At 72.4% G+C, this 55,937-nt stretch carries 51 protein-coding genes (2 of these 51 only partly in view); 31 read left to right on the top strand and 20 right to left on the bottom strand.

Going from position 1 to position 55,937, the window contains the following annotated elements; translation table 11 throughout:
• Nucleotides 1–721, top strand: the 3' end of a protein-coding gene (locus ACIQPT_RS11885) for a tetratricopeptide repeat protein (protein ID WP_401155084.1). 1,469 nt of this gene lie to the left of the window's left edge; only the last 721 of its 2,190 coding nucleotides appear in the window; the start codon falls outside the window, past its left edge; the stop codon is at nt 719–721.
• Between the two features lie 82 nt (nt 722–803).
• On the opposite strand, the gene ACIQPT_RS11880 is transcribed toward ACIQPT_RS11885, so the two are convergent.
• From ACIQPT_RS11880 to ACIQPT_RS11860, 5 genes are all read right to left on the bottom strand, one after another.
• Nucleotides 804–3,959 (bottom strand): efflux RND transporter permease subunit, encoded by a 3,156-nt coding sequence (locus tag ACIQPT_RS11880; protein WP_401155082.1) that lies wholly within the window; start codon nt 3,957–3,959, stop codon nt 804–806.
• Between the two features lie 181 nt (nt 3,960–4,140).
• On the bottom strand, nt 4,141–4,872 hold the full coding sequence (locus ACIQPT_RS11875) for a response regulator (protein WP_401155080.1): 732 nt from the start codon (nt 4,870–4,872) through the stop codon (nt 4,141–4,143).
• Nucleotides 4,869–6,164, bottom strand: a complete 1,296-nt coding sequence (locus ACIQPT_RS11870) for a sensor histidine kinase (RefSeq protein ID WP_401155078.1) — start codon at nt 6,162–6,164, stop codon at nt 4,869–4,871. The genes ACIQPT_RS11875 and ACIQPT_RS11870 overlap by 4 nt, the downstream gene beginning before the upstream one ends.
• Before the next feature lie 78 nt (nt 6,165–6,242).
• On the bottom strand, nt 6,243–6,521 hold the full coding sequence (locus ACIQPT_RS11865) for a hypothetical protein (RefSeq protein ID WP_401155077.1): 279 nt from the start codon (nt 6,519–6,521) through the stop codon (nt 6,243–6,245).
• Nucleotides 6,522–6,531: 10 nt separating this feature from the next.
• On the bottom strand, nt 6,532–7,317 hold the full coding sequence (locus ACIQPT_RS11860) for a PspA/IM30 family protein (protein WP_401155075.1): 786 nt from the start codon (nt 7,315–7,317) through the stop codon (nt 6,532–6,534).
• Between the two features lie 319 nt (nt 7,318–7,636).
• On the opposite strand from ACIQPT_RS11860, the gene ACIQPT_RS11855 reads away from it, so the two are divergent.
• The 3 genes from ACIQPT_RS11855 (at nt 7,637) to ACIQPT_RS11845 (ending at nt 10,203) form a co-directional block, all read left to right on the top strand.
• Complete coding sequence (locus ACIQPT_RS11855; RefSeq protein ID WP_401155074.1) at nt 7,637–8,236, top strand: DUF3043 domain-containing protein; 600 nt, start codon at nt 7,637–7,639, stop codon at nt 8,234–8,236.
• Nucleotides 8,237–8,334: 98 nt separating this feature from the next.
• A complete protein-coding gene (locus tag ACIQPT_RS11850; RefSeq protein ID WP_401155170.1) occupies nt 8,335–9,027 on the top strand; it encodes a methyltransferase domain-containing protein in 693 nt (230 codons plus the stop codon).
• Between the two features lie 84 nt (nt 9,028–9,111).
• On the top strand, nt 9,112–10,203 hold the full coding sequence (locus ACIQPT_RS11845; RefSeq protein ID WP_401155072.1) for a S1C family serine protease: 1,092 nt from the start codon (nt 9,112–9,114) through the stop codon (nt 10,201–10,203).
• 190 nt (nt 10,204–10,393) lie between these two features.
• Here the strand turns inward: ACIQPT_RS11845 and ACIQPT_RS11840 are convergent, their stop codons facing one another.
• On the bottom strand, nt 10,394–10,603 hold the full coding sequence (locus ACIQPT_RS11840; protein ID WP_030080718.1) for a hypothetical protein: 210 nt from the start codon (nt 10,601–10,603) through the stop codon (nt 10,394–10,396).
• Nucleotides 10,604–10,681: 78 nt separating this feature from the next.
• On the opposite strand from ACIQPT_RS11840, the gene ACIQPT_RS11835 reads away from it, so the two are divergent.
• The 3 genes from ACIQPT_RS11835 to ACIQPT_RS11825 all read left to right on the top strand — a co-directional run bounded on the left by ACIQPT_RS11835 (nt 10,682) and on the right by ACIQPT_RS11825 (nt 14,108).
• The gene (locus ACIQPT_RS11835) at nt 10,682–11,884 is read left to right on the top strand and encodes a bifunctional adenosylcobinamide kinase/adenosylcobinamide-phosphate guanylyltransferase (RefSeq protein ID WP_401155070.1); all 1,203 of its coding nucleotides are present in this window, start codon (nt 10,682–10,684) and stop codon (nt 11,882–11,884) included.
• Between the two features lie 164 nt (nt 11,885–12,048).
• The gene (gene cobT, locus ACIQPT_RS11830; protein WP_401155068.1) at nt 12,049–13,167 is read left to right on the top strand and encodes a nicotinate-nucleotide--dimethylbenzimidazole phosphoribosyltransferase; all 1,119 of its coding nucleotides are present in this window, start codon (nt 12,049–12,051) and stop codon (nt 13,165–13,167) included.
• 173 nt (nt 13,168–13,340) lie between these two features.
• Nucleotides 13,341–14,108: a hypothetical protein gene (locus tag ACIQPT_RS11825; protein WP_401155066.1), complete on the top strand. Its 768-nt coding sequence runs from the start codon at nt 13,341–13,343 to the stop codon at nt 14,106–14,108.
• Here ACIQPT_RS11825 and ACIQPT_RS11820 read toward each other — a convergent pair.
• On the bottom strand, nt 14,006–14,770 hold the full coding sequence (locus ACIQPT_RS11820) for a hypothetical protein (protein WP_401155064.1): 765 nt from the start codon (nt 14,768–14,770) through the stop codon (nt 14,006–14,008). The two genes, ACIQPT_RS11825 and ACIQPT_RS11820, sit on opposite strands and share 103 nt — an antisense overlap.
• Before the next feature lie 97 nt (nt 14,771–14,867).
• Between ACIQPT_RS11820 and ACIQPT_RS11815 the strand changes: the two genes are divergently transcribed.
• The 8 genes from ACIQPT_RS11815 (at nt 14,868) to ACIQPT_RS11780 (ending at nt 26,465) form a co-directional block, all read left to right on the top strand.
• Complete coding sequence (locus tag ACIQPT_RS11815; RefSeq protein ID WP_401155062.1) at nt 14,868–15,650, top strand: adenosylcobinamide-GDP ribazoletransferase; 783 nt, start codon at nt 14,868–14,870, stop codon at nt 15,648–15,650.
• 238 nt (nt 15,651–15,888) lie between these two features.
• Complete coding sequence (locus ACIQPT_RS11810) at nt 15,889–17,436, top strand: leucyl aminopeptidase (RefSeq protein WP_401155060.1); 1,548 nt, start codon at nt 15,889–15,891, stop codon at nt 17,434–17,436.
• 371 nt (nt 17,437–17,807) lie between these two features.
• Nucleotides 17,808–19,196 carry a dihydrolipoyl dehydrogenase gene (gene lpdA, locus ACIQPT_RS11805; protein ID WP_401155058.1) on the top strand — a complete coding sequence of 463 codons (1,389 nt, stop codon included), beginning with the start codon at nt 17,808–17,810 and terminating at the stop codon, nt 19,194–19,196.
• Nucleotides 19,197–19,258: 62 nt separating this feature from the next.
• A complete protein-coding gene (sucB, locus tag ACIQPT_RS11800; protein ID WP_401155056.1) occupies nt 19,259–21,034 on the top strand; it encodes a 2-oxoglutarate dehydrogenase, E2 component, dihydrolipoamide succinyltransferase in 1,776 nt (591 codons plus the stop codon).
• A 147-nt stretch (nt 21,035–21,181) separates the two neighbouring features.
• Nucleotides 21,182–21,805 carry a GntR family transcriptional regulator gene (locus ACIQPT_RS11795; protein WP_401155055.1) on the top strand — a complete coding sequence of 208 codons (624 nt, stop codon included), beginning with the start codon at nt 21,182–21,184 and terminating at the stop codon, nt 21,803–21,805.
• Between the two features lie 292 nt (nt 21,806–22,097).
• Nucleotides 22,098–24,770: a pyruvate dehydrogenase (acetyl-transferring), homodimeric type gene (gene aceE, locus ACIQPT_RS11790; RefSeq protein ID WP_401155053.1), complete on the top strand. Its 2,673-nt coding sequence runs from the start codon at nt 22,098–22,100 to the stop codon at nt 24,768–24,770.
• A gap of 121 nt (nt 24,771–24,891) precedes the next feature.
• Nucleotides 24,892–25,881 carry a helix-turn-helix transcriptional regulator gene (locus ACIQPT_RS11785; protein ID WP_401155051.1) on the top strand — a complete coding sequence of 330 codons (990 nt, stop codon included), beginning with the start codon at nt 24,892–24,894 and terminating at the stop codon, nt 25,879–25,881.
• Nucleotides 25,882–25,943: 62 nt separating this feature from the next.
• On the top strand, nt 25,944–26,465 hold the full coding sequence (locus ACIQPT_RS11780) for a DUF4240 domain-containing protein (RefSeq protein WP_401155168.1): 522 nt from the start codon (nt 25,944–25,946) through the stop codon (nt 26,463–26,465).
• Between the two features lie 12 nt (nt 26,466–26,477).
• Here ACIQPT_RS11780 and ACIQPT_RS11775 read toward each other — a convergent pair whose 3' ends face one another.
• Nucleotides 26,478–26,999 carry a GNAT family N-acetyltransferase gene (locus ACIQPT_RS11775; RefSeq protein ID WP_401155049.1) on the bottom strand — a complete coding sequence of 174 codons (522 nt, stop codon included), beginning with the start codon at nt 26,997–26,999 and terminating at the stop codon, nt 26,478–26,480.
• 62 nt (nt 27,000–27,061) lie between these two features.
• On the opposite strand from ACIQPT_RS11775, the gene ACIQPT_RS11770 reads away from it, so the two are divergent.
• Together ACIQPT_RS11770 and ACIQPT_RS11765 are read left to right on the top strand one after the other, a co-directional pair.
• Nucleotides 27,062–27,961: a TIGR01777 family oxidoreductase gene (locus tag ACIQPT_RS11770; protein ID WP_401155047.1), complete on the top strand. Its 900-nt coding sequence runs from the start codon at nt 27,062–27,064 to the stop codon at nt 27,959–27,961.
• Between the two features lie 240 nt (nt 27,962–28,201).
• Nucleotides 28,202–29,584, top strand: a complete 1,383-nt coding sequence (locus ACIQPT_RS11765) for an FAD-dependent oxidoreductase (protein WP_401155045.1) — start codon at nt 28,202–28,204, stop codon at nt 29,582–29,584.
• Nucleotides 29,585–29,681: 97 nt separating this feature from the next.
• Here ACIQPT_RS11765 and ACIQPT_RS11760 read toward each other — a convergent pair whose 3' ends face one another.
• Complete coding sequence (locus tag ACIQPT_RS11760) at nt 29,682–31,391, bottom strand: regulator (protein WP_401155043.1); 1,710 nt, start codon at nt 31,389–31,391, stop codon at nt 29,682–29,684.
• A gap of 336 nt (nt 31,392–31,727) precedes the next feature.
• On the opposite strand from ACIQPT_RS11760, the gene lipB reads away from it, so the two are divergent.
• The 4 genes from lipB to ACIQPT_RS11740 all read left to right on the top strand — a co-directional run bounded on the left by lipB (nt 31,728) and on the right by ACIQPT_RS11740 (nt 34,997).
• Nucleotides 31,728–32,573 (top strand): lipoyl(octanoyl) transferase LipB, encoded by an 846-nt coding sequence (gene lipB, locus ACIQPT_RS11755; protein WP_401155042.1) that lies wholly within the window; start codon nt 31,728–31,730, stop codon nt 32,571–32,573.
• Between the two features lie 216 nt (nt 32,574–32,789).
• Entirely contained in the window at nt 32,790–33,767 is a 978-nt protein-coding gene (gene lipA, locus ACIQPT_RS11750) for a lipoyl synthase (protein ID WP_401155040.1), read from the top strand.
• 273 nt (nt 33,768–34,040) lie between these two features.
• Nucleotides 34,041–34,241 (top strand): hypothetical protein, encoded by a 201-nt coding sequence (locus ACIQPT_RS11745; RefSeq protein ID WP_401155038.1) that lies wholly within the window; start codon nt 34,041–34,043, stop codon nt 34,239–34,241.
• Between the two features lie 48 nt (nt 34,242–34,289).
• Nucleotides 34,290–34,997: a DUF4191 domain-containing protein gene (locus ACIQPT_RS11740; RefSeq protein WP_401155036.1), complete on the top strand. Its 708-nt coding sequence runs from the start codon at nt 34,290–34,292 to the stop codon at nt 34,995–34,997.
• 112 nt (nt 34,998–35,109) lie between these two features.
• On the opposite strand, the gene ACIQPT_RS11735 is transcribed toward ACIQPT_RS11740, so the two are convergent.
• Nucleotides 35,110–35,517 carry an RDD family protein gene (locus ACIQPT_RS11735; protein ID WP_401155167.1) on the bottom strand — a complete coding sequence of 136 codons (408 nt, stop codon included), beginning with the start codon at nt 35,515–35,517 and terminating at the stop codon, nt 35,110–35,112.
• Nucleotides 35,518–35,811: 294 nt separating this feature from the next.
• On the opposite strand from ACIQPT_RS11735, the gene glnA reads away from it, so the two are divergent.
• Nucleotides 35,812–37,221: a type I glutamate--ammonia ligase gene (glnA, locus tag ACIQPT_RS11730; protein WP_401155035.1), complete on the top strand. Its 1,410-nt coding sequence runs from the start codon at nt 35,812–35,814 to the stop codon at nt 37,219–37,221.
• Nucleotides 37,222–37,368: 147 nt separating this feature from the next.
• On the top strand, nt 37,369–37,923 hold the full coding sequence (locus ACIQPT_RS11725; protein ID WP_401155033.1) for a nucleotidyltransferase domain-containing protein: 555 nt from the start codon (nt 37,369–37,371) through the stop codon (nt 37,921–37,923).
• A gap of 34 nt (nt 37,924–37,957) precedes the next feature.
• On the opposite strand, the gene ACIQPT_RS11720 is transcribed toward ACIQPT_RS11725, so the two are convergent.
• Nucleotides 37,958–39,706: an MFS transporter gene (locus ACIQPT_RS11720; RefSeq protein ID WP_401155032.1), complete on the bottom strand. Its 1,749-nt coding sequence runs from the start codon at nt 39,704–39,706 to the stop codon at nt 37,958–37,960.
• A gap of 43 nt (nt 39,707–39,749) precedes the next feature.
• Between ACIQPT_RS11720 and ACIQPT_RS11715 the strand changes: the two genes are divergently transcribed.
• Entirely contained in the window at nt 39,750–40,382 is a 633-nt protein-coding gene (locus ACIQPT_RS11715; protein WP_401155030.1) for a TetR/AcrR family transcriptional regulator, read from the top strand.
• A 104-nt stretch (nt 40,383–40,486) separates the two neighbouring features.
• Here the strand turns inward: ACIQPT_RS11715 and ACIQPT_RS11710 are convergent, their stop codons facing one another.
• From ACIQPT_RS11710 to ACIQPT_RS11690, 5 genes are all read right to left on the bottom strand, one after another.
• Nucleotides 40,487–41,053, bottom strand: a complete 567-nt coding sequence (locus ACIQPT_RS11710; protein WP_401155028.1) for a GNAT family N-acetyltransferase — start codon at nt 41,051–41,053, stop codon at nt 40,487–40,489.
• A 35-nt stretch (nt 41,054–41,088) separates the two neighbouring features.
• A complete protein-coding gene (gene cpt, locus ACIQPT_RS11705; RefSeq protein ID WP_401155027.1) occupies nt 41,089–41,622 on the bottom strand; it encodes a chloramphenicol phosphotransferase CPT in 534 nt (177 codons plus the stop codon).
• A gap of 54 nt (nt 41,623–41,676) precedes the next feature.
• Nucleotides 41,677–42,507 carry a M55 family metallopeptidase gene (locus ACIQPT_RS11700; RefSeq protein WP_401155025.1) on the bottom strand — a complete coding sequence of 277 codons (831 nt, stop codon included), beginning with the start codon at nt 42,505–42,507 and terminating at the stop codon, nt 41,677–41,679.
• 35 nt (nt 42,508–42,542) lie between these two features.
• Nucleotides 42,543–43,016 (bottom strand): hypothetical protein, encoded by a 474-nt coding sequence (locus ACIQPT_RS11695; protein ID WP_401155023.1) that lies wholly within the window; start codon nt 43,014–43,016, stop codon nt 42,543–42,545.
• A gap of 132 nt (nt 43,017–43,148) precedes the next feature.
• Complete coding sequence (locus tag ACIQPT_RS11690) at nt 43,149–43,454, bottom strand: hypothetical protein (RefSeq protein ID WP_384326218.1); 306 nt, start codon at nt 43,452–43,454, stop codon at nt 43,149–43,151.
• Between the two features lie 119 nt (nt 43,455–43,573).
• Here ACIQPT_RS11690 and ACIQPT_RS11685 point away from each other — a divergent pair, with 119 nt between their 5' ends.
• Nucleotides 43,574–43,933, top strand: coding sequence for an ArsC/Spx/MgsR family protein (locus ACIQPT_RS11685; protein ID WP_401155021.1), 360 nt, complete (start codon nt 43,574–43,576; stop codon nt 43,931–43,933).
• Between the two features lie 12 nt (nt 43,934–43,945).
• On the opposite strand, the gene ACIQPT_RS11680 is transcribed toward ACIQPT_RS11685, so the two are convergent.
• A complete protein-coding gene (locus tag ACIQPT_RS11680) occupies nt 43,946–44,881 on the bottom strand; it encodes an alpha/beta fold hydrolase (protein WP_401155020.1) in 936 nt (311 codons plus the stop codon).
• A gap of 75 nt (nt 44,882–44,956) precedes the next feature.
• Here ACIQPT_RS11680 and ACIQPT_RS11675 point away from each other — a divergent pair, with 75 nt between their 5' ends.
• Entirely contained in the window at nt 44,957–45,454 is a 498-nt protein-coding gene (locus ACIQPT_RS11675) for a MarR family winged helix-turn-helix transcriptional regulator (RefSeq protein WP_401155019.1), read from the top strand.
• 32 nt (nt 45,455–45,486) lie between these two features.
• Here the strand turns inward: ACIQPT_RS11675 and ACIQPT_RS11670 are convergent, their stop codons facing one another.
• Entirely contained in the window at nt 45,487–46,005 is a 519-nt protein-coding gene (locus ACIQPT_RS11670; RefSeq protein WP_401155018.1) for a carboxymuconolactone decarboxylase family protein, read from the bottom strand.
• A gap of 47 nt (nt 46,006–46,052) precedes the next feature.
• Between ACIQPT_RS11670 and ACIQPT_RS11665 the strand changes: the two genes are divergently transcribed.
• Nucleotides 46,053–47,474 carry a PLP-dependent aminotransferase family protein gene (locus ACIQPT_RS11665; protein ID WP_401155017.1) on the top strand — a complete coding sequence of 474 codons (1,422 nt, stop codon included), beginning with the start codon at nt 46,053–46,055 and terminating at the stop codon, nt 47,472–47,474.
• 38 nt (nt 47,475–47,512) lie between these two features.
• Here the strand turns inward: ACIQPT_RS11665 and ACIQPT_RS11660 are convergent, their stop codons facing one another.
• Entirely contained in the window at nt 47,513–48,430 is a 918-nt protein-coding gene (locus ACIQPT_RS11660) for a Gfo/Idh/MocA family protein (protein ID WP_401155015.1), read from the bottom strand.
• Between the two features lie 382 nt (nt 48,431–48,812).
• Here ACIQPT_RS11660 and ACIQPT_RS11655 point away from each other — a divergent pair, with 382 nt between their 5' ends.
• From ACIQPT_RS11655 to ACIQPT_RS11640, 4 genes are all read left to right on the top strand, one after another.
• Nucleotides 48,813–50,411 (top strand): hypothetical protein, encoded by a 1,599-nt coding sequence (locus ACIQPT_RS11655; protein ID WP_401155013.1) that lies wholly within the window; start codon nt 48,813–48,815, stop codon nt 50,409–50,411.
• On the top strand, nt 50,408–51,565 hold the full coding sequence (locus ACIQPT_RS11650) for an ARPP-2 domain-containing protein (protein ID WP_401155011.1): 1,158 nt from the start codon (nt 50,408–50,410) through the stop codon (nt 51,563–51,565). The genes ACIQPT_RS11655 and ACIQPT_RS11650 overlap by 4 nt, the downstream gene beginning before the upstream one ends.
• 152 nt (nt 51,566–51,717) lie before the next feature.
• Complete coding sequence (gene glnII / locus ACIQPT_RS11645; RefSeq protein WP_401155009.1) at nt 51,718–52,752, top strand: glutamine synthetase; 1,035 nt, start codon at nt 51,718–51,720, stop codon at nt 52,750–52,752.
• Between the two features lie 361 nt (nt 52,753–53,113).
• A complete protein-coding gene (locus ACIQPT_RS11640; protein ID WP_401155007.1) occupies nt 53,114–53,773 on the top strand; it encodes a winged helix-turn-helix domain-containing protein in 660 nt (219 codons plus the stop codon).
• Between the two features lie 124 nt (nt 53,774–53,897).
• Here the strand turns inward: ACIQPT_RS11640 and ACIQPT_RS11635 are convergent, their stop codons facing one another.
• A protein-coding gene (locus tag ACIQPT_RS11635; protein WP_401155005.1) for an MMPL family transporter crosses the window boundary here: on the bottom strand, nt 53,898–55,937 show its 3' portion. Its footprint extends 78 nt past the window's final position; only the last 2,040 of its 2,118 coding nucleotides appear in the window; the start codon falls outside the window, past its right edge — the gene reads right to left on this strand; the stop codon is at nt 53,898–53,900.

The raw sequence follows: 55,937 nt of genomic DNA, 5'->3' as shown, positions 1-55,937 counted from the left end.
GCCGGCGGAGACCCTGGACCTCGTCAACGCCTGGGTGTTCGCGCCGGACTGGCCCCGGTCCCGCGACTTCTGGTCCCGCAACGCCGAGGTCCTCGGCAGCGCGGGAGCGGCGACGGCCCTGGACGAGCTGGCGGTCCTGGACCCGCGCGGCGCCCAGCGGCACGCCCTGCTCCGCGAGGCCGTCCTCGTCCACGGGGTGACCGCCGCCTACGATCCGCTGATCCTCCAGGAGCAGTTGGCCCAGTGGCTGGAGTGCGCGGACTGGGCGGAGTCCCGGGCGTATCTGGAGGAGCACCCGCGTCTGCTGACCGTGCAGCCGCCCGACGACACCCCGCTGGCCCATGTCGCGCTGCTCGACATCGGCCGCGCCGAGGGCGTGGCCGCCGCGTACCGCCTCGTCGAGGACCGGGAGGCCCTCCAGGCGTACGTGGACCGGGCGTTGGAGGCCGGGGACGGCGTGGCGCTGATGCACGGCGGGGGCATCGAGGGCCAGGTCTTCGGCGACCGGCTCTCCTCGCTCGCCCACGCGCAGGTGGCCCTGGTGCTCGCCGGTGCGACCGAGGGCTTCGAACCGGACGACCTGGCCGCGCTCCTGCACAAGGCCGACGAGGAGACCCGCGCCCGGCTGGTGCGGGAGACCGTCGCGCTGAGCGTCCGCCGCCCCGATCCGCGCGGGCGGACGTGGCAGCGGATCATCCGGGCGCTCGGCGGGGACGCCTGAGGCTCGCGCGTACGGGAAACGGAAGGGGCCTGCCCCACGCGGCTGCGTGGGACAGGCCCCTTTCCTGTTTCCCGCTATCGGGTCAGGCCTGCGCGGGCTCGGCCTCGCGGGCCTCCTCCGGCTCCGGCTGGTCCGGAACACCGGCCTTGGCCGCGCGCTTGGCGGCCTTCTTCTTGGCGCGGCGTTCCTTGCGGAGCTCGACCATCGCGTACAGCGTCGGCACGAGCAGCAGGGTCAGCAGCGTGGAACTGATCAGGCCGCCGATGACGACGATGCCCAGCGGCTGCGAGATGAAGCCGCCCTCGCCGGTGACGCCGAGCGCCATCGGGAGCAGGGCGAAGATGGTCGCGAGCGCCGTCATCAGGATCGGGCGGAAGCGGTGGCGACCGCCCTCGATGACGGCTTCCATGATGCCGAGGCCCTGGGCCCGGTACTGGTTGATCAGGTCGATCAGCACGATCGCGTTGGTGACCACGATGCCGATGAGCATCAGCATGCCGATCATCGCGGGAATGCCCAGCGGGGTGCCCGTGATGAGCAGGAGGGCCAGGGCGCCGGTCGCCGCGAACGGGACGGAGACCAGCAGGATCAGCGGCTGGACGAGCGACCGGAACGTGGCCACCAGCAGCATGAAGACGATCGCGATGGCCGCCAGCATGGCGAGGCCGAGCTGGGCGAAGGCCTCGTTCTGGTCCTCGGTGACGCCGCCGATGGTGGCGGTGGCGCCCTCGGGGAGGTCCAGGGCGTCGATCTTCTTGGCGAGATCGGTGCTGACGGCGCCGGTGTTGTCGCTGACGGGCTTGGCGGTGATCGTCGCCGAGCGCTGTCCGTCGATCCGGGTCATGGAGACCGGGCCGGGGACCACCTTCACGTCGGCGATGTCGCCGAGCTTGACCGGGCCGAGCGGCAGGGCCTTCAGCTCGGCCATGGTGGCGGCCGGGCTGGCGGACCGGATGACGATGTCGCGCTCGGTGTCGTCCAGCGTCGCGGTGCCGGCGGGCGTGCCGCGTACGGCTCCGGCGACGATCCCGCCGAGGGCGGCGGAGTCGAATCCGGCGGCGGCCGCCTTGTCGTTGGCCGTGACGGAGATGCGCGGGACGCTCTGCGCCAGGTCGCTCTGGACGTCGGTGACGTCCTTGATGGTGGCGACCTCGGTGCGGACCGCCTCGGCGGCCTTCTTCAGGACGTCCCCGTCGGCGGCCTTGACCACGACGCTGAGGTCCTGGGAGCCGAAGCCGTCGCCCGCGGCGATGGTGGTGTCGCCGATGCCGTCGAGCTTGCCGAGGGCCTCGTCGATACGGTCCTGGGCGTCCTCGTAGTCCGCGGCGTCCTTCAGGGTGACCTGGTAGGAGGCCTGGTTGGCGCCCGTGCCGCCGCCGAAGGCGGCCATGAAGCCGGAGGAGCCGACGGTGACCTGGTAGTCCTTGACGCCCTTGTCCTCCTGGAGGACCTTCTCGACCTTGCGGGCCGCCTCGTCGGCGGCTTCCAGGCTGGTGCCGGGGGTGAGTTCCTGCTTGACGCTCAGGACCTCCTGCTCACCGGCGTCGAAGAAGTTCGTCTTCAGCAGCGGGACCATCCCGAAGGTGCCGAAGAGCACGGCGACGGCGATGACGAGGCTGGTGATCCGGCGGCCGGTCGCGAAGCGCAGGACCGGGACGTAGATCCGCTGGAGCCGGCTGGCCGCTTCCTTCTCCTCGGCGATGCGGCGGGCTTCCGCCGCGTCCTCGGGGGTGCCCTTGGGCGCGCGCAGGAACCAGTACGACAGCACCGGGACGACGGTGAGCGAGACCAGCAGGGAGGCCAGCAGGGCCGCGGTGATGGTCAGCGAGAACGAGCCGAAGAGCTGGCCGACCATGCCGCCGACCAGACCGATGGGCAGGAAGACCGCGACGGTGGTGAGGGTGGCGGAGGTGACCGCTCCGGCGACCTCCTTGACCGCGGTGATGATCGCCGCGTGGCGCTCCTCCCCGTAGCCGAGGTGACGCTTGATGTTCTCCAGGACCACGATCGAGTCGTCGACGACCCGGCCGATGGCGATGGTGAGCGCGCCGAGCGTGAGCATGTTGAGCGACAGGTCGCGGGTCCACAGCACGATCAGCGCGAGGACGATCGAGAGCGGGATGGAGACCGCGGTGACCAGCGTCGAACGGATCGAGGCGAGGAAGACCAGGATCACGATGACCGCGAAGAGCAGGCCGAGCGCGCCCTCCGTGGTGAGGCCCGAGATCGACTTGGAGACGGCGGGGCCCTGGTCGGAGACGACCGTCAGCTCGGCGCCGCTGCCCAGGTCCTTGCGGAGGTCGGGAAGCTTGTCCTGGACGGCGTCCGAGATGGCGACGGCGCTGCCGTCCTTGTCCATCGTCGCCATCACGGCGAGGCTCGGCTTGCCGTTGGTGCGGGTGATGGAGACCGCCGTGGACGGCTCCTGCTTCACCTCGGCGACATCGCCGACGCGCACCGGCTTGCCCGGACCGTCCGGTCCGCCCGCCGGGTCCTTGGCGACGACCTGGAGGTCCTCGATCTGCCGCAGCGAGGTGAACGCGCCGCCGACCTGGATGGTGCGGCTCTTGCCGGACTCGGAGAAGGAACCGGCCGGCACCGTGGCGCCGCCCGCCTGGAGTGCCTGGGAGAGCGTGCCCGCGTTCAGGCCGGCCGCGGCGAGCTTCTTGTCGTCGGGGACGACGGAGACCTGGAGGTCCCGCACACCGTCCACCATGACCTGGCCGACGCCGTCGATGTCCTGGAGGGCCGGGACGACCGTGCGGTCGAGCTGGTCGGCGAGGACCTGCTGGTCCTTGTCGGAGGTGACGGCGAGGACCACGGTCGGGATGTCGTCCGTGGAACCGGCGATGACCTGCGGGTCGACACCGTCGGGCAGCTGGGCGCGGGCCCGGTTGACCGCCTGCTGGATGTCCGCGACGAGCTGCTTGGTGCCCTCGTCGCCGAAGTCGAAGGTCGCCATGATGAGGGCGTTGCCCTCACTGGCGGTGGAGGTGATGCCCTCGACGCCGTCGACGGCCTTGAGGGAGTTCTCCAGGGGCTCGACGACCTGCTTCTCGACCACATCGGGAGACGCACCCTGGTAGGGCGCCAGCACCGAGACCATCGGCAGTTCGATGGTCGGCAGCAGCTGCTGCTTGAGCTGCGGGATCGCTATCGCGCCGAAGACCAGCGCGACAATCGAGATCAGCCCGATCAGGGCCCTTTGCGCGAGGCTGAATCTGGACAGCCAGGACATGGGTGGGTCTCTCTTCTGTGGCGTACGCGGCAGAGGGGCGGGGAGGGAAAACAGGGGGACACCTCCAGCCCAGATCTACGATCTCCGCTGCGCGTCGCCGAAACGTCGCCCCCCGGGCTGCTTTCTTATGCCGCGCATACCGCAGGTGGAGTACACCGAAGTACGCCGTACCGCTGCCCGGTCAGTCCGCCCGGGGGCGCACCAGGCCCGATTCGTAGGCGATGACCACCAATTGCGCCCGGTCCCGGGCCCCCAGCTTCGCCATCGCCCGGTTCACATGGGTCTTGACGGTGAGCGGGCTGACCGCGAGCCGCTCGGCGATCCGGTCGTTGGAGTGGCCGCCCGCGACCTGCACCAGCACCTCGCGTTCGCGGCCGGTGAGCGCCGCCAGCCGCTCCGCGTACTCGGCGCTTTCCGGCCCCTCCCCCGCGCTGCCGCCCTGGGCCAGGAACGTGGCGATGAGCCCCTTGGTGGCCGCCGGGGAGAGCAGCGCCTCGCCGGCCGCGGCGATCCGGATGGCGTTGAGGAGTTCGTCCGGCTCCGCGCCCTTGCCGAGGAAGCCGGAGGCTCCGGCGCGCAGCGACTGGACCACGTACTCGTCGACCTCGAAGGTGGTGAGCATGACCACCCGCACCGCGGACAGCTCCGGGTCGGCGCTGATCATGCGGGTCGCGGCGAGCCCGTCGGTGCCCGGCATCCGGATGTCCATGAGCACCACGTCGGGGCCCGTGGCGCGGGCCAGCTCGACCGCCCGGGCCCCGTCGGCGGCCTCGCCGACCACTTCCATGTCCGGCTCGGAGTCCACCAGCACCCGGAACGCGCTGCGCAGCAGCGCCTGGTCGTCGGCGAGCAGCACCCTGATCGGCGCGTCCGGCGTCGGCGGTGGCGCAGATTCCGGTGTCGGCTGGGTCATCGGCAGAACCCCGTCCCGCCCGCTGTGCCCGGCCGCTCCGGTTCACCCGTGCGGGCCTCGACCGGAAGGATCGCATGGACCCGGAAGCCGCCGCCGTACCGAGGTCCCGCGGTGAGGGCGCCGCCGAGGGCGGTGACGCGTTCGCGCATGCCGAGCAGGCCGTGGCCGCCGCTGTCCAGGCCGTCGCCCGCGGTGCCGCCCGGTCCGGCGCCGGGCCGCCGGGAGGCGCTCCCCCGGCCGTTGTCGAGCACGGTGACCTCGGCGGTGGCCCCCACCCGTACGACGCTCACCTCGGCCTTGGCCCCGGCGCCCGCGTGCTTGCGGACATTGGTCAGGGCCTCCTGGATGACCCGGTAGGCGGCCAGGTCCACGGCGGCGGGCAGCTGCTTCCCGCCCTCGGCGCAGGCCACCTCGACGGGGAGCCCGGCGTTGCGGAAGGTGGTGACCAGCTCGCCGAGGACGGCGAGCCCGGGGGCCGGTTCGGTGGGCGCCTCGGGGTCGCCCTGCTGGCGCAGGAGGCCGACGGTGACCCGGAGTTCGTTGAGTGCGGAGCGGCTGGCGTCGCGGACGTGGGCGAGCGCTTCCTTGGCCTGGTCCGGGCGCTTGTCCATGACGTGGGCGGCGACCCCGGCCTGGACGTTGACGAGGGCGATGTGGTGGGCGACGACGTCGTGGAGGTCCCGGGCGATCCGCAGCCGCTCCTCGGCGACCCGGCGGCGGGCCTCCTCCTCACGGGTGCGCTCGGCCCGCTCGGCGCGCTCCCGGATGGCGTCGACGAACGCGCGCCTGCTGCGTACGGCGTCCCCGGCGGCCCCGGCCATCCCGGTCCAGGCGAACACGCCGAGGTTCTCCTGGCTGTACCAGGGCGTCGAGCCGAAGAGCATGGCGGCCGCCGTGAGCCCGCCCATGGTGAGCAGCCCGACCCGCCAGGTGGTGGGGCGGTCGGTGCGCGAGGCGACGGTGTAGAGGGCGATGACCGCGCTCATGACGACCGGGGCGGGCGGGTCCATCAGGATGTACTCGGCGGCCGAGAGCATGCCGGTGGCGGCGAGCACCGCCATCGGCCGCCGTCGCCGCTGGACCAGAGCGAGGGCGGTCAGCACCATCAGGAGCACGCTCAGCGGCTCGGGAGTGCGGGTGCCGAACGTCGGCCCGTGTCCGGTGCCCGGGTCGGCGAAGGAGCCGCAGATCATCGCGGTGAGGGCGCCGAAGGCCAGCGTCGCGTCGAACGCGAGGGGATGGTCCCGGAGCCAGCGGCGGGCCCGCGCGAAGCCGGACGAGAGGGTGGTCACGTCCAGCAACGGTACGCGGCCGCTCCACCGGCCCGGCGGGCCCCGGCCGCTCCACGGGCCCGCCGGGGGCCCGTGGAGTCAGCTGGGGATGAGACCGTCGTCGCCGAGCATGGCGCGGACGTCCTCGAGGGTGGCGTCGGGCGCCGGCAGGATCAGCTCGGACGGCTCCAGGGAGTCGTCCGGCAGCGGAGTGCCGAGCTCGCGCACCTTGTCCAGGAGCGCGTGGAGCGTGGTGCGGAAGCCGGGGCCGTCGCCGCTCTCCATCTCCTTCAGCAGGACGTCGTCGAGCTCGTTCAGTTCGACGAAGTGACTGTCGGCCAGCTTGACCTGGCCCTCCCCCATGATCCGTACGATCATGACGCTGCCCTCACTGCTTGTCGAACTTGTGCGGGGACGACTGCTGCGACTGCTGCGCACCGTCCTGGGCGCCGCCCTCGATGGCCTGCTGCGAGGACGAGGAGCCGCCGGCCAGCTCGGCCTTCATGCGCTGCAGCTCCAGCTCCACATCGCTGCCGCCGGAGATCCGGTCCAGCTCGGCGGCGATGTCGTCCTTCGCCGTGCCGGTCGGGTCGTCCAGGGCGCCGGAGGCGAGCAGCTCGTCGATGGCGCCGGCCCGCGCCTGGAGCTGCTGCGTCTTGTCCTCGGCCCGCTGGATCGCGAGGCCCACGTCGCCCATCTCCTCGGAGATGCCGGAGAAGGCCTCGCCGATCCGGGTCTGGGCCTGCGCCGCCGTGTAGGTGGCCTTGATGGTCTCCTTCTTCGTGCGGAAGGCGTCGACCTTGGCCTGCAGACGCTGGGCCGCGAGGGTGAGCTTCTCCTCCTCGCCCTGCAGCGTGGTGTGCTGCGTCTCCAGGTCGGTGACCTGCTGCTGGAGGGCGGCACGCCGGGACAGCGCTTCGCGCGCCAGGTCCTCACGGCCCAGCGCCAGCGCCTTGCGGCCCTGGTCCTCCAGCTTGGACGACTGGCCCTGCAGCTGGTTCAGCTGCAGCTCCAGGCGCTTGCGGGACGTCGCGACGTCCGCGACGCCGCGACGCACCTTCTGAAGCAGCTCCAGCTGCTTCTGGTACGAGTAATCCAGGGTCTCGCGCGGATCCTCGGCCCGGTCAAGGGCCTTGTTTGCCTTCGCGCGGAAAAGCATCCCCATACGCTTCATGACACCGCTCATGGGCTTCGCGCGCCCCCTTCTGACGGACTGAGCTCCAGCACTCCCGATAGAACCCACAGTACGGGCCCTGCCTCTATTACCGCACTGTCCGAGTCCCGATGTGCTCCTCCCCAAGGACGACTGCGTCCCGTGAAGGCTCCCGCCCAGGGTGTAGGCGGAGCCCCGGGACGGCTCGTCGACGTACACCGGAACAGGCGGTTAACGCCCGTATCGGCCCGCTGTGGCACTACCGGGGACGCCGTCCGTTGCCGGATCGTTCCCGCCCGGGTCTCCGGGTCCACGCGCCGACCCCGTACCCTTGGGTTTTGTGTTCCGTAGCCGTTCCAAGACAGAGAAGGCCCCCACCGGCAAGGTGACGGCGGACCTCTCCCAGCAGCCCCGCGACCCGCAGGCACCCAAGGGTCGCCCCACCCCCAAGCGAAGCGAGGCCCAGACGCAGCGCCGACGCGCCGCGTCCAGCGCGCCGACCGACCGCAAGGCGGCCATGAAGCGCCAGCGCGAAGCGCGCCGCGCCGACCTGGCCAGGCAGCGTGAGGCGCTCGCGTCGGGCGACGAGCGCTATCTCCCGGTCCGCGACAAGGGCCCGGTCCGGCGCTTCGTCCGCGATTACGTGGACTCGCGCTTCTGCATCGCCGAGTGGTTCCTGCCGCTCGCCGTGATCATCCTGATCCTCAGCGTGATCCAGGTGCAGAACATCCAGAGCATCTCGCTGCTGCTCTGGCTCGGCGTGATCATCCTGATCGTGATCGACTCGATCGGTCTGTCGATGCGCCTGAAGAAGCAGCTGCGCGAGCGCTTCCCGGACACGCCGAAGCGCGGAGCCGTGGCGTACGGCCTGATGCGCACGCTCCAGATGCGCCGACTGCGGCTTCCGAAGCCGCAGGTCAAGCGCGGAGAGCGGCCCTGAGCACGGAGACCTCCGGCGTCACCGGGGTCTCCCCGGCCTGGCCGGCAGGTCCCGTCGGCGTACGCGACAGGGTCCGCCAGGAGCTCGTCGCGCGGCAGCTGGACGAGCAGATAGCCGCGCGGTTCCCGGTGGGCCGGCGGCTGCGCGTCCTGGACGTCGGCATGGGCCGGGGCACCCAGGCGCTGCGCCTCGCGCGGGCCGGTCACTCGGTGACCGGCCTGGAATCGGACGCCGAGCTGCTGGCGGCGGCCCGGGCGTGCCTGGCGACCGAGCCGGAGGGCATCCGGGAGCGCGTCCGGCTCACCGAGGGCGACGGCCGGGACACCGGTGTGCACTTCCTGCCCGGCAGTTTCGACCTGGTGCTGTGCCACGGCGTCCTGATGTACGTCGAGGAGCCGGACCCGATGCTGGCCGGGCTCGCCCGGATGCTGGCCCCCGGCGGCCTGCTCTCCCTGCTCGTACGGAACGCGGACGCGCTCGCGATGCGCCCGGGGCTCGCCGGTGACTTCGGCGCGGCCCTGACCGCCTTCGACACCCCCACGTACACCGACCGTCGCGGCCTCACGGTGCGCGCGGACCGGCTCGACGCCCTGCGGGCCACGCTCGCGGGCATCGCCGCGCCGCTGCACGCCTGGTACGGGGTGCGGGTCTTCACGGACAACGTGGGCCACGACGAGGAGCTGCCGGCCGAGGAGCTGGAGCGGGTCCTCACCCTGGAGGACCGGGCCGGGCGGACCGACCCGTACCGGGGTGTGGCGGCGCTGCTGCATCTGTGCGGAGTGCGCGGCTAGGGCCTGTCGTCGGGCGTTACGGCGTCGGGCCCGTTCGGCCCAACAGCACGGGCACCCGAACGGGCCGGGCACCAGACTCCGGATATGGACGCATCCCCCTCCCGCAGCCGGGCGCGCAGGCTGCTGCTTCCCCTGTCCGCGGCCGTCTGCGCCCTCGCCCTGGCGGGCGGCTGTTCCGGTACGGATCCGGCGGCCCCGGCCCCCGAGGCCCCCGCGTCGGGCACGGCGCAGGGCGCGGTGAAGAAGCGCGCCCCCGACGATCTCCAGGACGCCTACCAGGGCGTCATCAACGACGTGCTGCCGTCGGTGGTGCAGATCGACGCCTCGGACAGCCTCGGTTCCGGGGTCGTCTACGACGACAAGGGACACATCGTCACCAATGCCCATGTGGTCGGCGACGAGAAGAAGTTCAAGGTCAGCGTCGCCACCGGGGAGGCGGTGCTGAACGCCTCGCTGGTCTCCTCCTACCCGGAGCAGGACCTGGCCGTGATCAAGCTCGACGAGGTGCCGGACGGGCTGAAGCCCGCGAAGTTCGGCGACGCGGAGAAGGTCGAGGTGGGGCAGATCGTGCTGGCGATGGGCTCGCCGCTCGGCCTGTCCAGCAGCGTCACCCAGGGCATCGTCTCGGCGCTCGGCCGGACCGTGAGCGAGAGCCGGGCGGGCGGCGGCACCGGCGCGACCATCGCCAACATGGTGCAGACGTCCGCGGCGATCAACCCGGGCAACAGCGGCGGGGCGCTGGTCGATCTGGACAGCCAGGTCATCGGCATTCCGACCCTCGCGGCGACCGACCCGCAGATGGGCGACAGCGCGGCGCCGGGCATCGGCTTCGCGATCCCCGTCTCGATGGTGAAGACGGTCGCCGACCAGATCATCAAGGACGGCAAGGTCACCGACTCGGGCCGGGCCGCGCTGAACATCACCGGCCGCACGGTCGTCGACGACAGCTACCGCCCCGCCGGGGTGGCGCTGGTCAGCGTGGAGCGGGGCGGGGCCGCGGACGAGGCGGGGCTGCGGGCCGGGGACATCATCACGAAGATCGGTGACACCGGGGTCACCACGATCACCTCGCTCTCCGAGGCGCTGGCGGGCGACAAGCCGGGCCAGAAGGTGACGGTGACGTACACGCGGGACGGCGACAGCCGGACGGCGGAGGTCACGCTCGGGGAGATCTGAGCGCTCCGGGTACGGCAGCGGGGTGGGGGGCCCCCGGGGGGGCCGGGGGGGCCCCCCCCCGGCCCCGACCCCCGGCAGGCGCGCGGGGGGGGGGGGGGGGGGGGGGGGTTCGCGGGGGGGGGGGGGGGGGGGGGGGGGGGGCCCGGCGGGGGGGGCCGGGCCCCCCCCACCCCGCTGCCGTACCCGGACGTCAGGCGCTGTCGGCCTGCAGACTCATCGGGCCGTAGATCTTGGTGGTGTCCTCGAAGAGCGTCACCTGTGCGGCGCCGCCCTCCAGGAGCTCTTTCCAGTACTCACCGATCCAGGACTCCGCGTCGCCCTGGGTGGTGAACTCCTCCGGCTGCAGCGCCGGCTCCGTCTCCGTACCGTCGGACTTCTCGAACCGCCACGTCCACGCCATGTCAGCCTCCTGGGTCACGTTGCTGCCCGAAGCGTAGCCGGACGCGCACCTCGCGGGGGGACGCGGGAGGATCAAGGTGTGGAACTGACTCTGCTCGGCACCGGAGCCCCCGAAGGGCTGCCGCGCCCCTCCTGCCCCTGCGCGGCCTGCGCATCGGCCCGTGGCCCGTGGGCGCGGGCCGCGACGGCCCTGCTGGTCGACGACGCGCTGCTGCTGGACCTCACCCCCGGAGCGATGTTCGCGGCCGCCCGTGCGGGGCGTTCGCTGGGCGCGGTCCGCCAGGTGCTGCTGACCCACCCGCACGACGGCCCCGCCGTCGAACTGCCCGCCCTGCTGCCGCCGGCCGGGCGGGTGCCGGACGGCCAGGTGTTGACGCTGATCAGCGGGCACCGGGTGCGGGCGGTGGCGATGGACGCCCCCGGGACCGGGTACGAGGTGACCGCCCCGGAGGGCGAGCGGCTGCTCTACCTCCCGCCGGGGGCCGCGCCCTCGGGTCTCGACGGGCGGGCGGAACCGCCGTACGACATGGTCGTCCTCGATGTGATCGCCCGGCCCGACGCGGTGGCCCGGCTGCGGGCGGCCGGCGCGGTCGGCCCGACGACCGAGGTGATCGCGGTCCACCTGGACCACGACGCCCCGCCGGGCGCGGCCCTGGAGCGGCGGCTCGCGGCGGCCGGGGCCCGGGCGGTGCCGGACGGGACGACGCTGGTGGTGGGCGAGTACCACGCGGTGCCGGACGTGCCGCGCCGGGTGCTGGTGACGGGCGGTGCGCGGTCGGGGAAGTCGCTGGAGGCGGAGCAGCGCCTGGAGACGTTCCCGGAGGTGGTGTACGTGGCGACCGGCGGCCGCCGCGACGGCGACCCGGAGTGGGCGGCCCGGGTCGGACTGCACCGGGAGCGCAGGCCGGGCGCCTGGCGGACCGAGGAGACCTGCGAGCTCACGGAGCTGCTGGCGGCGGACGGGCCGCCGCTGCTGATCGACTGTCTGTCGCTGTGGCTGACCGACGCGATGGACCGGGTGGGGGCCTGGGAGGACGAGCGGTGGCACGACGGGGGTGAGGCGGCGTTGCGGGAGCGGGTCGCGGAGCTGGTCGCGGCGGTGCGCGGGACCCGACGGCCGGTGGTGCTGGTGACCAACGAGGTGGGGTCGGGGGTCGTTCCCGCGACATCGGCGGGGCGGCGGTTCCGGGACGAGCTGGGGCGGCTGAACGCGGCGGTGGCGGCCGAGTGCGAGCAGGTGCTGCTGGTGGTGGCGGGTCAGGTGCTGGTACTGCGGGGGTGAGCCGGGCCGTGCCCCTTGTGGCCGGGCTCCTGCCCCTTGGCGGCCGGGCTCCTGCCCCGCGTGGCCGGGCTCCTGCCGTGGGCCGACCGGTACTGTTCCGGGCAGGGGCCCGCCGCCGGGTTCCCGCACCGGACCCGACGTGACGACCCGCGAGGCAGACCTCCGTGAACCTGGACGACTTCTCCGACCTGATCCAACGCCCCGACGGGGGTGTACGGCGCGATGCCGAGGAGCGGCGCGAGCGGCTGACCGTCCCCCCGGGGGCGCTCGGGCGGCTCGACGAGCTGGGCGAGTGGCTCAGCGCCGCGCAGCAGTCCGTGCCGGTCAGGGCCGTCGAGCAGCCGCGTCTGGTGCTCTTCGCCGGCGACCACGGGGTGGCGGAGCTGGGCGTCTCCGGCCGGTCGGCGGGAGGCGCGTACGAGCTGGTGCGGGCCGCCCTCGACGGGGCGAGCCCGGTCGCGGTGCTGGCGCGGCGCTTCTCGGTGCCGATGCGGATCGTGGACGTCTCCCTGGACTGCGATCCGGAGCTGCTGCCCGAGTCCGTGGTGCGGCACCGGGTGCGGCGCGGTTCGGGGCGGATCGACGTCGAGGACGCGATCAGCGCGGAGGAGGCCGAACAGGCGGTCCGCCTGGGCATGGCCATCGCCGACGAGGAGGCGGACTCCGGCACCGATCTGGTGGTGCTCGGCGACCTCAGCGTGGGCGGGACGACGGCCGCCGCCACCCTCGTCGCGGCGCTCTGCGGAACGGACGCCTCCGTGGTGACCGGGCGCGGTGGCGCGGGCATCGACGACCTGGCGTGGATGCGCAAGTGCGCGGCGATCAGGGACGCGCTGCGCCGGGCCCGGCCGGTACTGGGCGACCAGTTGGAGCTGCTGGCCACGTCGGGCGGGGCGGACCTGGCGGCGATGACGGGTTTCCTGCTGCAGAGCGCGGTGCGCCGGATGCCGGTGATCCTGGACGGGGTCGTCTCGGCGGCCTGTGCGCTGGTGGCGCAGCGGGCGGCGTTCCGGGCTCCGGACTGGTGGCTGGCCGGCCAGGTCAGCGGGGAGCCCGCGCAGTCGAAGGCGCTGGACCGGATGGCGCTGACCCCGCTGCTGGACCACGGCGTGACGGTGGGCGAGGGCAGCGGCGCGCTGCTGGCCCTGCCCCTGGTGCAGGCCGCGGCGGCGCTGGCCGCCGAACTCCCGGAGCGTGAGCCGGAGAAGGCCGCGGACGAGGAGCCGGAGGCCCCGGTGGCGTCGGAAGCGGAGTCGGACGCCGCGGCTCTCGACGGAGTCTGAGACCCCGGGCCCCGCCCCGCGCGGACGAGATCGGCATCACTCCGGTGCCGCTCAACTTCGCGCTGCCCCGGTCCGTCTTCGGGAGCGACCGCGGCCCGACGCGCATCCGCGCCGTGCCGCATACCGACCGAGCGACCGGGGGCCCGTTCCATGCTGCTGTTCGAGAAGAGCGGATGAGCCGTCCCGCGGCCCCGCGCCGGGCGGCGGTACGGGAGTGGGGCCCGCTGTGCACGACCGTACGGCGGGGACTCGCCGGACGCGGGGCGCGGGCGCTCACGCTGACGCTGACCGCGGTGGCCCTGACCGCGACCATTCAGGTGGTGCAGAACCAGGCGTGGGGCTACCGGCCGGTGCAGAACCTCGGAGCCGTACGGGCCGAGGACCCGCTCTGGCTCGCCCTCCTGCGGACCCCGCTGTCACTGTTCGTGCCCGCGCTCGACCTGCCGGTGTGGGGCGCGCTGGCCCAGATCCTGCTGGTCTTCGGCATCGCGGAGGTGTGCCTGGGGCGGTGGCGCACGCTCGCGATGGCGTATGCCGCGACGCTGGCGGGGACGCTGTACGCCCGGATCGGCATCGCGCTCGGTCCCGGGACGTTCCTCGGGCTGCCCGCATCCGACGCGCAGGTGGTGGACACCGGCCCCTCGGCGGCGGTCGTGGGGATCGCGGTGTACGTCTGTCACCAGCAACGCGCCTGGTTCACCGGGGCCCTGGTCATCCTCGCGATGGTGGTGGAGGTCCTCGTCAAGGACAACCTGGCGGGCCGTGAGCATCTGGCCGCCATCGCCGTCGTCCTGGTGGTGTGCGGCGTACGGGAGTGGCGCGGGCGGCGGCGCGGCGCTCAGGACCTGGGCGCGGGCGGCAGCGGGGTCCGGTCCGGGGCGCCGCCGATGAGGTCCTGGAACTTCCGGCGCGGCCCGACCCAGCGCACATCGTGGTGGTAGGCCCGCAGCAGCGCCCGGGAGCGGGCCCGGTGGCGGTGGCGGTAGAAGCGCCTGGCCCAGGGCGAGGTGGGGCGGGCCAGCCGGATCGCGCCGATGAGCGCGACGAACGGAACGAGGGTGCCGAGCACCGCCATCCGCGCCTTGCCCTTGAACAGGGCGATCAGGACGAAGCAGAAGTTGACGACGTACGTCGTGATGACGCCGAACCGGCCCTGTTCCTCCTGGTCGCTGACGTCGTCGACGCCGAGCGGGGAGAAGCCCGCCAGGACCAGCAGCACCAGGGAGACGGTCAGCACGACCACCTCCACGCTCTGGCGACCCTCCTCGGTCCAGTACACGTCGTCCAGATGCAGGATCAGGGCGAACTCGTCCAGCACCAGGCCGGCCCCCACCCCGAAGATCACCGCGCAGACCCCGGCGGCCACACCGTGCCGCCCGCTGGCCACCGCACCGAACCCGCCGATCACGGACAGCACGACCCCGGGCACCACGTGGTGGATGTGCACGCCGCCCGGGGTGATGTTGCGGAACGGGCCCTTCCCCGCGCGGATCATGCGGGTGATGGTGCGGGTGATCGCGAAGGTCAGGACGAAGGCGGCCAGTGCGAGGAGCAGGGGCACCTTGCCCGGCTCCGCGATGTTGTCGTGCCACCAGTGACCCATGCCACCCACTCCCGATACATCCGGACATCCCGTTTCACCATGATTTGCCGCGTTTCGGCCAATCTAACGGCGGGCGTCGGCGGCTAGCCTGCGCGCGGTGACCTCCCTGAACAGCCACGGCGTACGTTTCGCCTTCGGCACCCTGACCGTGCTGCCCGTCCGCGTGACCCGATGGGACCGCGCGACCGCCCGCTCCGGGATGCTCTGCGCCCCGCTCGCCGGGCTCGTCGTGGGGCTGCTCGCCGCCGCCCTCGGCGCACTGTCGCTGCTGGCCGGCTCGGGGCCGCTGCTCGCCGCGGTGGCCTCCGTCGCGGTGCCCGCCGCGCTCACCCGGGGGCTGCATCTGGACGGCCTGGCGGACACGGCGGACGGACTCGGCAGCGCGAAGCCGGCCGAGGACGCGCTGCGGATCATGAAGCAGTCCGACATTGGGCCGTTCGGTGTCATCACGCTGCTCCTGGTCCTGCTGGCCCAGGTCGCGGTCCTCTTCGAGCTGTACGGGGAGGGCTGGGCGCACGGGGCGCTCGGGGCCGTCGTCGCGGGCGTCGCCGCTCGGCTCGCGCTGACCCTGGCGTCCCGTCAGGGCGTCCCGGCGGCCCGGCCGGAGGGGCTCGGGGCGACGGTGGCGTCCACGGTGCCGGCCGGGCGGGCGCTGCTCGCGGCGGTGGTGACGGTGGCGCTGTGCGCGGCGGCGGGCGCGCTGCTGGGCTCGTACGCGGCGCTGCACCACGCGCTCGCGGTGCTCGGCGCGCTCGCCGCCGCCGAACTGCTGCTGCGGCACTGCGTACGGCGGTTCGGCGGGGTCACCGGGGACGTCTTCGGGGGCGTCGAGGAGACCGCGGCGACGGCGGCCCTGGTGGTGCTGGCGCTCGGGACCTGACGGCGCCGCAGGACCGGGGCGACCGCCGTACCGACCGCCGTACCGACCACCGCATCAGCCGTCGCATCAGCCGGAACCGACCGCCTTAGCGGTCCGGAACGGCCCGCCGCCGTCACGGAGCAGGAACCGCGCGCGTAGGCTCATTCCCGGCACATCGTCGGGGCGTCTACGATGCGCCGGGCACGGTCGGCCCACCCCTCGACCGAACAGAACTCAACGGAAGCGAGATTTCACCACCGTGACTGCTCTCACTCTCAGCACTGCCGGTGCGGCGACGCTGCGCGCCGACGCACTCGTCGTCGGCGTCGCCAAGGGCGTCAAGGGACCGGTCCTGGCGCCCGGCTCCGAGGCCGTGGACAAGGCGTTCGACGGAAAGCTCGCCGCCGTCCTCGCGACCCTGGGCGCCACCGGTGCCGAGGGCGAACTGACCAAGCTGCCCGCCGCGTCCGGCCTCAAGGCCCCGGTCGTCGTCGCGGTCGGTCTCGGTCCGGTCCCGGACAAGGAGGACGCGTACGACGCCGAGGCGCTGCGCCGCGCGGCGGGCACCGCGGCCCGTGCGCTGACCGGCTCCAAGAAGGCCGGCTTCGCGCTGCCCGCCGCCTCCGTCGAGGACGCCGCCGCCGTCGCCGAGGGCGCGCTTCTCGGGTCGTACGCCTTCACCGCCTACCAGGGCGGCGAGAACAAGCTGGCCCCCAAGGACGCGAAGTCCAAGGACAGTGGCCCGAAGCAGCCGCTGGCCGAGGTGGCCCTGCTCGGCGCCAAGCCGCGCGACAAGGCCTACAAGGCGGCCATCGAGCGCGCCCTGGCCCTGGTCGAGGAGATCAACCGGGCCCGCGACCTGATCAACACCCCGCCGAACGACCTGTACCCCGAGTCCTTCGCCGCCGTGGCCACCGCCGCGGGCAAGGAGCACGGCGTCAAGGTCCAGGTCCTCGACGAGAAGGCCCTCGTCAAGGGCGGCTTCGGCGGCATCCTCGGTGTCGGCCAGGGCGCCGTGCGCGGCCCGCGCCTGGTGAAGCTCGCCTACACGCACCCCAAGGCGGAGAAGACCCTGGCCCTGGTGGGCAAGGGCATCACCTACGACTCGGGCGGCATCTCGCTCAAGCCGGCCGGCCACAACGAGACGATGAAGTGCGACATGGCCGGCGCCGCCGCCGTGTTCGCCGCCGTCGTCACGGCCGCCCGTCTGGGCCTGAAGGTCAACGTCACCGGCTGGCTGGCGCTGGCCGAGAACATGCCCTCCGGCAACGCCACCCGCCCCGGTGACGTGCTGCGCATGTACAGCGGCAAGACCGTCGAGGTCCTCAACACCGACGCCGAGGGCCGGCTCGTCCTGGCCGACGCGCTGACCCGCGCCTCGGAGGAGAAGCCGGACGCGATCGTCGACGTGGCGACCCTGACCGGCGCGATGGTGCTGGCGCTCGGCAACCGCACCTTCGGTGTGATGGCCAACGACGACGCCTTCCGCACGTCGATCCACGAGATCGCCGAGGAGGTCGGCGAGCCCTCGTGGCCGATGCCGCTCCCCGCCGACCTGCGCAAGGGCATGGACTCCCCCACCGCCGACATCGCCAACATGGGCGAGCGGATGGGCGGCGGCCTGGTGGCCGGCCTGTTCCTGAAGGAGTTCGTGGGCGAGGGCATCGCCTGGGCGCACCTGGACATCGCGGGCCCCGCCTTCCACGAGGGCGCGCCGTACGGCTACACGCCCAAGGGCGGCACCGGCTCCGCGGTCCGCACCCTGGTGCGGCTCGCCGAGCGCACCGCCGACGGCGACCTCGGCTGAGCCGGAGCCGCCGATGTCACGTACGGCCCCGGGCATAGGTCCGGGGCCGTACGTGTTCTCGGAGCGGAAGCGGCAAGGATGAGCGACGGAGGGCCGATGAGCGGCGGCGGGCGAACGGGTTTCGCTCTCGACGAACACCGGCCGGATCCGTAGGTATCTACGCAGCAGTAACCCACCGGGACGGACGATCATCCGTCCCGGACCCGGGCCCCGCGTCCCGCCCACCGTCGACAAGTGCGAAGATGGGTTCTCGGCAGGACAGGGCCCCCACCACAGGGCCGAAGACAAAAGCGGCCGCACACCAGCCGACCGGCCGGTCACACCCCAGCGACGGGGCCCGGCGTACGGCGCACATGCATGGAGGACGTGACGTGGCGAACGACGCCAGCACCGTTTTCGACCTAGTGATCCTCGGCGGTGGCAGTGGCGGTTACGCCGCGGCCCTGCGCGGAGCGCAGCTGGGCCTGGACGTCGCCCTGATCGAGAAGGGCAAGGTCGGCGGCACCTGCCTGCACAACGGCTGCATTCCCACGAAGGCACTGCTGCACGCGGGCGAGATCGCGGACCAGGCCCGCGAGTCGGCCCAGTTCGGCGTGAAGGCGACCTTCGAGGGCATCGACATGGAGGCCGTCAACAAGTACAAGGACGAGGTGATCTCGGGCCTGTACAAGGGTCTCCAGGGACTCATCGCCTCGCGCAAGGTCCACTACATCGAGGGTGAGGGCAAGCTCTCCTCCCCCACCTCCGTCGACGTGAACGGCCAGCGTGTCCAGGGCCGCCACGTGCTGCTGGCGACCGGCTCCGTGCCGAAGTCGCTGCCCGGCCTGGAGATCGACGGCAACCGGATCATCTCCTCGGACCACGCGCTGAAGCTGGACCGCGTGCCGAAGTCCGCGATCGTGCTGGGCGGCGGCGTCATCGGCGTCGAGTTCGCCTCGGCGTGGAAGTCGTTCGGCACCGAGGTCACCATCGTCGAGGGCCTCAAGCACCTCGTCCCGGTCGAGGACGAGAACAGCTCCAAGCTTCTTGAGCGCGCGTTCCGCAAGCGCGGCATCAAGTTCAACCTCGGCACCTTCTTCGACAAGGCCGAGTACACCCAGGACGGCGTCCGCGTGACGCTCGCCGACGGCAAGACCTTCGAGGCGGAGGTGCTGCTGGTCGCGATCGGCCGCGGCCCGGTCTCGCAGGGCCTCGGTTACGAGGAGCAGGGCGTCGCGATGGACCGCGGCTATGTCCTGGTCGACGAGTACATGCAGACCAACGTCCCGACGATCTCGGCCGTGGGCGACCTCGTCCCGACCCTCCAGCTCGCCCACGTCGGCTTCGCCGAGGGCATCCTGGTGGCGGAGCGGCTGGCCGGTCTGAAGACCGTCCCGATCGACTACGACGGCGTGCCCAAGGTGACGTACTGCCACCCCGAGGTCGCCTCCGTGGGTATCACCGAGGCCAAGGCCAAGGAGATCTACGGCGCGGACAAGGTCGTCGCCCTCAAGTACAACCTCGCGGGCAACGGCAAGAGCAAGATCCTGAAGACCGCGGGCGAGATCAAGCTCGTCCAGGTCAAGGACGGTGCCGTGGTCGGCGTCCACATGGTCGGCGACCGTATGGGCGAGCAGGTCGGCGAAGCCCAGCTGATCTACAACTGGGAGGCGCTGCCCTCCGAGGTCGCCCAGCTCATCCACGCACACCCGACGCAGAACGAGGCGATGGGCGAGGCTCACCTGGCACTGGCCGGCAAGCCTCTCCACGCCCACGACTGATCCCCCGGTCCCGGGCGCGACGACCGACCACTTCCGCATTTTCGTAAGGAGCAACTGAAACCATGTCGGTTTCCGTAACCCTTCCGGCGCTCGGCGAGAGCGTCACCGAGGGCACTGTCACCCGTTGGCTGAAGGCCGAGGGCGAGCGCGTCGAGGCCGACGAGCCGTTGCTCGAGGTCTCGACCGACAAGGTCGACACCGAGATCCCCGCCCCCGCGTCCGGTGTGCTGGCTTCCATCAAGGTCGCCGAGGACGAGACCGTCGAGGTCGGCGCCGAGCTGGCCGTCATCGACGACGGCTCCGGCGCTCCGGCCGAGGCAGCGGCCCCCGCCGCCGAGGCACCCGCCGCCCCGGCCGAGGCTCCGGCCCCGGCCGCCGAGGCCCCCGCCGCTCCGGCTCCCGAGGCTCCGGCTCCGGCCGCCGCCCCGGCCGGTGGCGCGTCCGGCACCGACGTCACCCTCCCGGCGCTCGGCGAGAGCGTCACCGAGGGCACCGTCACCCGCTGGCTCAAGGAGGTCGGCGAGGAGGTGGCCGAGGACGAGCCGCTGCTCGAGGTCTCCACGGACAAGGTCGACACCGAGATCCCCGCCCCGGTCGCCGGTGTGCTGCTGGAGATCGTGGTCGGCGAGGACGAGACCGCCGAGGTCGGCGCCAAGCTCGCCGTCATCGGCGCCCCGGGCGCGGCTCCGGCCGCCGCTCCGGCGCAGCCCGCCGCCCCGGCCCAGGAGGCCCCGAAGCAGGAGGCCCCCGCGGCTCCCGCCCCGGCCCCCGCCGCTCCGGCACCGGCCGCTCCGGCTCCGGCTCCGGTCCAGGCCCCGGCGGCTCCGGCCGCCCCGGCCCCGGCTCCGGCGCAGCCCGCCCCCGTCGCCCCGGTGCCGGCCGCTCCGGCCGCGCCCTCCGGTGACGACGGCGCGTACGTCACGCCGCTGGTCCGCAAGCTCGCGTCCGAGAACAACGTGGACCTGAGCGCGGTCAAGGGCACCGGCGTCGGTGGCCGTATCCGCAAGCAGGACGTCGTCGCCGCCGCGGAGGCCGCCAAGGCCGCCGCAGCCGCTCCGGCCGCCCCGGCAGCTGCTCCGGCCGCCGCCAAGGCGCCGAAGCTGGAGGCGTCGCCGCTGCGCGGTCAGACGGTCAAGATGACCCGCATGCGCAAGGTCATCGGCGAGAACATGATGAAGGCGCTGCACTCGCAGGCCCAGCTGACCTCGGTCCTCGAGGTCGACATCACCAAGCTGATGAAGCTGCGCAACCAGGCGAAGGCCTCCTTCGCCGCCCGTGAGGGCGTCAAGCTGTCCCCGATGCCGTTCTTCGTGAAGGCGGCGGCCCAGGCGCTGAAGGCCCACCCGGTCATCAACGCCCGGATCAACGAGGACGAGGGCACCATCACGTACTTCGACGCGGAGAACATCGGCATCGCCGTGGACGCGGAGAAGGGCCTGATGACCCCGGTCATCAAGGGTGCGGGCGACCTGAACATCGCCGGTATCTCCAAGAAGACCGCGGAGCTCGCGGGCAAGGCGCGCGGTGGCGGCCTGACGCCGGACGACATGTCCGGTGCCACCTTCACCATCAGCAACACCGGTTCGCGCGGCGCCCTGTTCGACACGGTCATCGTGCCGCCGAACCAGGCCGCCATCCTGGGCATCGGTGCGACGGTCCGCCGTCCGGTGGTCATCGACCACCCGGACCTCGGCGAGACCATCGCGGTGCGCGACATGACGTACCTCTCGCTCTCCTACGACCACCGTCTGGTGGACGGCGCGGACGCCGCCCGCTACCTGACCACGGTCAAGGCGATCCTGGAGGCCGGTGAGTTCGAGGTCGAGCTCGGCCTCTGAACGCTCCCGCTGTAACCAGCCTCACCAGCGGCGCCCCCGTCCGGAACTGATCCGGGCGGGGGCGCCGCCGTATTGTCTAAACACCACCGGCCGCCCTCGCCGCCGTGATGATGTAGGCAGCACCGGTCTGCCCTGAAGGAGCCCTCCATGACCCCGCCCGTCGTCCACTCGCTGCGCGAACAGATCCGCGAGCACATCGTGGAGGGGATCGTCAGCGGGCGCTGGAAGCCGGGCGAGCGGATCGTGGAGCGGCGGATCGCCACCGAGCTGGAGGTCAGCCAGACGCCCGTGCGCGAAGCGCTGCGCGAGCTGGAGACGCTCCGGCTGATCGAGTCGGCCCCCAACAAGGGCGTCCGGGTCCGCAACCTCACCGCCGCCGATCTGGAGGAGAGCTACCCGGTCCGGGCCGGCCTGGAGCAGATCGCGGCGGAGCTGGCGGCCCCCCGGCTCGGCCAGGACTGCTCGGCGCTGGCCCCGCACGTGGCCGCGCTGTACGAGGCGGACCGGCTGGCCGACGGCGAGGCGCAGGTGCGGCACACGGTCGGCTTCCACCGGGAGATGGTGCGGGCCGCCGGGAACGCGGTGCTGCTGCACACCTGGGAGGGGCTGGGCATCGAGGTGTTCACGGCCCTGTCGATCCGCTGGCTGGGCACGGTGCAGAAGTCGTACGCGGAGGAGCACCAGGCGCTCATCGACGCGTTCCTCGCCGAGGACCCGGGGATCGGGGCCCTGGTGAAGGCGCATGTGCTGGGCTGCGCGCCCCGGGCCTGACACCTCCGCGGACTCCTTCTGCGGACTCCTTCCGCGGGCTCCGATCATCTGGCGCTCGGCCTGCTCTTCCGTGCAGGTCAGCGCCCTATTTGCACGCTATTTCGCGTCACTCCGTGCCCTGTTTCGAGGCACCCCATGCCACTTTTCTTCGTATCGAGAAGTTTTGCCTTCAATCCTTTGATCGATCATCGATCAGCGCCTTACAGTTCATCTCGCGGGCCCACCGGCCCCATCGCTCTGTCCTGCCAGATAGAGCCTTCTCCACCCCCCTCCTCTCCGGAAGGCGGCGATCATGACCGACCCCGTAGGAAAGCTTCCGAGCGAGCTCGACCAGCTCCCGGACCGTGACCCCGAGGAGACCGCCGAATGGGCGGCCTCCCTGGACGCCGTCACCCAGGCCGCCGGCCCGCACCGTGCCGCGTACCTGATGCGCCGCTCGCTGCAGCACGCCGAGGGCGCCGGTCTCGCGCTGCCCAAGCTGCTGGAGACCGATTACGTCAACTCCATCCCGACCGCCGCCGAGCCCGCGTTCGACGGCGATCTGGAGCTGGAGTCGAAGATCACCGCGTGGAACCGCTGGAACGCGGCCGCGATGGTCACCCGTGGCTCGCGGTTCGGGGTCGGCGGCCACATAGCCACCTTCGCCTCGGCGGCCTGGCTCTACGAGACCGGCTTCAACCACTTCTTCCGCGGCAAGGAGGGGGACGGCAGCGGCGACCAGCTCTACATCCAGGGCCACGCCTCCCCCGGCATCTACGCCCGCGCCTTCCTCGACGGCCGCCTCAGCGAGCAGCAGCTCGACCACTTCCGCCAGGAGTCCGGTGGCGAGGGCCTGCCCTCCTACCCGCACCCGCGGCGGCTGCCCTGGCTGTGGGAGTTCCCCACCGTGTCGATGGGCCTCGGCCCGCTCTCGGCCATCTACCAGGCGCGCTTCAACCGCTATCTGACGAACCGCTCCATCAAGGACACCGCCAACTCGCACGTCTGGGCCTTCCTGGGCGACGGCGAGATGGACGAGCCCGAGTCGACCGCCGCCCTGGCCCTCGCGGCCCGTGAGCAGCTCGACAACCTGACCTTCGTCATCAACTGCAACCTGCAGCGCCTCGACGGCCCGGTCCGCGCCAACTTCCGCGTGGTCCAGGAGCTGGAGGCGCAGTTCCGCGGGGCCGGCTGGAACGTCGTCAAGACGCTCTGGGGCAACGCCTGGGACGAGCTGTTCCAGCTGGACACCACGGGCGCGCTGCTGCGCCGCCTCCGCGAGGTCCCGGACGCGCAGTTCCAGACGTACGCCACCCGCGACGTCGCCTACATCCGCGAGCACTTCTTCGGTGCCGAGCCCGCGCTCGCCGAGCTGGCGAAGCTGCTCACGGACGCGAAGATCGGCGAGTGTTTCTACACCTCGCGCGGCGGCCACGAGGCCCGCAAGGTGTACGCGGCGTACAAGGCGGCCGTGGAGCACAAGGGCGCGCCGACCGTGATCCTGGCCCAGACGGTCAAGGGCTACACACTCGGCAAGGGCTTCGAGTCCAAGAACGCCAACCACCAGATGAAGAAGCTGTCGATCGACGAGTTCAAGGGCATGCGCGAGCTGCTCGGCCTCCCGATCCCCGACAGCGCCTTCGAGGACGGTCTCGTCCCCTACGGCCACCCCGGCGTCGACTCCCCCGAGGTCCGCTACCTCCAGGAGCGCCGCGCCGCCCTCGGCGGCCCCGCCCCGGCCCGCCGGATGCACGCCTCCGCTCCGCTGCCGCAGCCCGAGGAGCGCGCGTTCAAGGCCCTGTACAAGGGGTCCGGCAAGCAGGAGATGGCCACCACCATGGCGTTCGTCCGCCTGGTGAAGGACCTGATGCGGGACAAGGAGACCGGCAAACGCTGGGTCCCGATCGTCCCGGACGAGGCCCGTACCTTCGGTATGGAGTCGCTCTTCCCGTCCGCCGGCATCTACTCGCCGCTGGGCCAGACGTACGACCCGGTCGACCGCGACCAGCTGATGTACTACAAGGAAGCCAAGGACGGCCAGATCCTCAACGAGGGGATCACCGAGGCCGGGGCGATGGCCGACTTCATCGCCGCCGCCACGTCGTACGCGACGCACGGCGAGACGATGATCCCGTTCTACATCTTCTACTCGATGTTCGGCTGGCAGCGGACCGGCGACCAGATGTGGCAGCTCGCCGACCAGCTCGGCAAGGGCTTCATCGTCGGCGCCACGGCCGGCCGTACGACCCTGACGGGCGAGGGCCTCCAGCACGCGGACGGCCATTCGCACCTGATCGCGGCCACCAACCCGGCCTCGCTCAACTACGACCCCGCGTTCGCGTACGAGGTCGCGGTGATCGTCAAGGACGGTCTGCGGCGGATGTACGGCCCCGACGCCGAGGACGTCTTCTACTACCTGACGGTCTACAACGAGCCGAAGCCCCAGCCCGCGATGCCCGAGGGCGTCGAGGAGGGCATCATCAAGGGCCTGTACCGCTTCAAGGAGGGCACGCCCGCGAAGGCGGACGCGCCGCGCATCCAGCTGCTCTCCTCCGGCACGGCGATCCACTGGGCCCTGGAGGCCCAGGAGCTGCTGGCCGCCGACTGGGGTGTCACGGCCGACGTCTGGTCCGCCACCTCGTGGGGCGAGCTGCGCCGCGACGCGCTGGAGGCCGACGAGGCGCTGCTCCGCGGTGAGGTGCGGGTCCCGTACGTGACGCAGGCGCTCTCCGGCGCGCCGGGCCCGGTGCTCGCGGTCAGCGACTGGATGCGCCAGGTCCCGGACCAGATCAGCCAGTGGGTGGAGCAGGACTGGTCCTCGCTCGGCACGGACGGCTTCGGCCTCTCCGACACCCGCGCCGCGGCCCGCCGCCACTTCGGCGTCGACGCCCAGTCGATCGTGGTGGCCTCGCTGGCCCAGCTGGTCAAGCGCGGCGAGGTCCCGGCCTCGGCGGTCAAGGAGGCCCGGGAGCGCTACGGCCTCTGAGCCTCTCCCGTACCGAGCTGAAGCCCCCGGTCACCGGGGCGGGCGCGTCCGACAACGCGTCCGCCCCGGCGGCCGGGGGTTCCGGCGTTCCCGGCCGTGCCGCTGCCGCCACAATGGGCCCATGCGTGCTGCCCGGCTGATCAAGATGGTGCTGCTCCTGCAGGCCCGCCCCGCGATGACCGCCGCCGAGCTGGCGGCCGAGCTGGAGGTGTCGGAGCGTACGGTCACCCGGGACGCGCAGGCGCTCTCCGACGCGGGCGTCCCGGTCTACGCGGAGCGCGGCCGGGCCGGCGGCTACCGGCTCGTCGGCGGCTACCGCACCCGGCTGACCGGCCTCGCCCGGGACGAGGCGGAGGCGCTGTTCCTCTCCGGGCTGCCCGCCGCGCTGCGCGAGATGGGTCTGGAGGACGCGGCGTCGGCGGCCCGCCTCAAGGTGTCGGCGGCGCTGCTGCCCTCGCTGCGCGACGCCTCCTCGTCCGCCGCCCGCCGCTTCCACCTGGACGCGCCCTCCTGGTACCACGAGCCGGAGACCCCCGAACTGCTGCCCGCGATCGCCGACGCGGTCTGGGACGACCGGCTGCTGCGGGCCCGCTACCGCCGGGGCGGGGGCCGCGAGGCGGGCGACGGAGGTACGGAGGTGGCGCGGGAGCTCGCTCCGTACGGTCTCGTCCTCAAGGCCGGGGTCTGGTATCTCTGCGCGCGGGCGGGCGAGGACTTCCGGGTCTACCGGATCGACCGCTTCACCGCCGTGGAGGCCGCCGATGAGCGCTTCGAGCGGGACGAGAGCTTCGACCTGCCCGGGTTCTGGGCGGAGCGGGCCGCCGGGTTCGCCCGGTCCCTGCTGCGTACCGAGGTGACCGTACGGGTGTCCGGGCGCGGGGCGCGGATGCTCGCGTACACCGGTGACCGGGCGGCGGCCGCGGCGGCGCTCGCCGAGGCCTCCGAGCCCGGCCCGGACGGGTGGCGCACCCTCACGCTGCCGGTGGAGTCGCTGGATGTGGCGTACGGCCAGCTGCTGGCGCTGGGGCCCGAGTTGGAGGTGCTGGCGCCCGAGTCGCTGCGGCTGCGGTTCGCGGAGGCCGCCGAACGTCTGCGCGAGATGTATCGCTGAAAGGCTTCAATTCGGTGTCTGCGCGTGCGGGAGCCCCCGTCAGGCTGGATGCTGGACCCGTGATGGACGAAACGGAATTCTGGGAGATCATCGACAGCACCCGCGAGGCCGCCGAGGGCGACCCCGAGGACCACGCCGACCTGCTGGTGGAACGGCTGGTGCAGCTCGATCCCGATTCCGTGCTGGACTTCGCCCGGCACTTCGAGGCCCGCTACAACCGCGCCTACGCCTGGGACCTGTGGGGCGCGGCGGCCGTGCTGCTGGGCGGGGCGAGCGACGACGCGTTCGACTACTTCCGCTGCTGGCTGATCGGCCAGGGCCGGGAGGTCTTCGAGGGCGCGCTGCACGATCCGGACAGCCTGGCGGAGCTGCTGGAGGACTTCGACGAGGAGATCGACGGGGACGGCGAGGAGCTGGGGTACGCGGCCGACGAGGCGTACGAGCAGCTCACCGGCGTGGTCGCGCCGGACCTGGGGCTGCCGCCGCAGGCCGCCGAGCCGCTGGGCACCCCGGTGAAATTCGAGGACGAGGAGGCGCTCGCCGCCCGCTTCCCCGAGCTGTGGGACCGCTTCGGGCCCCGGTGACCTCGGGCGTTGTCAGGCGGGGCCGAGCGAGCGGCCCATGCAGACGTCGTCGACGTAACGCCCGTTCAGGAAGAACTCCCCGGGCAGCACCCCTTCGACGGCGAAGCCCTCAGAGGCGTACAGCGCGCGGGCGGGGTCGTTGTGCCCGAGCACCCGCAACGTGACCCGGTTGGCGCCCTGGCGGCGGGCCTCGGCGAAGGCGGCCCGCAGCAGGGTCCGCCCCACGCCGGCCCCGCGCGCCCAGGTCGCCACGGCGAGGCCGCGTATCTGGCGCACATGGGCGTTGGAGGCGAGCGGGGTGGGCGGGACGATACGGACGTACCCGGCGATGCCCGCCCGGCCGTCGTCCGTCTCCGCCTCCACCACGAGGAAGTCCTCCGGCGGGTGCCGCTCCCCGAAAAAGGGGTCGTACGGGGGCGCGGGCCTCGGCAGGACCGCGTGCAGCGTCGACCAGGTGGACCGGTCGAGCTCGGCGAGCTCGGCGTCATCGGCGGGCACGGCGGGGCGGACGGGGCGGAGGGTGAGTGCGGCCATGGGGTCACTGTGCCACGCGGTGTTCCCGGTGTTCGAGGCGTTTCATGGGGCAGGATGGGCCCATGCCGAGCTCCCGTATCGCCGTCAGCGGATCGTCAGGACTCATCGGAGCGGCGCTGGTGCGCTCGCTGCGCGCCGACGGGCACGAGGTGGCCCGTCTGGTGCGCCGGCCCGCCAGAACCGGCGACGAGGTCGAGTGGGACCCCCAGCGGGGTTACGTGGACGTGGCCGGGCTCGTCGGCTGCGACGCCGTCGTGCATCTGGCCGGGGCCGGGGTGGGCGACCACCGCTGGACCGACGCCTACAAGCGGGAGATCCGGGACAGCCGGGTCCTGGGAACCGCCGCCGTCGCCGAGGCCGTCGCCTCGCTCGACACCCCGCCCCGCGTTCTGCTCTCCGGGTCCGCCATCGGCTTCTACGGCGACACCGGGGACCTCGCGGTGGACGAGAGCGCGCCGCCCGGGGACGGGTTCCTGCCCTCGGTCTGCGAGGAGTGGGAGGCGGCCACCGCCGCCGCCGAGGAGGCGGGCATCCGCACGGTCCACGCGCGGACCGGCCTGGTCGTCGGCCGTGAGGGCGGGGCGTGGGGGCGGCTCTTCCCGCTGTTCAAGGCGGGTCTCGGCGGGAAGCTGGGCAACGGCCGGCAGTACTGGAGCTTCATCGCGCTGCACGACCACGTCGCGGCGCTGCGCCACATCCTGGACACCGAGTCGCTGACCGGGCCGGTGAACCTGACCGGTCCCGAGCCGGTCACCAACGCCGAGGTGACCGCCGCGATGGGCCGGGTGCTGCGCCGCCCGACGCTGTTCCCGGCGCCGGCGCCCGCGCTGCGGCTGGTGCTCGGGGAGTTCGCGGAGGACGTGCTGGGCAGCCAGCGGGTGGTCCCGGCGAAGCTGCTGGACTCCGGCTTCTCGTTCGCCTTCCCCGGCATCGACGGGGCGATCCGCGCGGCGCTGAGGTGAGCGGGCGGCGCTGAGGGCCCTCGGTTGCGCCGAGCAGGACGCGGGGGGGGACCGGTCCGCGCGCGCCCCCTTCACGCCCCGCCCGGGACGGCGTGTGCGACCCCGTGCCCCGGTGCTCCCCGGCACGCGCGTCTGACCCAGTATCAGCCATCCTCCTAGCCTCGTTGCGAACTCCGGCATTCCGGGGGCCTGTTGGGGGCAAGAGCCTCCCACCAGTCGCACCGACTCGGGGAGGGGCACGTGCGCAGCACGGCACACCACGCAGACGTGGTCATCATCGGGGCCGGAATCGCCGGCCTGTCAGCGGCCCACCTGCTCATCGGGGCGGGGCTCGGCGTCAGTGTCCTGGAGGCCGCGCCCCGGGTGGGCGGCCGGCTCGCCACCGACGAGGTGGACGGGTTCCGGCTGGACCGGCTCGGCCCCCTGCTCGCCACCTCCTGGCCCGAGCTGACCGGCACCCCGGGGCTGGGCGTCCCGGAGCTGCGGGAGTTCGCGCCGGGGGTCCTGGTCCACAGCGAGGGCCGCCGCCATCTCACCGGCGACATACGGAGCGCGAGGGGCGCACTCAAGGCGGTACGCACCCGTTCGAGCGCCCCCCGAGCGCCCCGCACTCCCTGGGCGGCGCAGAGCGCGTACGGGAACGAGCCCGGGGCTCCGGCGCGCGGCGGCGGCCGGGGCGGCGTGGTGACCGGGGCGATCGACCGGGCCCGGCTGGGCGCGGCGCTGTCCCGGCTGGCGGCGACCCCTGTGGCCCGGTTGCTCGCCCGCCCGGAGCGGACGGTCGCCGACGCCCTGGCCGGCGGCGTCGGGCTGCCCGCCCGTACGGTGGACGGCGTCCTGCGCCCGCTCCTCACCGCGCTGCTCAGCGACCCCGCCCTCACCACGTCCAGCCGGTGCGCCGATCTCGCCCTGCGGGACTACGCACGCGGCGGGCTGTGCGTACCGGCGGGCGGTTCGTCCGCGCTGCCGGAGCTGCTGGCGGCCTCGCTGCCGCCGGGCACGGTCCGGACCGGGGTGCATGTGACGGCCGCCGACATCACCTCCGTACGCACCAAGGAACACGGTGAACTGGGGTGCCGCTCCCTGCTGCTGGCGACCGGCGCGGGGGCGGCGGCCGAGCTGCTGCCCGGGCTGCGGGTGCCGTCCTTCCACCCGGTGACGGTCCTTCACCACACCGCGCCCGCCCCGCCGCCGACGGGCAGGTCGCTGGTGCTGGACGGGGACCGGTCGGGCCCGGTGGCGTACACGGCGGTGATGAGCGAGGTCGACCCCTCGCGGGCGCCGGAGGGCCGGACGCTGATCACCTCGACGGTGCTCGGCACCCCGCCGCCGGACCTGGACCGCTCGGTGCGGGCGCATCTGGCGTCGCTGTACGGCGTGCCGACGGACGGCTGGGAGCTGCTGGCGGCCCATCACGACCCGGAGGCGGTGCCCGCGATGGAGGCCCCGCACGATCCACGCCGGCCGGTGCGGGTGCTGGCCGGGCTGTACGTGTGCGGCGACCACCGCGACACGAGCTCGGTGCAGGGCGCGCTGCACTCGGGCCGCCGGGCGGCGGAGGCGATCCTCACCGACCTGGCCGTGCCCGGCGCCCACGAGGGGAGCCTGCCCCGGGCCGCGTGAGCCCCGGGCACCGCGTCCCGTGAGCCCTGGGTCGCCGTGTCCCGTGAGCCCCGGGCACCGCGTCCCGTGAGCCCTGGGTCGCCGTGTCCCGCCGGGCTCAGCCGAGGGCGGCGACCCGGTCGCGGTAGCCGCGTACGGCGACGGCGTCCCGGTAGGGCTCCAGGCTGCGCTCGAAGGCGCGTACGTACTCCGTGGCGCGCACCGAGCGCATCTCGGCCGCCTGCTGGGCCGCCTCCGCGCCCAGCTGGCAGGCCTGGTCCAGCTCGCCCAGGCCGAGGCGGGCCGAGGCGAGGACCACGCGGCAGAACAGCCTGCTGCGGGCGTACGCCGGGGCGCGCAGTGCGAGCGACCGCTCGGCGTGCTGGGCGGCGGCCCGGTACTGCTGGAGGTCGCGGTGGCAGTGGCTCAGCTCGTCGGCGAGCTGCGCCTCGTCGAAGGTGCGGGCCCAGTGCGGCACCTCGTCGCCGGGGCGGGCGGTCTCCAGGGCGTGTTCGGCCCGGGTCAGGGCCGCGGTGCAGGAGCGCGCCTCGCCGAGCACGCCGTGCCCGCGCGCCTCGACCGCGTGCAGCAGCGCCTGGACGAGGGACGGGGCGGAGGAGCCGACCCCCTGCTGGGCCACGCGGGCGAGCTGGACGGCCTCCCTGCCGTGCCCGAGGTAGACCGCCTGCCGGCTCATCGTGATCAGCACGTAGGCGCCGTAGCCGCGGTCCCCGGCGGCCTGGGCGAGCCGCAGCGCCTGGACGAAGTAGCGCTGGGCCAGTCCGTGGGCGGCGATGTCGTAGGAGGTCCAGCCGGCCAGCCGGGTCAGGTCGGCGACGGCGGCGAACAGCCGCCGTCCGGTGGCCTCGCCGTACGTGCCCCGGAGCATCGGCTCGGCCTCGTGCTCCAGATACCGCACGAGGGCCTGCCGGGCGTGGCCGCCGCCGTACGCGTGGTCGAGGGTGCGGAACAGCTCGCCGACCGAACGCAGCGCGGCGACGTCCCCGCCGCCGACCCGCTGCCCGGGGCCGCTGTTCGTCTGCCGCTGACGCGGGACCACGGGCAGCGCCCCGGCGGTGTGCTGCGCTCCGGTCCCGGGCTGCGCCCCGGCGGTGGGCGAATGCGTGCTGGACGGATGACCGGTGTGCGGATGGCCGGTGTGCGGGTGGCCGGTGGGAGGGTGGCCGGTGAGAGGGTGGCCGGTGAGAGGGTGCGTGGCGGACGGATGCGTGGCGGACGGGCCCGGCGGCGTGGGCCGCAGCGGTCCGGCGGCCGGGCGCGACAGGCCCCGGACCTCGGTGCGCAGCGCCCCGTCCGGGCGCCCCGGAGCCGGGGCCCCGGCCTCTCCCCCGGCCCGGCGGGCGGCCCCGCCGTCCCGGGCGACCCATTCGTCGGCCCGGCCGATCAGCCAGTCCCGGCTGGGAACGACGAGTCCGGCCGGGGTGAAGGCGATCTTGCGCAGCTCGGTGTGGGTGCCGGAGTCCTTGCGCCAGAGCCCGCTGACGATGTCGACCGCCTCGGTGGGGGTGGCCGCGAACTCCAGCCCCGCGTAGACGGGTGCGCAGGCGTCGAGCCCGAGGTCCTGCGCGGAGAGCCGCCGCCCGAGCCGCCGGGTGAACACCTCGGCGATCAGCGCGGGCGTGGTGCCGCGTGGCTGCTGTCCCCGTAGCCAGCGGGTGACCGAGGTCTTGTCGTACCGCAGGTCGAGGCCGTGCTCGAGGCCGAGCTGATCGACCCGGCGGGCCAGGCCGGCGTGCGAGAACCCGGCTTCCGCGATGAGTGAGGCGAGTCGGCGGTTGGGCGTGCGCTGCGGGGGTCGTTCCGACATCAGCTGTACGGTCTCCTGCCTTCGGGGCCGGACGGGCAGCCCTCATGGGAACGGCGCGAATTTAGCGGTCGGCGGGGCGGCCACAGCCACCCTTTGCTCCACGTTCATCCGATCGTGTGAGGATTCCGGACAGAGCTGACGGAAACGCCCGACACGTGAGTGCGCGGCCTGCGCGCCCCTGCGTGCGGGACCGGCGCCTTCGGGACGGGGCCGTTCCACCTGCCGGGGGCCCGTTCGAGCGACGGTCGTACAGTGGATGCGGGCGCGATCAGTGCAGGGCGCCGTCATCCCGGGGACACCCCTCCGGGCATGCGGGGCCCACCTAGGGAGGCATCGGTGAGCGAGCTGCGGTTCGTCCGTCTGGGCTTCGGCGAACAGGCCGTCGAATACACGGAGGCTTGGCAGAAGCAGCGGGAGGTGCACGCGGACCGGTTCGAGGACCGGGTGCCGGACACCTGTCTGCTCCTGGAACACCCGCCCGTCTACACCGCCGGGCGCCGCACGGCGGACAGCGAGCGTCCGCTGGACGGCACCCCGGTCATCGACGTGGACCGCGGCGGCAAGATCACCTGGCACGGGCCGGGGCAGCTCGTCGGCTACCCGATCCAGAAGCTGCCGCGCCCGGTCGACGTCGTGGCGCACGTCCGCCGGCTGGAGGACGCGCTGATCCTCACGGCCGCCGACTTCGGACTGGAGACCTCCCGGGTCGAGGGCCGCAGCGGCGTCTGGGTGCTCGGCGACCCGGTCGAGCAGCGCCGGGCGCTGGGCGGGCTCTCGCTGGACTTCGACCCGAGGCTCCAGGACGAGGAGTTCGACGCCCGTCTGAACGGCCCCGAGTACGCCCCGTCCAACGCCGGACAGCGCCGCGAGGACCGCAAGCTGGCGGCGATCGGGATCCGGGTCGCCAAGGGCGTCACGATGCACGGCTTCTCGCTCAACGTGAATCCGGACAACACCTGGTTCGACCGGATCGTGCCGTGCGGTATCCGGGACGCGGGGGTCACGTCCCTCTCGAACGAGCTCGGCCGGGAGATCACGATCGAGGAGGTGCTGCCGGTCGTCGAGAAGCACCTGCGGGACATCCTGGAGAACGCGGAGCTCGCGCCGAGGACGGTCGAGGTCGAGCAGCCGAAGGCCGCGGTTCCGGCCCCGGCGCCCGCATCGGCGCCCGCCCCCGCCTAGGGCCGACCGGCCCTACCGGCCGGTAGCCCCGACCGGTAGGACCGACCGGGGAATAGGCCCCGTCGGCCGCAGGTTGGGCAGGCGTAAGGCCGTTTGATGTACGGGCGTACCCTGGTGTTCGCCAAAGAATCCAAAGCGAATCCCTCGCGACTCGCTCGCGAATCCCACGCGAACCCGACGCGAATCCAACGCAGCAGAGAGCAAAGGGGAGCCGGAGTGTCCGCTGTCGCACCCGACGGGCGCAAGATGCTGCGCCTGGAGGTCCGGAACAGCCAGACCCCCATCGAGCGCAAGCCCGAGTGGATCAAAACGCGGGCGAAGATGGGCCCCGAGTACAAGCAGCTGCAGCAGCTGGTGAAGGGCGAAGGGCTGCACACGGTCTGCCAGGAGGCGGGCTGTCCCAACATCTTCGAGTGCTGGGAGGACCGCGAGGCCACCTTCCTCATCGGCGGTGACCAGTGCACCCGGCGCTGCGACTTCTGCCAGATCGACACGGGCAAGCCGCAGGCGCTGGACCGTGACGAGCCCCGCCGCGTCGGCGAGTCGGTCGTCACGATGGACCTGAACTACGCCACCATCACCGGCGTCGCGCGCGACGACCTGGAGGACGGCGGAGCCTGGCTGTACGCCGAGACCGTCCGCCAGATCCACACGCTCACCGCGGAGCGGGAGGCCGGCGCGACCAAGGTCGAGCTACTGATCCCCGACTTCAACGCGGAGCCCGAGCAGCTCGCCGAGGTCTTCTCCTCGCGCCCCGAGGTGCTCGCGCACAACGTGGAGACGGTGCCGCGGATCTTCAAGCGGATCCGCCCCGGCTTCCGTTACGAGCGTTCCCTGGAGGTCATCACCCGGGCCCGCGAGGCCGGTCTGATCACCAAGTCGAACCTGATCCTCGGCATGGGCGAGACCCGCGAGGAAGTCAGCGAGGCGCTCCAGGACCTGTACGACGCAGGTTGCGAGCTCATCACGATTACGCAGTACCTGCGCCCCTCCGTACGGCACCACCCGGTCGAGCGCTGGGTGAAGCCGCACGAGTTCGTCGAGCTGAAGGACGAGGCCGACGCGATCGGCTACTCCGGCGTGATGTCGGGTCCGCTGGTGCGGTCCTCGTACCGCGCGGGGCGTCTCTTCCAGCAGGCGATGGAGGCGCGCGGCGCGGCCGCCGGGAGCATCCAGGCCGCACCGGCCGTGTGAATCCGCTCACGAGCGACTACCGAGCAGTAACCGCATGACCGAAGCGGTCCGGACGCTCCCCGCAGGTCGGGGACGCGTACGGACCGCTTCGGCGTGCGCGGCGCCGGAATCAAGGCTTCATTGGTGTTTGACCGCCCGGTCATGCGCTGGTAACACCAAGCAGTGACCCTAGGTACACGTGCGGCAGCGATCACCCGCGGCCGCCGCCGTCACCGCTTCCCGTACTCAGTCCGCGCCCCTGGGGGCGCATCCATTCCGAGGGGGAACACCACGATGCAGGCCGCACCGGTCCGCGCCCACGCCATCCCGTCCGTCACCACCGCCCTGCGCGCCGTCGAGTCGCTGCTGCTGAGCAGCGGCCAGCGCACCGCCCGCCGCAACGCCTGGACGGCCGTCCTGGAGGACCGCCGCCGCGCCAAGGACCGGGTGGAGGCCCAGCACGTGCTGGAAGCCGTGGCCGACCACCGTTCCTAGTCGCTCCCACGTTCCTGACTCGCTCCCTCGCCACGTAAACTTCAGTACATGGCGAGGAAGGCAAAAACTGAAGGCGCGGACAGCGCCGAGAACGCAGGGCGGCTCAAGCAGATCGCCCTGACCTACAAGATGACCAGGCGGACCGACAGCAAGATCGGTCTTGTCGTCGCGGGCGTCGGAATCCTCACGTTCGGTGTCCTCCTCGGCATCGGCTTCGCGATCGGTCACCCGGTCTATCTGGGCATCCTGGGCTTCGTCCTGGCCGTCCTCGCGATGGCGATCATCTTCGGCCGGCGCGCCGAGCGGGCGGCCTTCGGACAGATGGAGGGCCAGCCCGGAGCGGCGGCCGCCGTCCTGGACCGGATCGGACGCGGCTGGACGACCACCCCCGCGGTGGCGATGAACCGCAGCCAGGACGTCGTCCACCGGGCGGTCGGCAAGGCCGGCATCGTCCTGGTGGCCGAGGGCAACCCGAACCGGGTGAAGGGCCTGCTGGCGGCCGAGAAGAAGAAGATGGCCCGCATCGTGGTGGACGTGCCGGTGCACGACATCATCGTCGGCAACGGCGAGGGCCAGGTGTCCCTGAAGAAGGTCCGCACCAAGATGCTGAAGCTCCCCCGCGTCCTGACCGGCCCGCAGGTGACCAGCACCAACGACCGGCTGCGCGCGATGGGCGACCTGATGAGCAACATGCCGCTGCCGAAGGGCCCGATGCCCAAGGGCATGCGGATGCCGCGCGGCGGAAAGATGCGCTGACGGCGACGACCGACGTACGCGACAGAACGGGGCGGCCCCGGACCGGTGAACGGTCCCGGGGCCGCCCCGTTCTCATGCTTCTAGGCGTTCTCATGCTTCCAGGCGGTCGGGGTCACATCCGGACCTGCACGGCACGCGACAGCCGGTCGTGCAGTCCACGCCCGTCGCGGTCCCAGACCAGCGCGGGGATGACGAGCACGAGCAGCACGGTCCGTACGATCACGCGCCCGAACCCGAGCCGCCCGCCGTCCTCGGCGACCACCCGGACGCTCAGGAGGCGCTTCCCGGGGGTGCAGCCGATGGTCCCGACGGTCAGGAGGCTCATCACGAGGAAGATCCCGAGCGCCCAGTTCCCCGCCGCCTGCTGGTCACCGCGAGCGAACAGCCCGTATGCGATCACCATGCAGAGCGACCAGTCGATGAAGAGGGCCCCGAAGCGCCGTCCGAGCGGAGCCACCGAGCCGGGCCCCTCCTCGGGCAGCCCGAGCCCCTTGCCCCGGTAGCCGAAGTCGGCGCCCATCTCCTCGGCGGCCGCGCGGGGCCCCGAGAGCCACGATCCGATTGCTTGCCTGTTGTCCACCCGTCCACGGTACTGCGCCCGTGTTTGCCCCCGGCCGGGCGGGGCACGGAAACAGCCGCGCGGAGACAGCCGCTGAGATGCCGCTCACCACCGCCCCGGTTAACTTGGGCGAAACAAATGGGTCACGCTTGAGAAATCACGCCTGCCTATGGTCGGGTCCAGCGTGTGCCACCGCACTGGCCGCACCACGAGCTACAACCCCGTCCCTCCCGGGCCGGGAGTAGGAGGAGTTGGATGTTCCAGAACGCCGACGAAGTGCAGAAGTACGTAGCGGACAACGACGTCAAGTTCATCGATGTCCGGTTCTGCGACCTGCCCGGGGTGATGCAGCACTTCACGATCCCGGCAGCGACCTTCGACCCGGCCGAGGAACTGGCCTTCGACGGTTCGTCGATCCGCGGCTTCCAGGCCATCCACGAGTCCGACATGGCGCTGCGCGCCGACCTGTCGACGGCTCGGGTGGACCCCTTCCGCCGCGACAAGACCGTCAACATCAACTTCTTCATCCACGACCCGATCACGGGCGAGCAGTACAGCCGTGACCCGCGCAACATCGCCAAGAAGGCCGAGGCCTACCTCGCCTCGACCGGCTTCGCGGACACCGCGTACTTCGGCCCGGAGGCCGAGTTCTACGTCTTCGACAACGTCCGCTTCCAGACGTCGGCGAACGAGAGCTTCTACCACATCGACTCCGAGGCCGGCGCCTGGAACACCGGGTCGGAGGAGAACAACCGCGGTTACAAGGTCCGCTACAAGGGCGGTTACTTCCCGACCCCGCCGGTCGACCACTTCGCCGACCTGCGTGCCGAGATCTCCCTGGAGCTGGACAAGAACGGCCTCCAGGTCGAGCGCCAGCACCACGAGGTCGGCACCGCCGGCCAGGCCGAGATCAACTACAAGTTCAACACGCTGCTCGCCGCGGCCGACGACCTGATGCTCTTCAAGTACATCGTGAAGAACGTCGCCTGGCGCAACGGCAAGACCGCGACCTTCATGCCGAAGCCGATCTTCGGCGACAACGGCTCGGGCATGCACGTGCACCAGTCGCTGTGGCAGGGCGGCGTTCCGCTCTTCTACGACGAGCAGGGTTACGCCGGCCTCTCGGACATGGCGCGCTACTACATCGGCGGCATCCTGAAGCACGCCCCGTCGCTGCTGGCCTTCACCAACCCGACGGTGAACTCGTACCACCGCCTGGTCCCCGGCTTCGAGGCCCCGGTCAACATGGTGTACTCGCAGCGCAACCGCTCCGCCGCGATGCGCATCCCGATCACCGGCTCGAACCCGAAGGCCAAGCGCGTCGAGTTCCGCGCCCCGGACCCGTCCTCGAACCCGTACCTCGCGTTCTCGGCGCTGCTGATGGCGGGCCTGGACGGCGTGAAGAACAAGATCGAGCCGGCCGAGCCGATCGACAAGGACCTCTACGAGCTGGCTCCCGAGGAGCACGCCAACGTCCAGCAGGTCCCGACCTCCCTCCCGGCCGTGCTCGAGGCCCTGGAAGCGGACAACGAGTACCTCCAGGCGGGCGGCGTCTTCACGTCGGACCTGATCGAGACGTGGATCGACTACAAGCGCACGAACGAGATCGCCCCGATCCAGCTGCGGCCGCACCCGCACGAGTTCGAGCTGTACTTCGACATCTAGAACGACCGGTACAGGTCGGAGGGGTTCTCCTCTCACCTGGGCCGTCTGTGGGCCGTCGGCCGTATCCCTCCGGAGGTACGGCCGACGGCCGTTTGAAGCCGTAATAATTGCTGGATGCGAGGCCGGGCCGGCCTCTACCTTCATGCGGTGAGCCAATATGCGATGTCGGCCAAGGACGCACTCGCGCTTCTGGAGCGGCTCCACACCCACGGCGTAGATGTGTGTGTGGGCGGCGGGTGGAGCGTGGATGCACTGCTCGGGAAGCAGACGAGAGAACATTCCGACCTCGATGTATGGGCTCCGGCCACACAACTGGACCCGTTGTTCGTTGCTTTCGCGGAGGTCGGCGTCGACCGAATCTTCCCGTGGCCCGGAGACAGGCCCTGGAACTTCGTCCTGCACGACGGCGTTCGGTTGCGGGTGGACCTGCACCTCTACGAGCGGCTCGCGAACGGATCGCTGCACTACGGATCCGTGGTGGATGGCGATGCCTTTCCGGCCGAAGCGCTCGCCGGACACGGTTCGATCGCCGGGACTGCGGTGCGGTGCGAGTCGGCCGAATGGGCGGTGCGCTGGCATACGGGATACCCGGCTCGTGATGTCGACCGCCACGATGTGCCATTGCTGTGCCGGCGGTTCGGTATCCCCCTGCCCGAGGGTTTCGAGCCGCTTGAGGAACATGTGCCCAAGCACCCGGCTTAGAAGCAGGGGTGTACGTCCGTGTTTACGGAGTTCTCTACGCTCGTGATCTCGGCGGCTCGTTTTGTTTGCCATAGCCCGATGGATCAGGAGTGTCGGGAGCTGATGCAGCCGCAGCCCTGGCTGCGGCGATCTTCTTGCGGCTGGGCAGGATCATGAGCGCCAGCAGACCGCCGACGGTGGTGCCGAGGGCAGCTGCCGTGAAGCCGATCTGCAGTCCGTCCGTGAAGATGGGGGCCACCGCGTCCCTCACCGGGTCCTGGATCCTCTCCGGTAGCCCGGCGATGACGCTCAGGTCGCCCGAGGACAGGAGGGCGGCCGTCTCGCCGCGCGCTGCCGGATCCAGGTCCACGCCCTTCAGCGCGTCGGGGACCGCATCACGCAGGTGCTGGATCAGCAGAGTGCCCGTCAGAGCCACGCCGAACACGCTGCCGACCTGGCGGAACGTGTTGGAGACCCCTGATGCGGTCCCGGCCTGCTCCGGGCGGACCGAGGACAGCAGCGCGACGGTCGCCGGTGCCCCGACGAGGGAAACGCCCGCACCGAGCAGCGCCATCGCCCACCAGTAGGAGCCGAATCCGCTCCCCGGTTCCAACTGCGCGAGCGCGAAGAGACCGACCGCACTCGCCACCGAGCCGATGAGGATCGGAAGTTTCGGGCCGAACTTGGCGGCGACCACGCTGGCGATGTACGAGAACACCATGATCGACACGTTCAGGGCCAGGAACCGGACGCCCGCCGCGGTGGTCGACAGGCCGTTGACCTGCTGGAGGTAGAAGGTCAGCAGGAAGATGCTGCCGTACAGGCCGAACAGGCCGAGGAAATTGACGGCGCCCGCAACGACGAGGACGGGGCTGCGGAACAGGTTCATCGGCAGCATCGGATCCTCCTGCCGCAGCTCCCAGACGACAAAGGCGACCAGGGCGACGATGGCGACACCGAAGGAACCGAGGATGACCGAGTCGCCCCAGCCCCGGGCGCTGGCCTCGATCAGGCCGTACACGAGGCCGGCCATGGCCACGATGAACAGGGTCTGCCCGAGAACGTCGGCGCGACGGCGGGTCGGCGCCTTGCTCTCGGTCAGCTTGCCGGAGAGGACGGCCAAGGCGACCAGCCCGAAGGGCAGATTGACCCAGAAGATCGACTGCCAGCCGAACGCGTCCACCAATACGCCGCCGAGCACCGGCCCCGCCGCGAGGGCGAGCCCTCCGATGCCGGCCCAGATGCCGATGGCACGGGCCCGTGCGGCGGGAGCGGGGTACGTGGTGGACACGAGAGCCAGCGAGACCGGGATCATGATGGACCCCGCAGCCCCCTGCAGCACGCGGGCGACCAGCAGGAACTCGTAGTCCGGTGCGATCGCGCACAGGACGGACGCGGCAAGGAACCCCACCAGGCCGCCGAGGAAGATGCGCTTGCGTCCGAAAATATCGCCGAGTGTGCCCGCCGTGAGCAGGAGGCAGGCGACGACGAGCGCGTAGGCGTTGATGACCCACTGAAGCTGGGTCATATCCGCCGACAGGTCATCCTGGATCTCGGGCAGGGCCACATTCACGATGGTGGAGTCGAGGTAGACCATGAAGATGCCGACGCAGATGAAGGTCAGCAGGAGACCTTTGCCTCGAGTGGCGCCCAGGAGCGTACTTTTCATGACGTCCTCACGTTCGAACGGGGTGCGGAGGGGAGGCCCTTGCCCCGCGGGCAGCAGGCGGAGCCCCAAAGGCCGGGCACGGCAAAACGCTAACTGACCGACGGTCGGTCCGACAAGTGACCGGCGGTCGGTCATGTAGTGTCGCCCGTGTACACCCCAAGCAAGGAGGGCTGCAAAGATGGCTCGGACCGCGACCCCGAAGAAGCGAAAGCGCGTCGTCAAGACCGCCGAGGCGCGTAGGGCCGACATCCTGAAGGCCGGCCGTGAGGTGTTCGGCACGACAGGATTCGCCGACGCCACCATCGCGGAGATCACGACGGCCGCAGGCATGGGCAAGGGCAGCTTCTACATGTACTTCGAGACCAAGGACCACGTCCTCGGCGCCCTCTGGGAGGAGTACGTCAACACGTTCTACGACACGACCCAGGAGATCCTGGCGCAGGGGAACGCCTGGTGGCCCACCATGGACGAGCTGCTACGGAAGCTCCTCGATCACGCCATCGAGAACGCTGAACTGCATCGGCTGGTCTACGGATCGGCGAACGCGAAGGCGCTGGAACTGTGCAAGGAGTCCAACGCCCGTGTGGTGGACTTGATCTGCGACTTCGTCAGGCGCGGGGCAGCCGCCGGGGCCTTCCGGAGCGCCAGCCCCGAATGGGCGTTCCGCATGGTCTACTACGCCGCCGACGGCTTGCTGGACGACCTGATCGCCGGCGGAGCGCCCATCGACGCCGTGGCGATCAACCGCAGCGTGCTCGAGATGGCCCACCGGACGCTCGGGGACCCGGATCCGGTATCGACGGACCGCTGAATTCCGGGCCGAGCCCTGGTGCACCGGGAGGTCCACCTACTGCCGCTGGATCCGCCTGGCCACGCCTGCGGACAGGCGCGCTCCCGCCAGGGAACTGGAGTGTCTCACCGCAACGAAGGCCGCGCCCGTCCCGCCCAGTACTCGTCCGCCGTGATGCCCAGCAGGACCACGTCGTGGTACGTGCCCGCGAAGAACTCGTGCTGGCGCAGGCGGCCCTCCTCGACGAAGCCGAGTGTGCGGTAGAGGGCCAGGGAGGCGTCGTTGAAGGCGTAGACCTCCACCTCGCACTTGTGGCAGCGCTGTTCGGCGAACATGTAGGTGAGGATCAGTTCCGTGGCCTCGGCCGCGTAGCCCTGGCGGCGGTGTTCCCGGGTGACCTCGATGCCCGTGCGGAAGCGGCCCGCCCTGGCGTCCGTCTCGCCGACCGACACCGCGCCGACGAAGGCGTGCTCGAAGCGGGTCTCGATGACCAGGTGGTACGAGGCCGGGTTCGGGGTGCGGGTGGCGCGTTCGGCGGCCCAGGCGCGGAAGTTCTCGTCCGAGCGCGGGGGGTCGACCACGTCGGCGTTGCGGGCGTCCACCGTGTGCAGGGCCAGGGCCCGGAAGCCCTCCCAGTCCTGGGGTTCGATGCCCCGCAGGCGTACCCTCTCGCCGGTCCACAGGTCGCTCATCGTGCTCCAGTCAGGTCGGTCGGTCGGCCGGTCGGTCAGGTCAGGTGGGTCGCGATCTCCCTTGCGCAGGTCAGGGACTCCGTGTGTGTCGTGTCCACCTCCAGGTCGTACGCCACGCCCCGGTGGACCGTCTCCGCCTGCGCCGCGGCCATCCCCCTCGGGCGGTCGCCTCGCGCGATCTCGCGGGCCTCGGCGACCGTGCCCTCGCAGTGGACGCCTACCCACAGGACGTTCAGGCCCGTCAGCGCCTTTCGCCATGGCTCCTGGGAGGCCGGGCCGCCGAGGAACACGTCGTCGACGATGACCCTCGCTCCCGCCCTCGCCATCGCGGCCACGCCCTCGCGCCAGGCCGCCTCCAGCCTGCGGAACTCCGGGCCGACCGCCACGCCGCCGTCCGCCGCGAACTCGATGCCCTCGCCCGCCGACCTCAGGGACGCGGGCAGGGAGTCCACGAACGTGTCGATCGCGGCGGCGAGCCACGGGGCCGGCAGTTCCGCCTGGAGGCAGCGGACGATGCCCGACTTGCCGGAGCTGGAGCCGCCGTTCAGCACGATCACCTGGGTTGTCACCCGGTCACATTAGAGGGAACCGGTGCGGTGTTCGACGCGATTACGGGACAGCCCTCATGCGGGCTTGATCGTGGCCAGTTGCGCGAGCAGCAGGATCAGGCGGTACGCCGTCGCGTAGTCGGGGGACGTGAAGGTGACCGTACGAGCGCCCACGGCGCGGGAGACGCCCGGTACGAGGGTCGCCAGGTCGACCGTGTGCGCGCCCGCGAGGTCGACCTCCACGTCCAGCGGAGCGGGGGCGAGCGTCAGGGGCGGGATCTCGGCGCGGCGCGTGATCGCGTCCGCCGCCGCCCTGCGCAGCCGGTCCCGGGCCTCCTCCGGGTGCAGGGTCACGGCGGCCGCCGCGCCCAGGGCCTCCTTGACCGGGACGGTGACCGCCTCCGGGACCAGCTCGGTCAGCTCGGCGCAGGCCGCGTCGTCGCCGCTGAGCAGGACGACCGGTACGCCGAGGTGGCCGGCCATCGCGGCGTTGAGCCCGATCTCGCCCAGGGAGCGGCCCACCACCCGTACGTCGAGGATCTCGCCGTTCATCGTGTGCGCCAGCACGCCCGGGCCCTCCCCCGCCCGCACGTGGTAGCCGACGAACAGCGCCGCGGCGGTCTCCTCGTCGAGGCCGGCGAGCATGTGCAGCGCGCGCGGCTTGCCCCGGACCAGGCGGGCGCGGCGGTCGAGTTGCTCCGGCAGGAGATTGCGGAACGTGCCGTGCGCGTCGGCGACCAGCACGTCGGCCGTGGGGTCGGCGTCCAGGACGCCCGTGATCACCGCGTTCGCGTCGGCCGTCATCAACTCCCGGCCGCGCTGGTAGTCGTAACGCTCGGGGCTCGTCTCGGCGGGGTGGACGATTCCCGAGACGCCTTCCATGTCGACCGAGATCAGCAGCTTCATGGGGCTGGGGGCCTACCTCGCGTACGCCCGGTCGGTCAGGAGCCTGCGAGACTCGTCCGTGCCGCGTTCATGAACGCGGTCTTGGCCGCCTCCAGGTGCTCGTTGACCTCGATGCCCCCGATGTCGCGCCACACCGCCGCGTTGAGAGCGTGGCCGTACGTCGTGACGGGCTCGCGCAGGGCCTCGTCGCACAGGAGGGTGACATTGCCGGACGCGGTCCACAGCGCGGTCATCACCGGGCCGGTCCGTGTCATCCAGCCGTCCTCGTCGTCGCCCCACGGATCGGGGCGGCTGTAGGCGGCCCGTTCCGCCGCCTGGGCGCAGGCGACGAACTCCTTGAGCACATCGATCTGTTCGGACCGGCGGCTCTCCGTGGTGGCCACGGCCTGGCGGCGTTCCTCGACGCGTTCCGCCGAGCGCTGGGTGGCGCGCTGGGCGAGAGCCGTCAGGCCGCCGCCCAGCGCGACCCCGGCGAGGGATATGGCCGAAGTCCAGAGATCTGCGGTCATGGTGACGCCCCTTCACCTGTGATCTTCGTGCGGTCGGGTCCATGGTCCCGCAGGGGCGGCGGGCCGGGCAGGGCGGTGCCCCCGGCCGGGCAGGCCGGCCGGGGGCATCGGGCGATGGACGCGCGGGTCGGGTCAGCGGCCGTAGCGGATCAGGGCGCGGACCATGCGGCAGGTGGTGTCGGACGGCGGGTGGATGCCCAGGCGCTCGGCGGTGATCCGTATCCGGTGGTTGCCGGCGCTGGAGGGCTGGTAGACCCCGCTGTCGAGCAGGGCGATGGCCAGGCGCATGGCCTTGAGCCGGCGGTTGTGGGAGACGTACCACTCGCGGGGGCGGCCCGCGGGCAGCCGCTTCTTCGGCAGCGGGGTGGGAAGCGGCGGGTGGAAGGGCATCGGGAGCTGTCGGTCCAGCGGCTCGGTCGTGACTGCGGCAACGGCCATCGGCATCCTCCTGGCAGCGTGGTGGAACCCTCACGAACTCCCTACATTTTACTGCCCACCACTGACAATCGCCCCTGGCCAGAGGCCTTTTCGGCAGTCCCTCGCGTAACCTTGGCCCCATGGAGATCTGGATCAATCCCGCCTGTTCCAAGTGCCGCAGCGCGGTGACTCTGCTGGACGCCGAAGGGGCCGATTACACCGTCCGCCGCTACCTGGAGGACGTGCCATCGCCCGAGGAGATCCGGGCCGTGCTGGACCGGCTCGGTCTGGAGCCGTGGGACATCACGCGGACGCAGGAGGCGGTGGCGAAGGAGCTGGGGCTCAAGGAGTGGCCCCGGGACGCCGGTGCGCGGGAGCGGTGGATCGTCGCGCTGTCCGAGCACCCGAAGCTGATCCAGCGGCCGATCATCACGGCCGAGGACGGCACCGCCGTGGTGGCGCGGAGCGAGGAAGCGGTGCGGGACGCGTTGGGGCGGTAGGCGGCCGAGGCGTCATTCCTCCGGGAGTGCGGCCAGGAACGTGTCCAGGCGGCGGTTGATCCCGGCCGCCGCCGGTGCGTGCAGCGGCAGCGTGTGGTGGGTCGCGCCGGGAATCGTGTACGTCGACGCGTTCGGCAGCGTGCGGTCGACCGCCTGTGCGGTACGGACGGGATCGAGCGCGCGGCCCCGCTCGGCGAGCAGGACGAGCGTCGGTACGGCGAGTTCACGCAGAGCCGACGGGCGCGGACGCGGTCCGGTGACCGGGCGCGCGGACGGAAGGCGGACGCCTTCCTCGTACAGGCGCAGCCAGTCCGGGTCCAGCTCGGCCCCGGCCGTCTCCCAGGTCAGGAACGCGCGCGCCCGCCGCGGTGTCGGGCGCAGCAGGAGCGGGACGGCGCGCAGGAGGTATCCGGGGCGGAAGCCCGTGAAGCACTGCGTGGGGTCCACGAGCACCAGTCCGGCCGGCTGCTGCCCGGGGCCCGCGTGGAGGGCGTGGTGGAGCGCGATCCACGCGCCGTAGGAGTGGCCGGCGAGCACGGGCCGGCCGCCGTCCGCCTCGGGGCACAGCACCGCCAGCACCGCGTCCAGCCACCCCGTCAGGTCCGCCACCGTGCGGATCGGGCGCTCCCCCGGCGTACTGCGTCCCGGCTCGCCGATCAGGTCGAGCGCGTGCACCCGGCGCGTGCGGCCGAGGTGGGCCGCCTGGGCGTGCCAGACGGTGGAGGTCGCTCCGCCACCGGGCAGCAGCACCACGGGCGGAGCGGTGGCGTCGGCGGGGCCGTGGCTGGTGACATGCGTGGCGCCGTACGGGGTCGGGACGCACGCGGTCGTCGTGCCCGGGGGCCAGCGCTCGGCCAGGAATCCGTCGTACGCGGCGAGGAAGGAGGCGGAGGGCGACAGGACGTCCGGAGCGGCTGCTGCGGATCCGGGGCTGCGGGACGACGGCATGGCACGGCCTCTCGTCGGCGTCTTCGGCTGACTTTCCGAAGATATTATCTCGCTGAGCGAGAGAATGGAGGAGTGATGAGCACGACCGACGTTCCGGACGGCGGACCGGAAGCACGTACCGGGCTGATCCATCTGCTGCGCAAGGTGACCGTCGAATTCGGCCTGCGGCAGGCGGAGTTCGCCGCTCGCAACGGGATGCACCCCACTGACGTACGGGCGCTGATCTGTCTGCTCGACGCCGGGCGGGCGGGCACCGACGCGACCGCCGGTTGGCTCGGGGCGCAGCTCGGACTGCATTCCGCGGGGACGACGGCGGTGGTCGACCGGCTGGTGCGGCTCGGCCATGTGACGCGCACGCGCGACCCGCGCGACGGGCGGCGCGTGCTCCTGGCGGTGGACGAGCGGGCGGTGGAGCTGGGGCAGGCGTTCTTCGGTCCGTTCATCGGGGCCACGGACGCGGTGCTGCGCGGGCTCGACTCCCGGGAGACGGACGCCGTACGGCGGTTCCTGACGGCGGCGCACGAGGCGGTGAGGGCTGCGCCGGGGGCAGGGCCCGCTCCCGGCCCCTCCTGATCTACGCCCCGGGCGCGGGCCGGGCCGCCGCTTCAGCGTTCGTCCGTGCCCGCGCGCTTGGCGGTGGACAGGGCGATGCGGTTCCACGTGTTGATCGTGAAGATCAGGGCCAGCAGGTGGGCCAGCTCCTCCTCGTCGAAGTGGGCCGCCGCCCGGTCGTAGACCGCGTCCGGCACCCCGGCGTCCCCGATCCTCGTGACCGCGTCCGTCAGGGCCAGGGCGGCCTGTTCCCTGTCCGTGAAGAAGTGGTCCGCCTCGTGCCACACCGCGACCATGTGCAGCCGCTCCTCGCTCTCGCCCGCCTTGCGCGCGTCCGTGGTGTGCATGTGCAGGCAGTACGCGCACCGGTTCAGGTGCGAGGCGCGGATCTGGACCAGTTCGACCAGCGTCGGGTCCAGGCCGGCGCGGGCCGCCGCGTCCAGGCCGATCACGGCCCGGAAGACCTTCGGGGCGGTCTTCGCGAAGTCGAGCCGGGCCGTGCCGCTGTTGCTCCGGACGGTGGTGGCGGGGGCGGTGGTGCGGTCGTTCGTCTTGATCTCCGTCGTCGTCATGGGTACGAATCTAGAGCGACGGGCGACTGGGTGTGGGGTGCATTTCCTTGAAGGATTCATGGGTCAATTCCGCGGAGATCCTGGGCAGTGATCTGCCGCTGGAGCTGTCCGGCACGGGCAACCGCCGGGCCGTCCTGATGGCCGCCCTCCGTGACGCCGTGCGCAGCGGGCGGCTCGCTCCGGGCACCCGGCTGCCGCCCTACCGTTCCCTCGCCGCCGATCTGGGCCTGGCCCGCAACACCGTCGCGGACGCGTACGCCGAGCTGGTCGCGGAGGGGTGGCTCGCCGCCCGCCAGGGCTCGGGGACCCGGGTCGCCGAGCGGGCCGTCCCGGTCACCCCCGTCCACCGGCCGCGCACCCCCGAGCGCACCGCCCGCCCGGTCCATGACCTGGTCCAGGGGCAGCCGGACCCCTCGGTCTTCCCGCGCACCGCCTGGCTGGCCTCGGCGCGGCGGGCGCTCGCCGCCGCCCCCGACGACGCGTTCGGGCCCGGCGATCCGCACGGGCGGCCCGAGCTGCGGCGGGCCCTGGCCGGCTATCTCGCCCGGGTGCGCGGAGTGCGGGCCGCGCCGGAGCGGATCGTGCTGTGCTCGGGGGCCGCGCACGGGCTGCGGCTCCTCGCGGACGTGGTCGGCGGGCCCTGGGCGGCGGAGGAGTACGGCCTGCCCTTCCACCGTGAGCTGCTCGCCTCCCACGGGGTCGGCACCCGGCCGCTGGGCGTGGACGCGGACGGCGCCCGGGTCGACGGGCTCACCCGCCGCGACCGTGCCGTACTCCTCACGCCCGCCCACCAGTTCCCCACCGGCGGACCGCTGCACCCCGCGCGGCGGGCGGCCGTCGTCGACTGGGCGCGGGCCACCGGCGGGCTCGTCGTCGAGGACGACTACGACGGGGAGTTCCGCTACGACCGGCAGCCCGTGGGGGCCGTCCAAGGGCTCGATCCCGAGCATGTGGTGTTGGTGGGGTCCGTGAGCAAAAGCCTCTCCCCTGCGCTCCGGATCGGGTGGATGGTGTTGCCCCAGCGGCTCGTCGCCCCCCTCGTCGCGGCCAAGGGCGAGCGGGAGCAGTTCTCCAGCGCCACCGAGCAGTTGACGCTCGCGGACTTCGTCGAGTCGGGCGCGTACGACCGGCAGGTGCGGCGCATGCGGCAGCGCCACCGCCGCCGCCGGGACCAACTGGTGGCGGCCCTGGAACGGCGGGCCCCGCACGTCCGGGTCACCGGGATCGCGGCCGGCCTGCACGCGGTGCTGGAGCTGCCGCCCGGCACCGAGCGTTCGGCGGTCCGGGCGGCGGCCTGGCAGGGGCTGGCCGTGGAGGGGCTCGCCGACTATCTGCACCCGGGGGCGGAGGGAGCGGGGCAGGGCCCCCGACACCCCCGGGACGGGCTCGTCGTCGGGTATGCCACGCCCGCCGAATCCGCTTATCCGGAGGCGCTGGAGGCCCTGTGCCGGGCCCTGCCGCCGGCCTGAGCCGCCGGAAAAGGCCCTCAACCCGCCTGTGCCTACGCCTACGCCTGGGCCTGGGCCTGCGTCTCCGCCGCCACCAGCAGCTCCGTCAGGTGCAGGCCGAAGCGCGCGTCGCAGGCGTGCGGCACCCCCGTACGTACCGCTTCGGCCAGCGCGTCCACCGCGCCCCGGAACGCGGTCTCCGCGCCGTCCCAGCCGGGGATCGACGCCGTGCCCCGCTCGCCCCGGAACTCGATCTCGACGCCCGCCGCGCCGGGCGGGGCGCTCAGCCCGAGCGTCACCGTGCTGGACGCGCCGGAGCTGTGGCGCAGGATCAGGTGCGTGGTGTCGGCCGGACCCCGCGCGGCGGTCAGGTGCTCGACGTCGCCCAGGACCGGGATCAGCACGGAGAGCGCGTGCGGGCCGACGTCCCACAGGCCGCCCTTCTCGCGCCGCCACGGGGAGTCCGCGTACTCGCTGGTCGAGCCCTCGGCGTAGAGCGAGCCGAGCCACTGGGCGCGGGCCGTGAACCAGCCGTCCACCGCTGCCTGTTCGGCGATCCACGCGGCGGTCTCGGGCGCGAATCGCAGCGTGCAGAAGACGACCGAGGCCACGCCCGCCTTCTCCGCCGCCCCGGCCACCGCACGGGCCCCGGCGACCGTCGTGGCGACCGGCTTGTCCATCAGAAGGTGGCAGCCCGCCTCCGCCGCCCGGACCGCGAGCGGGGCCTGGACGTCCGGCGGCAGCGCGAAGGCCACCGCGTCGCTCGTCTCCAGGAGGGCGTCGATGCCCTCCTCACCGGTGTACGCGCGCGTCCCGTGGGCGGCGGCGAGGGCGTCCGCCGCCTCGGCGCGGCGGCCCCACACCCCGCTCAGCTCGACGCCGGGGTGGGCGGCGAGCGCGGGGGCCTGGGTGTTCCGTGCCCAGGGGCCGGTGCCGAGGAGGCCGATACGCAGTGGAGTGGTTCCCGCAGTCGTCATGCGTGCCAGTGTGCCGGGTGCGGCGGCCGGCCGGGCAGGGGGCCGGGGGTTCGCCCGCCCGCCGGGGCGGGGGCCCGGAAGGCACCCGGGCCCGCATGCCGCCAGGCTTCGGGCGTCGCCAGGGCTCGGACGTCGCCGGGGCCCGCACCTCGCCAGGCTTCGGACGTCGCCAGGGCTCGGACCTCGCCAAGCCCCGCGTGCCGCCAGGCCTCGAACCTCGCCGGGCTTCGAATGCGGTGGCGCTGAGCCGCCCTTCCCCGTTACGTTTCCGGGGCCGGCCGCGGGACTCCGGCGCGACTCCCGAGACGTGCCTATGAAGCGATGATTTCGTTGTTCGCGCCTCTATTCCCCGGCCGGCACTCCAGCCTCCCGGGGGACGACCATGAACACGCCCGAAAGCCCCGCCGACCGCGTCGCCGACCGCCCCGCCGACCTCGTGGCCGCCGAGGACGTCCTGCTCTTCGTGAACGCGGCGATCACCGCGACCGGCCAGCGCGAGTTCCGCTCGGGCGCTGCCGACCAGCAGTTCTCCCTGGACTTCCTGCACACCTACGTACGGGTCAACTACCGCCGGGTGTACGCGGCTTCACTGGCCCTGGACATCAACCACCACAACGCGGCGCTCATCGTGCGCCGGCTGCTGGAGACGGCGGGCGAGGCGAGCCCCGAGGAGCGGCGCGCCGAGGGGCGGCTGATCGCCGCCCGGCTCTCACTGCTGCCGCCGCCGCGCGTCTACCGGATCTTCGGCGAGCTGCGCCGGGCCGGGGTCAACAACCGGCGGACGCGCGCGATCATGCGGGACTGGCTGGCGGCCCGGCCGGACCTGGGCCATGACGCCGTGAAGTACCGGGCCGGGCTGAAGACCGCCGCCCGGCACATCCATCTGCCCTGCCCCGAGGGGGCCGGACCGCTCGCCGAGGTCGGGGCGTTCCTGTTCCGGCCCGGGCGGCTGCCGCGTTACGAGCACGGGATGCTCGACGCCTGGCGGCGCGCCCACTACGAGCAGGGGGGCGTGGCCGAGCTGCCGTTCACCGTCGCGGAGGGGTTCGCCGCCAAGCACGGGATGAAGCGCGAGGTGTTCCTGAAGCGGGCCGCGCCCCGGATGACCCGGCTGGAGCGGCTGCGTACCCAGGAGCAGCGGGCGGCGGCCGACCGGCGGCCGAACGCTCCGGCGGCCGCGCAGGTGGATCTGACCGTGATGCCGCTGACCCGGCTCGCCCTGTATGTGCTGTCGCTCGGCTTCGAGCAGCGTGCCGAGCGGCGCGCCGAGCTGACCGGCGCCCTGCGCGCGGCGGCCCGCCGGGCGGCGGGCGTGCATGCGGGGAGCTGGGGGCGGGTGCACGCGGTGCTGGACGACAGCTTCTCCTCGTCCGGGTCGGGACAGAAGCGGCGGCGGCCGCTCGCCGTGGCGCTGGCCTGCCACCATCTGCTGGCGGCGCTCGCCGCACCCGGCGCGTACCGGGGGCTGTGGACCTCGGGTGCGGGCGACGCCCTGCTCGTACGTCCGTGGGGGCCGACCCCGTTGGGGATGCGGGTCCTGGACGCGCTGGAGCCGGGGGCGGGCGGGGCGGCCCCGGACCGGCTGGTGATCGTCTCGGACGGCTGGGACAACGCCCCGGCGGGCCTGGCCGGCGAGGTGCTGCGGGTGTGGCGGCGCCGGCTGGATCCGGAGCGGCGGACGGCGGTGGTGCACGTCAACCCCGTATACGACGCGGAGGGTTTCGACGTGCGGCGGCTGGCGGCGGGGGTGGCGACCGCCGGGATCCGGGACGCGGAGGATCTGCCCGCCCTGGTGGAGATCGCCCGGTTCGCGGAGGGGCGCACGGGGCCGGCGGAGCTGTACGCGTATCTGGACCGGCGCGTGGCCCGGTTCACCGGAGAAGGCGAACGAGACGGCCGACGAGACGGCCAACGGGACAGCGAAGGCGCAGGGCAAGGCGCAAGGCAAGGCGCAGGCGCAGGGCAAGGGGTGGTCGCGTGAACCGGCTGGAGCTGACCGGGCTCACCGCCCGGCCCGCGCAGGTGTGGGGCGGTGTCCGGCTCGTCCCGCTGGTCCGTGCGGCGCCGGTGGAGGGGCTGCGGCTGCACCGCGAGGTGTACGAGGGTCTCGGCGCGGGGATCGTCGAGCTCGGGTCCCGGGACCGCTATATCTCGTACATTCCGCACGGTCTGGTCGCCGACTGGTCGGGCGAGGACGGCCGGGCCCCGGAGGCGGGCCGGCAGTCGGCCGCGTACGGCACCCAGTTCGGCGGCGGTGGCGGCGGCACCGGCGGCGGTGCGCCCCGGGCGATGTCGCTGCCGCCGGTGCCCCACCACCGGCTGGCCAAGCGGCGGCCCGGCGACCGGTTGCGGTTCCTGCCGCTGCATCTGGCGCTGGAGGGTTATCTCGCGCTGCACTTCGGCGGGCCGTCGACCGCCTGGGAGGAGTGGTCGCGCACGGCCCTGCGCGACGGGCTGTCGCCGCGCGCCGAGGACGCCTACCTCGGGCGGTCGGTGCGCGGGCTCGCGGACGCGCTGCGGATCTTCGAGATCCACCCGGGGCAGTGCGGGGTGATGGTGTACGTCTCCGACGCGCTCGCCGCCGCCTTCGTCGTCCCGCACCCGGACGACTACCGCCTTCTCCACGCCTCGCTGGTGGAGGACCTCTACGGGGAGCTGGTGCACCAGTACGCGCTGTACGGGGCGCCGGTGCCGGAGCTGCCGGTGCGGATCGGGGGCGAGGAGCACATCCGTGACCTCGGTGAGCTGCGGGCGGCCGCGCGGGCTCAGGAGCGGGTGTGGGAGGAGGCGCACGGCACCCTGTTCGCGCGGGAGCTGCTGGACTCCTCGTACGCGTTCGACCAGGTGTACCGGATGAAGTCCTTCACCCTGTGGCGTTTCCTGCCGCCGTTCGTCCGGGACACGGGCGGGCAGCACATCGGGGAGACGATCACCGACCACAAGGGGCGGGTCGCCTATCTCAAGACGTTCCGGCTCTCGGACGCCCAGATCCGCCGGGGCCATCTGCTGCGGACCGTGGCCGGGGCCGACTGGCGGCTGGACGCGGCGGCCGCCGCGCTGGGGTCGAGCCGGGAGGAGCTGGTGCGCCGGCTGCGGGCGGCCGGGTTCTCGGCGCTTCTCAAGGGCAACGTGTGAGCACTCCCGAGGCCCCCGTGGGCTCCCGGGGCGCCACGGGCGAAACACAGGAAACCTCGGTAACACGGGGTTCACATCCGGGCAACGGACGGGAAATCGCGTCTTGCCAAGCTGCGCTGCATAGACCGCTGCACCCGCAAAGGATGGCGTCCGTGACGTTCAAGGCTGAGTACATCTGGATAGACGGCACCGCGCCGACCGCCAAGCTTCGCTCCAAGACGAAGATCATGGACGGCACGCCGTCGGGGGACGTGGCGGAGCTGCCCATCTGGGGCTTCGACGGTTCCAGCACGAACCAGGCCGAGGGCCACGCGTCCGACCGGGTACTGAAGCCCGTCTTCACCTGTCCGGACCCGATCCGCGGCGGTGACGACGTCCTCGTGCTGTGCGAGGTCTTCAACATCGACATGACGCCGCACGAGTCCAACACCCGTGCCGCGCTGCGTCCGGTCGCCGAGCAGTTCGCGGGCCAGGCCCCGATCTTCGGTATCGAGCAGGAGTACACCTTCTTCGACGGCCACCGGCCGCTCGGCTTCCCCGAGGGCGGCTTCCCCGCCGCGCAGGGCGGCTACTACTGCGGTGTCGGCGCGGACGAGATCTTCGGCCGCGACATCGTGGAGAAGCACCTCGACAACTGCCTGACGGCGGGGCTCGGGATCTCCGGCATCAACGCCGAGGTCATGCCCGGCCAGTGGGAGTTCCAGGTGGGCCCGCTGTCGCCGCTGGAGGTCTCCGACCAGCTGTGGGTGGCCCGTTGGCTGCTCTACCGCACCGCCGAGGACTTCGACGTCTCCGCGACCCTGGACCCGAAGCCGGTCAAGGGCGACTGGAACGGCGCGGGCGCGCACACCAACTTCTCGACCAGGGCGATGCGCGAGGGCTACGACGCGATCATCACCGCGTGCGAGTCGCTGGGCGAGGGCTCCAAGCCGCTGGACCACGTGAAGAACTACGGTGCGGGCATCGACGACCGGCTCACCGGCCTGCACGAGACCGCCCCGTGGAACGAGTACAGCTACGGCGTCTCCAACCGCGGCGCCTCGGTCCGTATCCCGTGGCAGGTCGAGCAGGACCGGAAGGGTTACATCGAGGACCGTCGTCCGAACGCCAACGTCGACCCGTACGTCGTCACGCGGCTGATCGTCGACACCTGCTGCACCGCGCTGGAGAAGGCCGACCAGGTCTGATCCCGCCGCACGTCACGGAAAGAGGGGCCCGCCGGTTCGCCGGCGGGCCCCTCCCGCATGGGTCGTGACGGCCGGGCGTGAGGAACGTAACGCAAAGGGTCCGTATCGACGGGTGAGAGGAGTCTGATGCACCGCCGCAATGTCTGCTTCAATGGAGCACATGGCCAGCTACCAGCACATCGCGTCGGGTCGCAGCGACCTCGAACCGTTCTGGCCTTCCCGTCAGCACCATGATTTCGACCGGGTGTGTTGCCGCGCGTGGAACGCGCAGGCCCACTAAAGCCGCTCACCCCGGCCTTCGGTCCGCGCGCACGACGTAAGTCCGTCCCTGACGACTCCTCGCGCGAAAGAGCTGACCCTCATGGCGAACACCCGTACCTTCTCCGCCGCGTCCGCCGCCACCGCGGCGTCCCCGGCGCCCGCTGCGGCCCACCCCACCGCCCGCTCCCTCCCCGCTCACCCGAACCGGCACCGGCTGCGCGCGGTCGACCGCGACGAGGTCGCCGTGCCGGCCGACGTGGCCGGGTTCCTGCCGCCCGGGGCGACCTGGCTGCCCGCCCCGCAGCACACCCTGCCCGCCCTGCCCGGCCAGCCGCCGATGATCGGTTACCTGGTGCTCGTGCCGGCCGACCAGCAGCCCGCGCTCGCGGGGGCCGTCGCCGCCTCCCAGCACCGGGCGGGCACCTCGCCGTTCCCCCAGCAGCCCGCCTCCGGCCCGGTCGCCGGCGAGAAGGCGCCCACCGGTCCGGTCCGGATCGACGCCACCCGGCGTACGGCCTCGGTCGACGGTGTCGCCCTCGACCTCACGTACCTGGAGTTCGAGCTGCTGGCCCATCTGGTGGCACACCCGCACCGGGTGCACACCCGCGACCAGCTGGTGACGACGGTGTGGGGTTACGGGCATGTGGGCGACGGGCGCACCGTCGACGTCCATATCGCCCGGCTGCGCCGCAAGCTCGGTGCGGAGTACCGCCGTTCGATCCAGACGGTCCGCCGGGTCGGGTACAAGTACACGCCCTGACGGACCGGTTGCCCCGCACCCCCCGCACAGCACGTCCGGCGGCCCCGGACCACGGTTCCTCCTCACCGTGGTCCGGGGCCGCCCCGGTGTTCGCGTACCCGCGCGTTCTCGGACCCGCGCGCTCTCAGACCCGTACGGTGTCGCGCACGAGTTCGCCCGGCTCGTCGTCCTCCAGGCTCGGCAGCCGCGAGAGGCCGCGCGGGGTGCGCCAGTTGCGCTCGCCCAGGAGCAGCATCACGGAGGGCAGCAGCACCATCCGTACGACGGTGGCGTCCAGCAGCACCGCGACGGCGAGGCCGACGCCCATCTGCTGCATGTCCTGCATGGACAGGGTCCCGAACACCGCGAACACCGCGACCATGATGGCCGCCGCTCCGGTGACCGCGCCGGCCGTGCGGCGGATGCCGGTCTCGATCGCGGACCGGTTGTCCAGGCCGGTGCCGCGCGCCTCGCGGATCCGGGAGACGACGAAGACGTGGTAGTCCATGGACAGGCCGAACAGGACGACGAGGACGAACAGCGGCATCCACGACTCGATCGCGCCGACCCCCTCCGAACCGATGAGGGAGGCGCCCCAGCCGTGCTGGAAGACGGCGGTCATCACCCCGTAGGAGGCGGCCACCGAGAGCAGGTTGAGGGCGATGGACGTCAGGGCGATGACGTAGCTGCGGAAGCAGAACAGCATCAGCAGGAAGGTGACCGCCGTGATGAAGGCGAAGACCGGGACGATGCCGCGCCGCAGTTGGTCGTTGAAGTCGACGGAGCCCGCGGTCTCGCCGGTGACGTGGGCCTTCGCCCCGGTGCCGTCGAAGGCCGCGGGCAGGCTCTTCTCGCGGAGTTCGGTGAGGTCGGCGGTGCCGCCCGGGAGGGGGATCTCGATCTCGGCGACGTTCTTGTCCCGGTGGACGGTGACGTCCTCGAAGCCGTCGAGGGCCTTCTTGACCTCCGGGGCGGTGATGTCGGGCGCGGTGACGACGACGAGGGCGGGGGCGGGGCCGCCGGGGAAGCTGTCGGTGATGCGGTTGTAGGCGATGGAGAGCTGCGAGTCGGAGCCGAACTGCTTCTCCAGGCCGAGGGATTCGGTCTTCATGCCGAGAGCGGGCGCGGCGAGGGCGAGCAGCAGGACGACGGCGGCGACGGCGAAGGTGCGGGGCCGGGCGAGGACGGGGCCGAGCACCCGGCCGACGATACGGCCGCTGCCGGCCTGACCGTGCTTGGCGCGGCGGTTCAGCAGCGGGATGCGGCCCGCGTCGATGCGGTCGCCGAGCCAGGAGAGCAGGGCGGGCAGGACGGTGACCGAGCCGAGCATGGCGATGAACACGACGATGATCGTGGCGAGGGCGAAGCCCTTGAAGAGCAGGAGCCCGGAGAGGAACATGCCGCCCATCGCGACCATCACGGTGAGGCCGGAGACGAGGACGGCCCGGCCGCTGGTGGCGGCGGCGATGCGCAGGGCGGTCTCGGCGTCCCGTCCGGCGGCGCGCTCGTCGCGTTCGCGGCGGAGGTAGAAGAGGCAGTAGTCGACGCCGACGGCGAAGCCCATCAGGAACATCACGGAGTACGTGGTCTGGAACAGGTGCAGCTGGTGGCTGGCGATCGAGAGGAGGCCGAAGGCGGCCATGCAGGCGGTGAGGGCGAGCCCGACCGGAAGCAGGGCGGCGACCACCGCGCCGAAGGCGACGAGGAGGATGCCGAGGGCCAGGGGTACGGCGGTGAACTCGGCCTTCTTGAAGTCCTCGGCCAGCAGGTCGCCGAGCCACTTGCCCGCGCTGGCCTCGCCGAACTGGTGGATCTCGACGTCCGGGTGGTCCTTGCCGACGGCGGCGACGGCGTCCAGGACGGGCTGGATCCGGTCGGACGAGGTGGCGGCCTCGCCCTTCATGTCGAAGGTGATCAGGGCGTCCTTGCCGTCCTCGGAGGCGAGCGGCGGGGCGATGTTCTGTGCCTCGCCGGTCTCCCGTACGGCGGTGGCGAGGGCCTGGGCGGCCGGCTTCCAGTCGCCCGCTGCGGGGGCGGAGACCATGACGAGTTCGCCCGCGGGCTTGTCGAGTCCGGCGTCGAGGAGGATCTGTTCGGCGCGGGCGGACTCGCCGGCGCCGTTCTCCGCGTTGGTCATCTCGACCATGCCGGTGGCCCCGCCGACGCCCGTGGCGAGCACGACGAA

It is taken from the genome of Streptomyces sp. NPDC091289 (assembly GCF_044757365.1).
GTDB lineage: Bacteria > Actinomycetota > Actinomycetes > Streptomycetales > Streptomycetaceae > Streptomyces.
The sequence above is the reverse complement of the archived record's forward strand: the minus strand, read 5'-3'. Positions and strand labels throughout refer to the sequence as shown.

Coding starts and splice junctions, on each gene's coding strand:
- ACIQPT_RS11690 (WP_384326218.1), bottom strand. CDS start 43,454: ATGGCCGTTGCCGCAGTCACGACCGAGCCGCTGGACCGACAGCTCCCG.
- ACIQPT_RS11880 (WP_401155082.1), bottom strand. CDS start 3,959: ATGTCCTGGCTGTCCAGATTCAGCCTCGCGCAAAGGGCCCTGATCGGG.
- sucB (WP_401155056.1), top strand. CDS start 19,259: ATGTCGGTTTCCGTAACCCTTCCGGCGCTCGGCGAGAGCGTCACCGAG.
- aceE (WP_401155053.1), top strand. CDS start 22,098: ATGACCGACCCCGTAGGAAAGCTTCCGAGCGAGCTCGACCAGCTCCCG.
- ACIQPT_RS11795 (WP_401155055.1), top strand. CDS start 21,182: ATGACCCCGCCCGTCGTCCACTCGCTGCGCGAACAGATCCGCGAGCAC.
- ACIQPT_RS11865 (WP_401155077.1), bottom strand. CDS start 6,521: ATGATCGTACGGATCATGGGGGAGGGCCAGGTCAAGCTGGCCGACAGT.
- ACIQPT_RS11715 (WP_401155030.1), top strand. CDS start 39,750: ATGGCTCGGACCGCGACCCCGAAGAAGCGAAAGCGCGTCGTCAAGACC.
- ACIQPT_RS11760 (WP_401155043.1), bottom strand. CDS start 31,391: ATGTCGGAACGACCCCCGCAGCGCACGCCCAACCGCCGACTCGCCTCA.
- ACIQPT_RS11780 (WP_401155168.1), top strand. CDS start 25,944: ATGGACGAAACGGAATTCTGGGAGATCATCGACAGCACCCGCGAGGCC.
- ACIQPT_RS11825 (WP_401155066.1), top strand. CDS start 13,341: ATGAGCCGTCCCGCGGCCCCGCGCCGGGCGGCGGTACGGGAGTGGGGC.
- ACIQPT_RS11710 (WP_401155028.1), bottom strand. CDS start 41,053: ATGAGCGACCTGTGGACCGGCGAGAGGGTACGCCTGCGGGGCATCGAA.
- ACIQPT_RS11785 (WP_401155051.1), top strand. CDS start 24,892: ATGCGTGCTGCCCGGCTGATCAAGATGGTGCTGCTCCTGCAGGCCCGC.
- ACIQPT_RS11655 (WP_401155013.1), top strand. CDS start 48,813: ATGAACACGCCCGAAAGCCCCGCCGACCGCGTCGCCGACCGCCCCGCC.
- ACIQPT_RS11700 (WP_401155025.1), bottom strand. CDS start 42,507: ATGAAGCTGCTGATCTCGGTCGACATGGAAGGCGTCTCGGGAATCGTC.
- ACIQPT_RS11735 (WP_401155167.1), bottom strand. CDS start 35,517: ATGGGCGCCGACTTCGGCTACCGGGGCAAGGGGCTCGGGCTGCCCGAG.
- ACIQPT_RS11820 (WP_401155064.1), bottom strand. CDS start 14,770: ATGGGTCACTGGTGGCACGACAACATCGCGGAGCCGGGCAAGGTGCCC.
- ACIQPT_RS11740 (WP_401155036.1), top strand. CDS start 34,290: ATGGCGAGGAAGGCAAAAACTGAAGGCGCGGACAGCGCCGAGAACGCA.
- ACIQPT_RS11695 (WP_401155023.1), bottom strand. CDS start 43,016: ATGACCGCAGATCTCTGGACTTCGGCCATATCCCTCGCCGGGGTCGCG.
- ACIQPT_RS11775 (WP_401155049.1), bottom strand. CDS start 26,999: ATGGCCGCACTCACCCTCCGCCCCGTCCGCCCCGCCGTGCCCGCCGAT.
- ACIQPT_RS11745 (WP_401155038.1), top strand. CDS start 34,041: ATGCAGGCCGCACCGGTCCGCGCCCACGCCATCCCGTCCGTCACCACC.
- ACIQPT_RS11640 (WP_401155007.1), top strand. CDS start 53,114: ATGGCGAACACCCGTACCTTCTCCGCCGCGTCCGCCGCCACCGCGGCG.
- ACIQPT_RS11680 (WP_401155020.1), bottom strand. CDS start 44,881: ATGCCGTCGTCCCGCAGCCCCGGATCCGCAGCAGCCGCTCCGGACGTC.
- ACIQPT_RS11660 (WP_401155015.1), bottom strand. CDS start 48,430: ATGACGACTGCGGGAACCACTCCACTGCGTATCGGCCTCCTCGGCACC.
- ACIQPT_RS11860 (WP_401155075.1), bottom strand. CDS start 7,317: ATGAAGCGTATGGGGATGCTTTTCCGCGCGAAGGCAAACAAGGCCCTT.
- ACIQPT_RS11770 (WP_401155047.1), top strand. CDS start 27,062: ATGCCGAGCTCCCGTATCGCCGTCAGCGGATCGTCAGGACTCATCGGA.
- ACIQPT_RS11875 (WP_401155080.1), bottom strand. CDS start 4,872: ATGACCCAGCCGACACCGGAATCTGCGCCACCGCCGACGCCGGACGCG.
- glnA (WP_401155035.1), top strand. CDS start 35,812: ATGTTCCAGAACGCCGACGAAGTGCAGAAGTACGTAGCGGACAACGAC.
- ACIQPT_RS11670 (WP_401155018.1), bottom strand. CDS start 46,005: ATGACGACGACGGAGATCAAGACGAACGACCGCACCACCGCCCCCGCC.
- ACIQPT_RS11845 (WP_401155072.1), top strand. CDS start 9,112: ATGGACGCATCCCCCTCCCGCAGCCGGGCGCGCAGGCTGCTGCTTCCC.
- ACIQPT_RS11675 (WP_401155019.1), top strand. CDS start 44,957: ATGAGCACGACCGACGTTCCGGACGGCGGACCGGAAGCACGTACCGGG.
- ACIQPT_RS11840 (WP_030080718.1), bottom strand. CDS start 10,603: ATGGCGTGGACGTGGCGGTTCGAGAAGTCCGACGGTACGGAGACGGAG.
- ACIQPT_RS11720 (WP_401155032.1), bottom strand. CDS start 39,706: ATGACCGACCGCCGGTCACTTGTCGGACCGACCGTCGGTCAGTTAGCG.
- ACIQPT_RS11685 (WP_401155021.1), top strand. CDS start 43,574: ATGGAGATCTGGATCAATCCCGCCTGTTCCAAGTGCCGCAGCGCGGTG.